59 protein-coding genes, 16 tRNA genes and 2 rRNA genes (2 of these 77 running past the window's edge) are annotated in these 55668 nt (G+C 52.5%); 9 read left to right on the top strand and 68 right to left on the bottom strand.

The window, feature by feature from the left end:
- The 6 genes from yunB to NSQ46_RS04400 form a co-directional block, all read right to left on the bottom strand.
- A protein-coding gene (yunB, locus tag NSQ46_RS04425; protein ID WP_144872631.1) for a sporulation protein YunB crosses the window boundary here: on the bottom strand, positions 1–444 show its start. 561 nt of this gene lie to the left of the window's left edge; the window shows 444 of its 1005 coding nt (coding positions 1–444); the start codon lies at positions 442–444; its stop codon lies off the left edge, out of view.
- 109 nt (positions 445–553) lie between these two features.
- A complete protein-coding gene (locus NSQ46_RS04420) occupies positions 554–961 on the bottom strand; it encodes a metalloregulator ArsR/SmtB family transcription factor (protein WP_144872633.1) in 408 nt (135 codons plus the stop codon).
- A gap of 3 nt (positions 962–964) precedes the next feature.
- Positions 965–1390: an SRPBCC domain-containing protein gene (locus NSQ46_RS04415; RefSeq protein WP_040740023.1), complete on the bottom strand. Its 426-nt coding sequence runs from the start codon at positions 1388–1390 to the stop codon at positions 965–967.
- A gap of 147 nt (positions 1391–1537) precedes the next feature.
- Positions 1538–1963 carry a DUF1801 domain-containing protein gene (locus tag NSQ46_RS04410; protein WP_341342413.1) on the bottom strand — a complete coding sequence of 142 codons (426 nt, stop codon included), beginning with the start codon at positions 1961–1963 and terminating at the stop codon, positions 1538–1540.
- Between the two features lie 168 nt (positions 1964–2131).
- Positions 2132–2941, bottom strand: coding sequence for an RNA methyltransferase (locus tag NSQ46_RS04405; protein ID WP_028404771.1), 810 nt, complete (start codon positions 2939–2941; stop codon positions 2132–2134).
- Positions 2942–3020: 79 nt separating this feature from the next.
- Positions 3021–3683: a TrkA family potassium uptake protein gene (locus NSQ46_RS04400; RefSeq protein ID WP_007131944.1), complete on the bottom strand. Its 663-nt coding sequence runs from the start codon at positions 3681–3683 to the stop codon at positions 3021–3023.
- Positions 3684–3835: 152 nt separating this feature from the next.
- On the opposite strand from NSQ46_RS04400, the gene sspI reads away from it, so the two are divergent.
- Positions 3836–4075, top strand: coding sequence for a small acid-soluble spore protein SspI (sspI, locus tag NSQ46_RS04395; protein WP_007131943.1), 240 nt, complete (start codon positions 3836–3838; stop codon positions 4073–4075).
- An 81-nt stretch (positions 4076–4156) separates the two neighbouring features.
- Here the strand turns inward: sspI and NSQ46_RS04390 are convergent, their stop codons facing one another.
- From NSQ46_RS04390 to NSQ46_RS04245, 30 genes are all read right to left on the bottom strand, one after another.
- Positions 4157–5737, bottom strand: coding sequence for a peptide chain release factor 3 (locus NSQ46_RS04390; RefSeq protein WP_144872635.1), 1581 nt, complete (start codon positions 5735–5737; stop codon positions 4157–4159).
- Between the two features lie 113 nt (positions 5738–5850).
- Positions 5851–7401 (bottom strand): glucose-6-phosphate dehydrogenase, encoded by a 1551-nt coding sequence (zwf, locus tag NSQ46_RS04385; protein ID WP_007131941.1) that lies wholly within the window; start codon positions 7399–7401, stop codon positions 5851–5853.
- A gap of 137 nt (positions 7402–7538) precedes the next feature.
- Positions 7539–8327, bottom strand: a complete 789-nt coding sequence (locus tag NSQ46_RS04380) for a YwmB family TATA-box binding protein (RefSeq protein ID WP_341034930.1) — start codon at positions 8325–8327, stop codon at positions 7539–7541.
- 99 nt (positions 8328–8426) lie between these two features.
- Positions 8427–9071 carry a response regulator transcription factor gene (locus tag NSQ46_RS04375; protein WP_007131939.1) on the bottom strand — a complete coding sequence of 215 codons (645 nt, stop codon included), beginning with the start codon at positions 9069–9071 and terminating at the stop codon, positions 8427–8429.
- The gene (locus tag NSQ46_RS04370; protein ID WP_007131938.1) at positions 9055–10128 is read right to left on the bottom strand and encodes a sensor histidine kinase; all 1074 of its coding nucleotides are present in this window, start codon (positions 10126–10128) and stop codon (positions 9055–9057) included. Before NSQ46_RS04370 ends, NSQ46_RS04375 begins: the two co-directional genes overlap by 17 nt.
- Positions 10129–10177: 49 nt before the next feature.
- Positions 10178–10822: a cell wall-active antibiotics response protein LiaF gene (liaF, locus tag NSQ46_RS04365; RefSeq protein WP_007131937.1), complete on the bottom strand. Its 645-nt coding sequence runs from the start codon at positions 10820–10822 to the stop codon at positions 10178–10180.
- A gap of 174 nt (positions 10823–10996) precedes the next feature.
- Complete coding sequence (locus NSQ46_RS04360) at positions 10997–11683, bottom strand: PspA/IM30 family protein (protein ID WP_007131936.1); 687 nt, start codon at positions 11681–11683, stop codon at positions 10997–10999.
- A gap of 1 nt (position 11684) precedes the next feature.
- Positions 11685–12182, bottom strand: a complete 498-nt coding sequence (locus NSQ46_RS04355) for a PspC domain-containing protein (protein ID WP_007131935.1) — start codon at positions 12180–12182, stop codon at positions 11685–11687.
- Between the two features lie 2 nt (positions 12183–12184).
- Positions 12185–12859 carry a PspA/IM30 family protein gene (locus NSQ46_RS04350; RefSeq protein ID WP_007131934.1) on the bottom strand — a complete coding sequence of 225 codons (675 nt, stop codon included), beginning with the start codon at positions 12857–12859 and terminating at the stop codon, positions 12185–12187.
- A gap of 71 nt (positions 12860–12930) precedes the next feature.
- Entirely contained in the window at positions 12931–13230 is a 300-nt protein-coding gene (locus tag NSQ46_RS04345) for a hypothetical protein (RefSeq protein WP_007131933.1), read from the bottom strand.
- A 370-nt stretch (positions 13231–13600) separates the two neighbouring features.
- Positions 13601–13680 (bottom strand) — tRNA-Leu (locus tag NSQ46_RS04340).
- A 7-nt stretch (positions 13681–13687) separates the two neighbouring features.
- Positions 13688–13761, bottom strand: a tRNA-Arg gene (locus tag NSQ46_RS04335).
- A gap of 11 nt (positions 13762–13772) precedes the next feature.
- Positions 13773–13846, bottom strand: a tRNA-Cys gene (locus NSQ46_RS04330).
- Between the two features lie 11 nt (positions 13847–13857).
- Positions 13858–13932 (bottom strand) — tRNA-Gly (locus tag NSQ46_RS04325).
- An 8-nt stretch (positions 13933–13940) separates the two neighbouring features.
- Positions 13941–14015 (bottom strand) — tRNA-Gln (locus tag NSQ46_RS04320).
- Positions 14016–14031: 16 nt separating this feature from the next.
- A tRNA-His gene (locus tag NSQ46_RS04315) sits at positions 14032–14107 on the bottom strand.
- A 20-nt stretch (positions 14108–14127) separates the two neighbouring features.
- Positions 14128–14201 (bottom strand) — tRNA-Trp (locus tag NSQ46_RS04310).
- A gap of 7 nt (positions 14202–14208) precedes the next feature.
- Positions 14209–14294 (bottom strand) — tRNA-Tyr (locus tag NSQ46_RS04305).
- A gap of 4 nt (positions 14295–14298) precedes the next feature.
- Positions 14299–14374 (bottom strand) — tRNA-Thr (locus tag NSQ46_RS04300).
- An 18-nt stretch (positions 14375–14392) separates the two neighbouring features.
- A tRNA-Phe gene (locus tag NSQ46_RS04295) sits at positions 14393–14468 on the bottom strand.
- A gap of 65 nt (positions 14469–14533) precedes the next feature.
- Positions 14534–14610 (bottom strand) — tRNA-Asp (locus tag NSQ46_RS04290).
- Between the two features lie 29 nt (positions 14611–14639).
- Positions 14640–14716 (bottom strand) — tRNA-Met (locus NSQ46_RS04285).
- 29 nt (positions 14717–14745) lie between these two features.
- Positions 14746–14821, bottom strand: a tRNA-Val gene (locus tag NSQ46_RS04280).
- A 65-nt stretch (positions 14822–14886) separates the two neighbouring features.
- Positions 14887–14961: transfer RNA gene (locus NSQ46_RS04275), tRNA-Glu, on the bottom strand.
- Positions 14962–14976: 15 nt separating this feature from the next.
- A tRNA-Ser gene (locus NSQ46_RS04270) sits at positions 14977–15068 on the bottom strand.
- A 5-nt stretch (positions 15069–15073) separates the two neighbouring features.
- Positions 15074–15149: transfer RNA gene (locus NSQ46_RS04265), tRNA-Asn, on the bottom strand.
- 161 nt (positions 15150–15310) lie between these two features.
- Positions 15311–18356, bottom strand: a 23S ribosomal RNA gene (locus NSQ46_RS04260).
- Between the two features lie 423 nt (positions 18357–18779).
- Positions 18780–20333, bottom strand: a 16S ribosomal RNA gene (locus NSQ46_RS04255).
- Together the 16S and 23S rRNA genes with 16 tRNA genes alongside form the textbook arrangement of a ribosomal RNA operon.
- Before the next feature lie 752 nt (positions 20334–21085).
- Complete coding sequence (gene tnpA / locus NSQ46_RS04250) at positions 21086–21559, bottom strand: IS200/IS605 family transposase (protein WP_251535087.1); 474 nt, start codon at positions 21557–21559, stop codon at positions 21086–21088.
- A 172-nt stretch (positions 21560–21731) separates the two neighbouring features.
- Positions 21732–22613 (bottom strand): nucleotidyltransferase-like protein, encoded by an 882-nt coding sequence (locus NSQ46_RS04245; protein ID WP_028406928.1) that lies wholly within the window; start codon positions 22611–22613, stop codon positions 21732–21734.
- A gap of 224 nt (positions 22614–22837) precedes the next feature.
- On the opposite strand from NSQ46_RS04245, the gene NSQ46_RS04240 reads away from it, so the two are divergent.
- Positions 22838–23203, top strand: a complete 366-nt coding sequence (locus tag NSQ46_RS04240) for a DUF2614 family zinc ribbon-containing protein (RefSeq protein ID WP_028406927.1) — start codon at positions 22838–22840, stop codon at positions 23201–23203.
- A 141-nt stretch (positions 23204–23344) separates the two neighbouring features.
- Here NSQ46_RS04240 and NSQ46_RS04235 read toward each other — a convergent pair whose 3' ends face one another.
- The 16 genes from NSQ46_RS04235 to sigY all read right to left on the bottom strand — a co-directional run bounded on the left by NSQ46_RS04235 (position 23345) and on the right by sigY (position 36279).
- Entirely contained in the window at positions 23345–25057 is a 1713-nt protein-coding gene (locus tag NSQ46_RS04235; RefSeq protein WP_341342415.1) for a glycosyl hydrolase family 18 protein, read from the bottom strand.
- A gap of 127 nt (positions 25058–25184) precedes the next feature.
- A complete protein-coding gene (gene perR / locus NSQ46_RS04230) occupies positions 25185–25604 on the bottom strand; it encodes a peroxide-responsive transcriptional repressor PerR (protein WP_007131640.1) in 420 nt (139 codons plus the stop codon).
- An 88-nt stretch (positions 25605–25692) separates the two neighbouring features.
- A complete protein-coding gene (locus NSQ46_RS04225) occupies positions 25693–27012 on the bottom strand; it encodes a DUF4097 family beta strand repeat-containing protein (RefSeq protein WP_342576361.1) in 1320 nt (439 codons plus the stop codon).
- 25 nt (positions 27013–27037) lie between these two features.
- Positions 27038–27688 (bottom strand): hypothetical protein, encoded by a 651-nt coding sequence (locus tag NSQ46_RS04220; RefSeq protein ID WP_341034927.1) that lies wholly within the window; start codon positions 27686–27688, stop codon positions 27038–27040.
- 215 nt (positions 27689–27903) lie between these two features.
- Positions 27904–28617 carry an MgtC/SapB family protein gene (locus tag NSQ46_RS04215; RefSeq protein WP_007131643.1) on the bottom strand — a complete coding sequence of 238 codons (714 nt, stop codon included), beginning with the start codon at positions 28615–28617 and terminating at the stop codon, positions 27904–27906.
- A 52-nt stretch (positions 28618–28669) separates the two neighbouring features.
- Positions 28670–29131, bottom strand: coding sequence for a GNAT family N-acetyltransferase (locus NSQ46_RS04210; RefSeq protein ID WP_007131644.1), 462 nt, complete (start codon positions 29129–29131; stop codon positions 28670–28672).
- Between the two features lie 117 nt (positions 29132–29248).
- On the bottom strand, positions 29249–30688 hold the full coding sequence (gene gatB, locus NSQ46_RS04205; protein WP_007131645.1) for an Asp-tRNA(Asn)/Glu-tRNA(Gln) amidotransferase subunit GatB: 1440 nt from the start codon (positions 30686–30688) through the stop codon (positions 29249–29251).
- A gap of 31 nt (positions 30689–30719) precedes the next feature.
- Positions 30720–32177 carry an Asp-tRNA(Asn)/Glu-tRNA(Gln) amidotransferase subunit GatA gene (gene gatA, locus NSQ46_RS04200; RefSeq protein WP_007131646.1) on the bottom strand — a complete coding sequence of 486 codons (1458 nt, stop codon included), beginning with the start codon at positions 32175–32177 and terminating at the stop codon, positions 30720–30722.
- A gap of 20 nt (positions 32178–32197) precedes the next feature.
- A complete protein-coding gene (gatC, locus tag NSQ46_RS04195; RefSeq protein ID WP_007131647.1) occupies positions 32198–32485 on the bottom strand; it encodes an Asp-tRNA(Asn)/Glu-tRNA(Gln) amidotransferase subunit GatC in 288 nt (95 codons plus the stop codon).
- Positions 32486–32792: 307 nt separating this feature from the next.
- Positions 32793–33173, bottom strand: coding sequence for a hypothetical protein (locus NSQ46_RS04190; protein WP_007131648.1), 381 nt, complete (start codon positions 33171–33173; stop codon positions 32793–32795).
- Positions 33174–33273: 100 nt separating this feature from the next.
- The gene (locus tag NSQ46_RS04185; protein WP_341034925.1) at positions 33274–34050 is read right to left on the bottom strand and encodes an ABC transporter permease subunit; all 777 of its coding nucleotides are present in this window, start codon (positions 34048–34050) and stop codon (positions 33274–33276) included.
- Entirely contained in the window at positions 34047–34979 is a 933-nt protein-coding gene (locus NSQ46_RS04180) for an ABC transporter ATP-binding protein (protein ID WP_213617256.1), read from the bottom strand. The genes NSQ46_RS04185 and NSQ46_RS04180 overlap by 4 nt, the downstream gene beginning before the upstream one ends.
- Positions 34976–35170, bottom strand: coding sequence for a PLDc N-terminal domain-containing protein (locus NSQ46_RS04175; RefSeq protein ID WP_007131651.1), 195 nt, complete (start codon positions 35168–35170; stop codon positions 34976–34978). Before NSQ46_RS04175 ends, NSQ46_RS04180 begins: the two co-directional genes overlap by 4 nt.
- 36 nt (positions 35171–35206) lie before the next feature.
- Complete coding sequence (locus NSQ46_RS04170; RefSeq protein WP_213617254.1) at positions 35207–35416, bottom strand: hypothetical protein; 210 nt, start codon at positions 35414–35416, stop codon at positions 35207–35209.
- Positions 35409–35750 carry a YxlC family protein gene (locus NSQ46_RS04165; protein ID WP_213617252.1) on the bottom strand — a complete coding sequence of 114 codons (342 nt, stop codon included), beginning with the start codon at positions 35748–35750 and terminating at the stop codon, positions 35409–35411. The genes NSQ46_RS04170 and NSQ46_RS04165 overlap by 8 nt, the downstream gene beginning before the upstream one ends.
- On the bottom strand, positions 35734–36279 hold the full coding sequence (sigY, locus tag NSQ46_RS04160; protein WP_341034924.1) for an RNA polymerase sigma factor SigY: 546 nt from the start codon (positions 36277–36279) through the stop codon (positions 35734–35736). The genes NSQ46_RS04165 and sigY overlap by 17 nt, the downstream gene beginning before the upstream one ends.
- A 549-nt stretch (positions 36280–36828) precedes the next feature.
- Here sigY and NSQ46_RS04155 point away from each other — a divergent pair.
- Both NSQ46_RS04155 and NSQ46_RS04150 read left to right on the top strand, forming a co-directional pair.
- Positions 36829–37125 (top strand): transposase, encoded by a 297-nt coding sequence (locus NSQ46_RS04155; protein WP_007131733.1) that lies wholly within the window; start codon positions 36829–36831, stop codon positions 37123–37125.
- 11 nt (positions 37126–37136) lie between these two features.
- Positions 37137–37997: an IS3 family transposase gene (locus NSQ46_RS04150; RefSeq protein WP_244152709.1), complete on the top strand. Its 861-nt coding sequence runs from the start codon at positions 37137–37139 to the stop codon at positions 37995–37997.
- A 959-nt stretch (positions 37998–38956) separates the two neighbouring features.
- Here the strand turns inward: NSQ46_RS04150 and NSQ46_RS04145 are convergent.
- The 4 genes from NSQ46_RS04145 to NSQ46_RS04130 form a co-directional block, all read right to left on the bottom strand.
- On the bottom strand, positions 38957–39145 hold the full coding sequence (locus NSQ46_RS04145) for a hypothetical protein (protein WP_028407080.1): 189 nt from the start codon (positions 39143–39145) through the stop codon (positions 38957–38959).
- 190 nt (positions 39146–39335) lie between these two features.
- Positions 39336–39974, bottom strand: a complete 639-nt coding sequence (locus NSQ46_RS04140; RefSeq protein ID WP_144870077.1) for an MBL fold metallo-hydrolase — start codon at positions 39972–39974, stop codon at positions 39336–39338.
- A gap of 3 nt (positions 39975–39977) precedes the next feature.
- Positions 39978–40544 carry a thioredoxin family protein gene (locus NSQ46_RS04135; RefSeq protein WP_028407078.1) on the bottom strand — a complete coding sequence of 189 codons (567 nt, stop codon included), beginning with the start codon at positions 40542–40544 and terminating at the stop codon, positions 39978–39980.
- Positions 40537–41157, bottom strand: coding sequence for a DedA family protein (locus tag NSQ46_RS04130; RefSeq protein ID WP_007131658.1), 621 nt, complete (start codon positions 41155–41157; stop codon positions 40537–40539). The genes NSQ46_RS04135 and NSQ46_RS04130 overlap by 8 nt, the downstream gene beginning before the upstream one ends.
- A gap of 153 nt (positions 41158–41310) precedes the next feature.
- On the opposite strand from NSQ46_RS04130, the gene NSQ46_RS04125 reads away from it, so the two are divergent.
- Positions 41311–41625 carry a hypothetical protein gene (locus NSQ46_RS04125; RefSeq protein ID WP_144870075.1) on the top strand — a complete coding sequence of 105 codons (315 nt, stop codon included), beginning with the start codon at positions 41311–41313 and terminating at the stop codon, positions 41623–41625.
- 360 nt (positions 41626–41985) lie between these two features.
- On the opposite strand, the gene NSQ46_RS04120 is transcribed toward NSQ46_RS04125, so the two are convergent.
- The 5 genes from NSQ46_RS04120 to yyaC form a co-directional block, all read right to left on the bottom strand.
- The gene (locus NSQ46_RS04120) at positions 41986–44427 is read right to left on the bottom strand and encodes an O-antigen ligase family protein (protein ID WP_342576360.1); all 2442 of its coding nucleotides are present in this window, start codon (positions 44425–44427) and stop codon (positions 41986–41988) included.
- A gap of 324 nt (positions 44428–44751) precedes the next feature.
- Positions 44752–45936, bottom strand: a complete 1185-nt coding sequence (locus NSQ46_RS04115) for an SAM-dependent methyltransferase (protein ID WP_144870071.1) — start codon at positions 45934–45936, stop codon at positions 44752–44754.
- 26 nt (positions 45937–45962) lie between these two features.
- Positions 45963–46646: a DUF6483 family protein gene (locus tag NSQ46_RS04110; protein ID WP_007131662.1), complete on the bottom strand. Its 684-nt coding sequence runs from the start codon at positions 46644–46646 to the stop codon at positions 45963–45965.
- 170 nt (positions 46647–46816) lie between these two features.
- Positions 46817–47614: an alpha/beta hydrolase gene (locus NSQ46_RS04105; protein WP_213617139.1), complete on the bottom strand. Its 798-nt coding sequence runs from the start codon at positions 47612–47614 to the stop codon at positions 46817–46819.
- 106 nt (positions 47615–47720) lie between these two features.
- A complete protein-coding gene (yyaC, locus tag NSQ46_RS04100) occupies positions 47721–48260 on the bottom strand; it encodes a spore protease YyaC (RefSeq protein ID WP_213617141.1) in 540 nt (179 codons plus the stop codon).
- A gap of 187 nt (positions 48261–48447) precedes the next feature.
- Between yyaC and NSQ46_RS04095 the strand changes: the two genes are divergently transcribed.
- A complete protein-coding gene (locus NSQ46_RS04095; protein WP_007131665.1) occupies positions 48448–48672 on the top strand; it encodes a DUF1128 domain-containing protein in 225 nt (74 codons plus the stop codon).
- A 172-nt stretch (positions 48673–48844) separates the two neighbouring features.
- Here the strand turns inward: NSQ46_RS04095 and NSQ46_RS04090 are convergent, their stop codons facing one another.
- Both NSQ46_RS04090 and NSQ46_RS04085 read right to left on the bottom strand, forming a co-directional pair.
- On the bottom strand, positions 48845–49555 hold the full coding sequence (locus NSQ46_RS04090; protein WP_007131666.1) for a pirin family protein: 711 nt from the start codon (positions 49553–49555) through the stop codon (positions 48845–48847).
- A 55-nt stretch (positions 49556–49610) separates the two neighbouring features.
- Entirely contained in the window at positions 49611–50627 is a 1017-nt protein-coding gene (locus tag NSQ46_RS04085) for an asparaginase (RefSeq protein WP_007131667.1), read from the bottom strand.
- Positions 50628–50906: 279 nt separating this feature from the next.
- Between NSQ46_RS04085 and NSQ46_RS04080 the strand changes: the two genes are divergently transcribed.
- The 3 genes from NSQ46_RS04080 to NSQ46_RS04070 all read left to right on the top strand — a co-directional run bounded on the left by NSQ46_RS04080 (position 50907) and on the right by NSQ46_RS04070 (position 52183).
- On the top strand, positions 50907–51167 hold the full coding sequence (locus NSQ46_RS04080) for a GlsB/YeaQ/YmgE family stress response membrane protein (RefSeq protein ID WP_007131668.1): 261 nt from the start codon (positions 50907–50909) through the stop codon (positions 51165–51167).
- 49 nt (positions 51168–51216) lie between these two features.
- Positions 51217–51627: a YtxH domain-containing protein gene (locus NSQ46_RS04075; protein WP_007131669.1), complete on the top strand. Its 411-nt coding sequence runs from the start codon at positions 51217–51219 to the stop codon at positions 51625–51627.
- A 136-nt stretch (positions 51628–51763) separates the two neighbouring features.
- The gene (locus NSQ46_RS04070) at positions 51764–52183 is read left to right on the top strand and encodes a DUF5665 domain-containing protein (RefSeq protein WP_028405773.1); all 420 of its coding nucleotides are present in this window, start codon (positions 51764–51766) and stop codon (positions 52181–52183) included.
- A 126-nt stretch (positions 52184–52309) separates the two neighbouring features.
- Here the strand turns inward: NSQ46_RS04070 and NSQ46_RS04065 are convergent, their stop codons facing one another.
- The 5 genes from NSQ46_RS04065 to NSQ46_RS04045 all read right to left on the bottom strand — a co-directional run.
- Complete coding sequence (locus NSQ46_RS04065; RefSeq protein WP_342576359.1) at positions 52310–53293, bottom strand: magnesium transporter CorA family protein; 984 nt, start codon at positions 53291–53293, stop codon at positions 52310–52312.
- Positions 53294–53419: 126 nt separating this feature from the next.
- Positions 53420–54190, bottom strand: coding sequence for a sigma-70 family RNA polymerase sigma factor (locus NSQ46_RS04060; RefSeq protein WP_007131672.1), 771 nt, complete (start codon positions 54188–54190; stop codon positions 53420–53422).
- Positions 54187–54636 (bottom strand): anti-sigma B factor RsbW, encoded by a 450-nt coding sequence (gene rsbW, locus NSQ46_RS04055; RefSeq protein WP_007131673.1) that lies wholly within the window; start codon positions 54634–54636, stop codon positions 54187–54189. The genes NSQ46_RS04060 and rsbW overlap by 4 nt, the downstream gene beginning before the upstream one ends.
- A gap of 30 nt (positions 54637–54666) precedes the next feature.
- Positions 54667–54990, bottom strand: coding sequence for an STAS domain-containing protein (locus tag NSQ46_RS04050; RefSeq protein ID WP_007131674.1), 324 nt, complete (start codon positions 54988–54990; stop codon positions 54667–54669).
- Between the two features lie 129 nt (positions 54991–55119).
- Positions 55120–55668, bottom strand: the end of a protein-coding gene (locus NSQ46_RS04045) for a response regulator (protein ID WP_007131675.1). The gene runs 1134 nt beyond the window's last position; 549 of the gene's 1683 nt are visible here — the last part of the coding sequence; its start codon lies off the right edge, out of view; the stop codon is at positions 55120–55122.

The following is a 55668-nucleotide window of genomic DNA, read 5'->3' as shown; positions in this document are numbered from 1 at the left end:
TTGCTGAACAACCTGCGTCGTATGCGACGTAATTTTCAGGTGCTCGGCATAATTCAGCATAAAGCCCGTCACTTTACCGCTGCTGTCTGTTTTCCAATTCACCAGGTTCTCGAAATCCTGGCCTTGCGTTACCTGGGAAGTGATCGCTTTATTGATTGCCTCCGTGGCGATTTGCTTAACCCGGATTTGGGCAAGATGCATGATCGGCGGCCTGAGATTCCGTTCAATATGCATAAAAAACTGCGTAATTCCAAAGATAATCAGCACGATCGCGATAAGCCACCATTTCTTCCTGCTGCGCCGCTTAGCGACCTGTGGACGGCCCCCGCTTCGCGGCGGTACCGCCCGGAACCCTCTCCTGGACGGCTTGAACGCTCGGCGTGGTTTCGGCCATGACAGGGACGGAAAGGATAAACGCCTGCTTCCCCATCTCTTTCGTCTCAAACTGTATCCCCCCTATTCGGGCGTCCTGGATGCGGCAAGATCACCCTGGCAAGCTCCTCCTGTATAGAGGGTATGCGGACAACCGGCAAAAAAGAAGAGCAAGGAATCGTTATCCCTGCTCTTCTTGATTCGGACGAGACGTTCGTGACGCCAAGGAAAGGGCTGGATCCTGGCCTGCCGGCGTTTCCTGATCCATCGGTCCCTCTTCCACATAATGCTTCAGCATCGACAGCTTGTTTTCCCAGAAACGATCGAAATAGGACAGCCAGTCCTTCAGATCCTGCAGCGGCCCTGCATCCAGACGATATCGCGTCTCCCGTCCGACCTTGCGTTCCTTCACAAGCCCGGCTTCCTCCAGAATGCGAAGATGCTTCGATACCGCCGGCCGGGTCATGGAGAAATGCCCGGTAATATCCTTGACCGGCATTTCCTTCTCGCTCAAAAGGCCAAGAAGCTTACGGCGTGTTGGATCGGCGATCGCCTGGAATACGTCGTGCCTCGGAGCGGCCCCGGACATGGCTTATCCCTCGACATATCCGGCGAGCTTTTGAACAAGGCCTGCCCAGCCGTTATCCATGCGCCCGCGAACAAGCTCGTGAGCTTCCCCGAATTCCGTAACCTGATCAGCGGTCCAGCCGCCGTGAATAAGCGTAAACTCGGTATGCTCGCCCTGTTCAACCAGCTCGAACGTTAGCGTCCAGTCCTTCCCCCAATTAAAGCTTAACCGATGCGGCGGGTCGAGCTCGGTTACCTTACATGGGGACATGCCGAATGGCCCGGCATTCAGTTGAAATTCAAAGCCCACGGCTGGCTCGAAGTTGTTCGGCATAAACCAAGCCGCAATCCCTTCGGATGTAGCCACCGCATGCCACACCTTGTCGATCGGAGCCTTTAAAGTAAGCGTATGTCGTATATCCGGCAGTTTAGCACCGCTTGCGTTGTCCATCATCAGTCTACCTCGCTTTATCCAATATTACGAAACCGTTTGGTTTCATAATAGCATTATATGAAACCAAACGGTTTCATGTCAACTGCCATAACTTACCTGTCTTCCATACCCATAAACCATACGCGGCGTTACCCAAAAACTCACTCACTCCTGAACCGGATAGGTTCGCTGGAGAAAATCGATGGATTGCCGAATGAGCTGCTTAAGCACCTCTTCATCGATATCGGCAACTTTATTGATATAGACGCAGCCTTTCCCGGCGGTATATTTGCCGAAGCTTGCCAGCAGCTCCTCGCGCTGCTCATCTCCCGGCGCAAAATACAGGCTTATCTTCGCCTTCCTCGGAGAGAAGCCGACATACGGCGAATCGCCTTCATGCCCGGAAGCATACCGGTAATGATAGGAACCGAATCCGATGATGCTGGGCCCCCACATTTTAGCCGGAAAACCGCTCGTTTCCGTAAAAATGTCCAGCAGACGATAAGCATCCTCCCGCTTTTTGGGATTGTCCACCTGCTCGATAAATTCGATGACGCTGTTTTCCGTCTCTTTCGTTTTTTGCTCGTACATGCCGCTTTCCCCTCTCCCCGGTATCATTTTCATCATTCCCTATCCAACGAAACTGTATAAGACGGCTGTTATGCCCATCCTGTAAGATCGTTCCATGATATCCTGAACTCTCTCATCGACGAATCGATTATCAAGTAAAAAAGACTGGAGCCGATCGAACAAACTCGATCAATGTCCAGTCTTGCTGTCGCTGTATTCCCGCTGACGCAGTGCTTCATACATAAGGACGGAGGCAGCCATCGCCGCGTTCAGCGATTCGGCTTGTCCAGGCATGGGGATACGAATCGCATCGTCCACCAGAGCTGCAACCTCAGGGGATACCCCGCTTCCTTCACTGCCGATGACGATCCAGCATGTTCCTTGAAAGTCATACTCGAAGCATGAGCGCTTTCCTTCGAGCAGCGTGGTCACCAGCCGGGCACCTTTCGCTCGAGCCTCCGGCAAAATCTCCAGGAGATCGCCTTCAAGCACCGGCAAATGAAATAACGATCCCATCGTGGAGCGAAGCGTTTTCGGATTGTATACATCGGCGCAGCCTCGGCCAAGCACAACGCCTGCAGCTCCTACTGCATCCGCCGTACGGATAATGGTTCCGACATTTCCCGGATCCTGCAAACCATCCAGAACCATCACAAGGCCGCCTTCACGCATGATCAGATCCTGCCATTGCCCGGCTTCCTTGCGAACGACGGCAAATACCGGCTGCGGGGAAGGCGTATCGCTTACTTTGGCAATCACCGCATGGGATACGCCGATCCATTCGACACCCTGTTCCGTGTCCGGTATGCCAGTAAGCTCCCGAGGGATGCCCCGCTCGATGTCAAAGGCAACGCACTCGACATCCGCACCCGAGGACAGCGCCTCCTGCACCAGATGAATCCCCTCAACCACATACTTGTTTTGCTTGTCCCTATGCTTTTTCTCTTGCAGCTGAGCCCAGCTCTTCACACGGGCATTCTGCGGCGATAATATCTCCATCGCTCTATCCACCGTTCCTCTATACATTTAAGAAAGAAATCATAGCCTGGCTATTAGCCGGCTTGATTCGATATTAGGTTCATTTCGGGTAAGCCAGCTCCAGCTTCGCCAGATCGTTCTTGTGACCGACGATAACGAGAATGTCGCCCTCTTCGATGCGGTCTTCCGGATGGGGTGAAATGTTCATATCCGATTCGCTGCGGATCGCCATAACGTTGCAGCCGAACCGGGCCCGAATATCCAGCTCTCTCAGATTGTGCCCGAGCAGTTCCCCCGTTGCCTGCATCTCCATAATGCTGTAATCATCCGACAGGTCGATATAGTCCAAAATGTTCGGAGACACCAGATGATGCGCAACCCGGAGCCCCATATCCCGTTCGGGGAAAATCACCTTATCCGCCCCGATCTTATGGAGCACTTTGCCGTGCAGTTCATTTTTTGCCTTGACGACGATCGCCGGCACGCCAAGATCCTTCAAGATCAATGTCGTCAAAATACTGGACTGGATGTCCTCCCCTATAGCCACGACAACGACATCGAAGTTGCGAATGCCTAGCGCCCGCAGCGCTTCTTCATCAGTCGAATCCGCCGATACCGCGTGCGTGACCATATTAGCGATTTCCTGCACGCGCTGCTCACTTGCGTCCACGGCCAATACATCAAAGCCCATGGTGCTTAATTCCTTCGCTACACTCGTGCCAAAACGTCCCATACCGATTACTGCGTACTGTTTCTTCGCCATTTATATAATCCTCCCACGAGCCTAGATCCATTCCGCATTGTTCTGGTTATTCGTTATTTCAGTATACCATACTGTCCCGAATACTTGAATGTAACTGCCTCTCTACGGGTACATTACCAATGACCCTTTCATAAACAAGGAGGAACATTTCGATGTCCATATTGTTAGATCTACGGCAAGCTGTCATTCACAAAGTCCATAATCAGGACCAAGAAGAGCTGCGCTCCATGATCGAGGGTTCCGTCGACGGGCCGGAAGCCGCCCTGCCGGGACTAGGGGTAATGTTTGAAATGATGTGGAAGGACATGGATGCTTCCGAGCAAAACCAGCTCGTCTCCTCCCTTCACGAGCATCTAAAGCACGTCACCCCCGGGAACCTGACGCAAGGCTAAGACGGCCGGCGGCCGCAAAAGAAACAATCCTCAAAGCTTGAACAGCCTGAGGATTGTTTTTTTGCTTATATCAAGGAGAGCTTACGGTGCAGTCTCCAAAAATTTAGCCGTCGGATTTTTCTCCATCGCGGTTCTCATCGCATACTCGTTCTCGAATAACACCACGAAGTTTTCCTTCTTATCCTTCACCAATGTCGAGTTAATCCGGAATTTGGACGGGTCGATCTGGTCATCAACGATCCAGCGGGCGAACTGGTATGGCAGCCGCTGAAGCTGAACGTCAACCCCGTATTCGGCCTTCATCCGGTGCTCAAATACCTCGAATTGGAGCTGGCCGACAACGCCGAGAATGATTTCATCGAAGCTGGTCGTCCGGAACACCTGGATGGTGCCCTCCTCTGTCAGCTGATCGATCCCCTTCTGGTACTGTTTATGCTTGAGTGCATTTTTTACGGTAGCCTTGGCAAAGATCTCAGGCGAGAACGTAGGCAGCTCATCGAACACGACCTCCCGTCCTTGACTGAGCGAATCTCCGATACGGAAAATACCCGGATCAAACAGGCCGATAATGTCGCCAGGATACGCCTCTTGGACAATATCCCGGTCCTGCGCCAGAAACTGCTGCGGCTGGGAAAGTTTAATCTCCTTGCCGGCCCGGACGTGCTTCACGCTCATTCCGCGCTCAAACTTGCCCGATACGATACGCAAAAATGCGATACGGTCGCGATGCGCCGGATTCATGTTGGCTTGAATCTTGAATACATATCCCGAGAACTTCTCGTCCGTCGGCTCCACCATGCCTTCCGTGCTGCGACGCGGCTCGGGCTTCGGCGCCAGCTGGAGGAAATTCTCCAGGAAGGTCTGCACGCCGAAATTGTTAATGGCGCTGCCGAAGAATACCGGGGTCAGTTGCCCCTGCAGCACTTTTTCGTAATCAAACGGATCGCCCGCTACATCGAGCAGCTCCAAATCCTGGCACAGCTGATCATGCAAGTAATCGCCGGCCATCTCGCGGATCAGCGGGTCCTCATAGCCTTCAACCTTTTGCACTTTGATCGTTGAATGGTCATCTCCTTGGAACAGCTCAACCTGATTCTTCACCCGATCATATACGCCGCACAGATCCCGGCCGGAGCCGATCGGCCAATTCATCGGAACCGAACGGATGCCGAGCACCTGCTCCAGCTCCTCCATCAGATCGAACGGGCTCCGCCCTTCCCGGTCCAGCTTGTTGATAAACGTAAAAATCGGGATGCCCCGCTTCGCACACACCTGGAACAGCTTGATCGTCTGGGCCTCGACCCCTTTAGCTACGTCGATCAACATGACGGCGCTGTCTGCAGCGGTCAGCGTACGGTACGTATCTTCACTGAAATCTTGGTGGCCCGGGGTATCCAAAATGTTAATCCGATGCCCAAGATAGTCAAATTGCATGACGGATGAAGTGACCGAGATACCGCGCTGCTTCTCGATTTCCATCCAGTCACTTGTCGCATGTTTGCTCGCCTTGCGCGCTTTAACAGTTCCCGCCAATCGAATGGCGCCCCCGAACAGGAGCAGCTTCTCGGTCAGCGTTGTTTTACCGGCGTCAGGGTGGGAAATAATCGCAAACGTACGGCGTTTATCCACTTCCTGCTTTAATTCATCGCTTAGCTTTGCCATCACACAAATCCCTTCATTACTAAAGTCATGTATATCATTGTACCACAATTGATACGCAAATCATCCCCACGCACGTGCGCATGGGGATGATTTTTAGGCATATATCGAACGCGTTATTCGCCTTTTAGCCAAACCACATTATCTTCCAGCTGACCGTTCACCGGCCACCAGTGGAAGCCGTCTTCCTTAAGAAGCTCGTCGGCCTTGGCCGGGCCCCAGGAGCCGGCAGGATAGGACTCCAGCTCACCCTGGTTCTCTCTCCAAGCGCTTGCGATGCGATCCACGAAGGACCATGCCGAAGCGACTTCATCCCAGCGGGTGAAATAAGTGGAGTCTCCGCGGGCAGCATCATGCAGCAGCCGCTCGTACGCTTCCGGCGAGTTAATGCCGACGATGCAGCTTTGGCAGAAATCCATGGCCACCGGCGCGATTTCCGATTCAGAGCCCGGCTTCTTGGCATTGATCTTCACATAGATGCCTTCCATCGGGTTAACGCGAATAACAAGCAGGTTTGGCTCAAGCGAATGCTTTTGGCCCAAGTATACGTTGTTCGGCATCCGTTTGAATTCCACGACCACCTCGGTCGTCTTGACCGGAAGACGCTTGCCAGTGCGGATGTAGAACGGAACGCCTGCCCAGCGGAAGTTGTCGACAAAGACTCTTGCGGCAAAATACGTCTCCGTATTGGATTCCGGGTTCACCTTATCCTCTTCCCGGTATGCCGGCAATTCCTTGCCGCCCGCAGAGCCTCTTGTATATTGGCCGCGAACGACGTTCTTCGCCACTTCCTCATGGGTAGCGTAAGGACGAAGGGAACGAAGCACCTTGACCTTCTCATCCCGAATGTCCTCGGCAAGCAGTCGGCTAGGCGGCTCCATCGCGATCATCGTCAGCAGCTGCAGCATATGGTTCTGACCCATATCCCGCAGGGCGCCGGCATGATCGTAGTAGCCTCCTCGCTCTTCTACGCCAACCGTCTCGCCAAGCGTAATTTGAACGTTAGCGATATGCTTGTTGTTCCAGAGCGGCTCGAAGAACGCATTGGCGAAGCGGATGACTTCGATGTTCTGAACCATTTCCTTCCCGAGGTAATGGTCGATGCGGTAGATTTCTTCTTCTTTGAACACTTTGCGAATTTCTTCGTTCAGCTTGGCAGCCGACTCCAGATCGTAGCCGAACGGCTTCTCGATCACAAGACGGTTCCAGCCTGCGCCTTCCAGCATGCCGCCCTTCATCAGGTTGAACGATACGCTGCCGAACAGCTCCGGTGCAAGAGCCAGATAGAACAGGCGGTTGCCCGGGATGTTGAACTTCGCTTCCAGCTGCTCCGTTTGTTCGCGAAGCTCGCGGAAGCCGTCGATATTGTTAATGTCTAATGATTTATATTCAAAATGCTGCGCGAAGGCATTCCACTCCTGATCCTGCTCGGAACTGTACCGGCAGAATTCCTGGATGGAACGGTAAACGTCCTCCCGAAATTCCTCTTGGGTGCGCGGACGACGCGCCACGCCGATTACTGCAAAATCCTCATCCAGTTTCCCTTCACGATAAAGACTGTAGATCGCCGGAAACAGCTTGCGTCTTGCCAAATCACCGGTCGCCCCAAAGATGAAAAATACCGCTCCCGGTGCCTTCAATGTATCTAGATTTTGTTTTTCAGCCATGGCTCCTCATTCTTTCTATGTAATATAGTGTATTTTTATGCATCTGGACTTTCTTTGATTTGATGACATTTTAGCACATTCATATCAACTATGCTATCTCATTCCGCATTTTTTCATTATAGTTTCAGATGCTGTTTTCAATATTCTACAGTAATGACGGGAAATCCGATCGTGATTCTACTACTTTTCTTCATCGAATCTTCATGCACTGCCAGCTGCATTTGAATCGGTTGCTCCCCGCTTTTGACGAAAGTGCCCAGCGCTGGAGCTTCGTAGGATCGGCTGACCGTCTTTCCGTCTTCATAATCCTCCACCAAGCGCATCGTCAATGTCCGGCCAAGATCCCCTTCAAGCCGACCGATCGTCTCGGCAGCTCCTTCTTGCCTTGCGCTGTAGCCTTGAACGGCAGCATTCATCGCGGCCTCGACGCCGGCATGAGCCAGTTCATCCAGCACGCGCTGCTGCATCCCAATCATCCGCTCGCCCTGCGCTTCCCCTTCGGCGGTCAGCATTACCCGTACATAGCTTCCCCCTAGATGGGTAAGCGCCCAATCCATCTGGACCGGAAGGCCCTCGAGAGTCCCTTCGGAACGGAACACTTCGTTTCCATGCACCTTTCCTGCAGTGACTGCAGGAAGGCCGAGTGCCTGTGCAACCTGCTCAGCGGAAGCCATGGCTTGGTCTCTGGAGACCGCCTGACTTTCACCCTGCAGTTTAACGGTGAAGCGAACGTCCGAATCCACATGCTCCCGTCCAAGCTGGAGGAGAAGCCGCAAATCGCGCTCTGCTTGAGCAGCTGCGGCCGGTGCTTCATGAGCACTTCCGGACAACGGACTGGATTTTACGTCTGAAAATCCGACCAGTATTCCCACCAAGCTGCATAGCACCATTACCATCCCCAATATTTGAAATGATATTCTCCTCACCGCTCGTCACGCTCCCCGTGCAATCTATCAATCTAGTAAAAGGATCGCCGATTCGGGAGGAAAATATACAAGCAGGCATAAAAAAATGAGCCGGCTCTTCTACTCAGCCAACCCATTTTTGTACGCATATATAGCCGCTTGGGTACGATCCTCAACGCCAAGCTTGCCCAGAATATTCGTAACGTGAAATTTCACCGTCTTGATTCCAATGATAAGCTCATCGGCAATATCCTGATTCGATTTGCCTTGGGCGAGCAGACGCAGAACCTCCATTTCCCGGTCCGTCAAATCCTGATGAGCCGGAGCCTCGTTTTGCGGATGACGGAAACGATTCATCATCTTGGAAGCGACCTGCGACTCCAGAACCGACTGTCCGCGTGCCGCTGCGCGTATAGCGTCCGCAACCTCGGAGGCCCGGGATGTTTTTAGCAGATAGCTAAAGGCGCCGGCTTCAATGACCGGATACATCTTCTCGTCGTCCAGGTAACTCGTCAGCACAATCACCTTGAGATTCGGGAACTGCTTCATGAGCTGCCGGGTCGTCTCGATCCCGTCCATTCCATCCATCACCAGATCCATCAGCACCACATCCGGTTGATACTCCTGAGCAAGCCGGATGCCTTCCTCACCGCTGCCTGCCTCCCCTACAACTTCGATCCCATCCTCCGTGCCCAGCACGGCGGCGAGGCCGATCCGGACCATCTCGTGATCGTCCACCAGCAGCACTTTAATCGGTGTTTCCATCGCTATCCCCCCGTTTGCGTTCTTCATTCATCAGCGGTACCGTAATTTCAATGCGTGTTCCTTTGCCGGGGGCGGTAATAAACTGAATGGAGCCCCCGATCTCCGTGACCCGTTCCTGCATGGTCGACAGGCCGTAAGAGGTTTGCTTCTTGTCATCCAGCTCAAACCCGACACCGTCATCGCGGAGCATTACCCGAACGGTATTCTGCCTCCGGTGAATGCGGATATCCATTTTGTCCGCCTTGGCATGACGAAGCGTGTTGGACATGGCCTCTTGAATGATCCGGAACAAGTGGTTCTCGATTCCCTTCACCAAGTGAATATCCTCGTCCATTTCAAACGTAATTTCCATCGGCACTTTAATCTGCAGTTCTTTAATCAGATCCCGCAGACCTTGCTCCAAGGCTTTACCCTCCAAATAGACCGGCCGCAAATGAAGGAGCAGCGCCCTCATCTCGGACTGGGCAACCGCCGACATTTCCTCGATCAGAGCCACCTGGCGCTGGGCTTTGTCAAAATCCTTATCCAGCGTTCTGCCAACCGCCGTGGCGGTCATCGAAATGGCGAACAGCTGCTGGGACACCGCATCGTGCAGCTCGCGGGCCAGTCGCTGCCTCTCTTCGACGATCGCCGTCACCCGGGCTTGCTCCGCCAGCTGGGCGTTATTGGTCGACAGCCGCTGCAAGGAGGAGACCTGGTCCTCCCAACGCTTGCTGATGCGCACCAGCTGCTCGCCCAGCCGTCCGACTTCGTCCTCCCCGATATCCGGCATCACATCGGTCAGACTACCCTTCTCCCAGCTTACCAGCGTTTCCCGTACAAGATCAATTCTTCGTTTGACCCGATATCCTTGATAAAACCCATAAATGGCCCCAAGACCGACCGGCAGAAGCACGATGGTGATCAGCGCTTCAATCCGCCCCTTCCAGGTCTCAAACGGCTGTAAGTACCCGTATGTATACAGCAAGTACAACACGATCAGCATGACAACCAATCCCAGAAGGGCTCCCTCGCGCATGCTACGGGTTATGATGTTTGCTTTTTTTTCCGTTTCCACGGGGCAACCCTCCTGATTGGTATCCAAATCCAATGTATGAATAAGTCATTTACGTCATTCGTATACTCAAATCTCCGCCTAAATACGAAACGATGAATTTCACTTTATATTCGCTCGTCTCATAGTTGGGAGATTGATAACGTACGCGATTCATGATGCCCGTCTCCTTCCGGTCGCCCATATGGATCGATCCGAACAGGATGAAGGCCTCGATTTCCACCCCGTAATAATCGGGGATCATCAGATCGATATCCCCAAGCAAACCGTGAAACATCATAACCGTATGACGCTCCTCCGGCAGAGCCAGGGACAGGTCCACATCAGCTTCTCCGAGCACATGCCATATGCTCAGACTGCGCATAACCCATGGCGACTGGTCCCAATCGAAGTTGGACATAAAGCTTTGCTTCTGGACATAGCCGGTTGTACCATGCGCCCGTCTGGATTTTCCGTAGAAAATGCCAAGCGAGATCAGGCTGACGCCGATAATCAGCATGAGGTGCTCCAGCATCAGCATGACAGCTCCGACCCCGAGCAGAATGTAGCCTCTCTTCACTTGGCCTGTGCGGACCTGAAGCACGCCTGCAAACATGAGCAACAGGGCGACAATGGTAAAGAAACCGAACCATCGGCCGAAGAGCATAATAAAACCTAAACAGATGAACCCTACTGCGATCCAGCGGTTTCGATCCATGTCGCACCTCCTTGATGACGAAATATAAAGCCGGGAAAAGCCATATCCATGAGGAGCCCCTCACGGTATGGCTTTGTCCTATACTACTCGGACTGCTTCATCCGTATAGCATATCATATGAACCCGGAATTTCGCATACGGTTTTTCATTTATTTTGCTAAGTTTCCTGAACAATTACTCCGATTTCGAGGTGTTGTTCAGTTTGTTCTTCAGCGCTTCCAGCTGCTCATCGACTTTCAGCTGCTTCTCGGCATCCACCGGGCTGGTGTAAGCCGCGTTGTTCGGACGGTATGGTGCGCGAAGCACGTCCGCTTCTGCCTCCATCTGCATGATTTTTTCCTCCATGCGGTGGAAGCCCATCGAAGCGCTGCCGCTCTCAATCGTATGCAAGCTGCTCACTTGAGACATTTGCTTCTTGGCTTTGGCCATTTGCGCACGAGCAACGAGCTCATTGCGCTTGTTGCGCATTTTATAGAACTCGTCTTTCATTTGATGAAGCTGGGCAACCAGTTCTTTAGCTTGGGATTCCGATTGCAGGTGCAGCTCGGAGTACTCGGTAACTTTTTGATCGAAGTAGATTTTTTCCTCCAGAAGCTTGCGTGCAACTTCTTCCTGACCGTTCTTCAGAGCCAGCTCGGCTTGTGCCTCGCGCTGTGCAGCCATCTTAACCGCTTCGTCCACGCGCTGCTTCATCCGGCGCTCATTCGCCATTTGCTTCGCTACGGTTACTTCTGCCTCGTGAATTTCTGCTTCCATGTCGCGCAGATACTGGTTCAACATTACAATCGGGTCTTCTACCTTATCCAGCAGCTCATTCACCGACGCCTTTGTCATATCTTTAATTCTTTTAAATACTCCCATGTTACTTATCTCCCTTCTCATAATCCGATAGTTTTTTCTTCAACTCTTCAATTTCTTTTTGCAATGCCTTCTTCTCGATGTCTTGCATCATCGCATCCAGACCGGAATCGGCGGATGCGTTATTCCGGGGACCATAGCCTGGATCCGGCCGGCCGGAGCGATCATATTTCGGTCCAAAGCCGCCTTCATTCGGGTATCCTGGACGACCATAGTTATCGTTATAGCCGTTATATCCGGGTCCAGGTGCATCATTGAAACGATAGCCTCCATGTCCTCCATGTCTTCCATGAGGTGCGTATGGATCGTGGTAATACGGCGGCTCTTTGGAAACAACCAACGTCGCGATCAGGTAAATTAATAGTGTTGTACCGCCAGTGAAAAAGATACTGACTACAAATATAATTCTGAGGATGGTCGATTCGACTCCGAAATAATCGGATAGGCCGCCGATCAACCCGGTAAACATTTTGTCTCGGGTAGAACGGTACAATCTAGTCATGATTACTCCTTTCCGCTGTCATTCAGCTTTTGCTTCAAACGGGCAAGCTCCTTTTCGAGTACGGAAGAGACGGTATTGCCTGCCTGCTCCACATACTCTTGGCCCATCCGGCGTAAATCGCGCAAGCTTCTGGCTTCAAGCTCCCAATCGCTGATGCGATCCTCGAGCCGGTTGAACATCTTCGGAACGTCTTGACCACCGTATGCACCGGTGCGTTCATTCATCTTCTGCTGCAGACGGAGTGTCTCCATTCGGGCAACATAGTATTGACGCTTGCTGTATACGGTTTGATACTCCATGCGGAGCTCCCCGAGCTGCTCTTCAATCTCTCTCAGCGATTCCAGGCTGGTAGACAACAAGCCTTGGTATTGTTCAATCTTTTCTTCATAAATCAACTTCTCTTGAAGTGCCAGCTTCGCCAGATGATCCTCACCGGCTTTCAATGCAAGCAGCGCTTGTTCCTCACGCTTATCCCGCATCGTCTCGGCTTGGTCAACCTGCTGCTTCAGCTGCCTGGAGTGAGTCTGGCATTGCTGCAGAAGCTTCTCGGCTTCCGTGATGTCTTGTCTGGTCGAATGAAGGAACTGGTCGATCAATCGAACCGGATCCTGACTCTGCTCGAGTCTTTCATTCAAGGTTGCAACGGTAATATCTCGTATCCGTCTGAAAACACTCATTTGGGTTTAGCCCTCCTCTTCTATCAACTTCTTATCCTTAACTTCAGCTGGCTGTTATCCTATAATCGCATTTAGTAACGCGGTCTTCCCTTCTTGAATCGGGACAACCCATAGATGATCAGGATAATACCGAGTACCGGACCGATGAGCCAAGACAGCTTACCCATCAACCAGATGACGCCGATACCGAGAATGATCCACCCGATCAGAGCGTTGCCTCTCCGAATTCCGTAATATCCCAAAGCGATCATCAGAACGGGAAGCAAAAGACTGAACAACCATCCGAGCAGAGGAGCGAATACACCCAGAAGAATCAAAACCCCTAAACCAATCAGCAGGAGACTTAATCCGTTTCCTCTCGAATATCTCATTTATACACCGCCTTTCTGTCGTTTGATCGTTGTTTATGTGTTCAACCTTATGACTCTATTCTAGGTAATTTCGCGTTTCACTAAAACGGACTGCGGACGGTTTTTGCACCTAGACCTAAGTCGGGGCCTTCTATGGACCTGCGTCCAATCCATCCCTAGCCCATTTAAAGCAGGGTCAGATCGCCTATTCGCCATTTCATCCTGACGGTGTTCGATCCATAGGAACCCGCGCTCTTCTTTCATAGGAACAACGCACTTCGACAAGAAGCACATCTCACTGCAGTTGAACGCTGTCATACCAACCGATCATCAGACGAAAAACGCAAAAAAGGAATGCAGACGATAATCGTCTTGCATTCCTTTTGCATGATGCCGGTGAAGGGACTCGAACCCCCACGGTTTCCCTCACGATTTTGAGTCGCGCGCGTCTGCCAATTCCGCCACACCGGCATAAAAGCGTGCCCTAAGAGATTCGAACTCCTGACCTTTTGATTCGTAGTCAAACGCTCTATCCAGCTGAGCTAAGGGCACAGATTGGTAAATGGAGGCGCCACCCAGATTCGAACTGGGGATAAAGCTTTTGCAGAGCTGTGCCTTACCACTTGGCTATGGCGCCACAAATAAAAATGGAGCGGACGACGGGAATCGAACCCGCGACCCTCGCCTTGGCAAGGCGATGCTCTACCGCTGAGCCACGTCCGCAGAAATCATGGCTGGGGATATAGGATTCGAACCTATGCATGACGGAGTCAAAGTCCGTTGCCTTACCGCTTGGCTAATCCCCAATATGATTTTGAAATATGGGGCGATCGATGGGACTTGAACCCACGAATGCCGGAGCCACAATCCGGTGCGTTAACCCCTTCGCCACGACCGCCATATTTATAAATTTTCGATTGGCAGGGGCAGCAGGAATTGAACCCACACTAACGGTTTTGGAGACCGCTGTTCTACCTTTAAACTATGCCCCTATAAAACTGGTGGAGGATGATGGATTCGAACCACCGAACTCGTAAGAGAACAGATTTACAGTCTGCTGCGTTTGGCCACTTCGCTAATCCTCCATAGTGGTGCCGGCGAGAGGACTTGAACCCCCAACCTACTGATTACAAGTCAGTTGCTCTACCAATTGAGCTACACCGGCGTATGCAATTGTGAAACATGGTGGCTCGGGACGGAATCGAACCGCCGACACGAGGATTTTCAGTCCTCTGCTCTACCGACTGAGCTACCGAGCCTTGCGCTCTTCGTGACTTCGACGAATCCCATATCGGACACTCATCTCATCCCAAAAGTTAAAAAATGGCGGAACTGACGGGATTCGAACCCGCGATCTCCTGCGTGACAGGCAGGCATGTTAGGCCTCTACACCACAGTTCCACGAGGCACTATCGCTAATGCGATATAATTGGTTGCGGGGGCAGGATTTGAACCTGCGACCTTCGGGTTATGAGCCCGACGAGCTACCGAACTGCTCCACCCCGCGTCATTATAAAAGGGTTACATTGTTATTTATGGTGGAGGCTGAGGGGATCGAACCCCCGACCCTCTGCTTGTAAGGCAGATGCTCTCCCAGCTGAGCTAAGCCTCCGTAACAAAGCGATTTCTATCATACCAGATAACCGGCGACGAAATCAAGTCTTTTTAAAAGAAAGATGGTGACCCGTAGGGGATTCGAACCCCTGTTACCTCCGTGAAAGGGAGGTGTCTTAACCCCTTGACCAACGGGCCTTACTTAAATAATAGTGGCGGAGAGAGAGGGATTCGAACCCTCGAGACGCTTTTGACGCCTACACGATTTCCAATCGTGCTCCTTCGGCCAACTCGGACACCTCTCCATAAATGGCTCCCCGAACAGGACTCGAACCTGTGACAACTCGATTAACAGTCGAGTGCTCTACCAACTGAGCTATCAGGGAACATTATTCAGTTCAAGTGATGATTTGATCACCTGAAAACTAGATACGAAACGTCTTTGCGTTGTTTAGAATCCGTAGCATTTCCCCAATGGTTGGATCGGGGTCCCCGAAAAGTATTCGGCATCCGCTTCAAAGCTTCGCTTCACTTTTTGGGGTAATTTTAGGATAAGCCCTCGACCGATTAGTATTGGTCAGCTCCATGCATTACTGCACTTCCACCTCCAACCTATCTACCTCGTCGTCTTCAAGGGGTCTTACATACTGGGAAATCTCATCTTGAGGGGGGCTTCACGCTTAGATGCTTTCAGCGCTTATCCCGTCCGTACGTAGCTACCCAGCCATGCTCCTGGCGGAACAACTGGTGCACCAGCGGTACGTCCATCCCGGTCCTCTCGTACTAAGGACAGCTCCTCTCAAATTTCCTACGCCCACGACAGATAGGGACCGAACTGTCTCACGACGTTCTGAACCCAGCTCGCGTACCGCTTTAATGGGCGAACAGCCCAACCCTTGGGACCTACTTCAGCCCCAGGATGCGATGAGCCGACATCGAGGTGCCAAACCTCCCCGTCGATGTGGACTCTTGGGGGAGATAAGCCTGTTATCCCCAGGGTAGCTTTTATCCGTTGAGCGATGGCCCTTCCATGCGGTACCACCGGATCACTAAGCCCGACTTTCGTCCCTGCTCGACTTGTAGGTCTCGCAGTCAAGCTCCCTTATGCCTTTGCACTCTTCGAATGATTTCCAACCATTCTGAGGGAACCTTGGGGCGCCTCCGTTACTCTTTAGGAGGCGACCGCCCCAGTCAAACTGCCCGCCTGACACTGTCCCCGTACCGGATCACGGTACCAGGTTAGAACCTAGATACGATCAGGGTGGTATCCCAACGTCGCCTCCACACAAGCTGGCGCTCATGCTTCAAAGGCTCCCACCTATCCTGTACAGATCGTACCCAAATCCAATATCAAGCTGCAGTAAAGCTCCATGGGGTCTTTCCGTCTTGTCGCGGGTAACCTGCATCTTCACAGGTATTAAAATTTCACCGGATCTCTCGTTGAGACAGCGCCCAAGTCGTTACGCCATTCGTGCGGGTCAGAATTTACCTGACAAGGAATTTCGCTACCTTAGGACCGTTATAGTTACGGCCGCCGTTTACTGGGGCTTCGGTTCACAGCTTCGGAGTTACCTCCTAACCGCTCCCCTTAACCTTCCAGCACCGGGCAGGCGTCAGCCCGTATACTTCGCCTTGCGGCTTCGCACAGACCTGTGTTTTTGCTAAACAGTCGCTTGGGCCTTTTCACTGCGGCCCCCTCGGGCTATTCACCCTACCGAGGCACCCCTTCTCCCGAAGTTACGGGGTCATTTTGCCGAGTTCCTTAACGAGAGTTCTTCCGCGCGCCTTAGAATTCTCTTCTCGCCTACCTGTGTCGGTTTGCGGTACGGGCACCTTCACCTGACTAGAGGCTTTTCTTGGCAGTGTGAGATCATGACCTTCGCTACTGTAATTTTCACTCCCCATCACAGCCCAGCCTTACGATGTGCGGATTTGCCTACACATCAGCCTCACTGCTTGGACGGACATCCATCAGTCCGCGTCACTACCCTCCTGCGTCACCCCATCGTTCATAACGGTTTACGGTGGTACAGGAATTTCAACCTGTTGTCCTTCGACTACGCCTTTCGGCCTCGCCTTAGGTCCCGACTTACCCTGAGCGGACGAGCCTTCCTCAGGAAACCTTGGGCTTTCGGCGGATCAGATTCTCACTGATCTTTTCGTTACTCATACCGGCATTCTCACTTGTATGCTGTCCAGCGCTCCTTACGGTACACCTTCAACCTACATACAACGCTCCCCTACCCCTGAATCGACTTCACTCCGCCTTCGAAGTGTGTTTAACCCCTGAGAGCATTTGGTCATCCTTGATTTCATTTCAAGTCTGACAAAAATGTTCAACTCAGGCTCACTACCTCAAAGAAGCAGTGAAGTCGATTCAAGCCATAGCTTCGGTGGTGTGTTTAGCCCCGTTACATTTTCGGCGCAGAGTCACTCGACCAGTGAGCTATTACGCACTCTTTAAATGGTGGCTGCTTCTAAGCCAACATCCTGGTTGTCTGTGCAACTCCACATCCTTTCCCACTTAACACACACTTGGGGACCTTAGCTGATGGTCTGGGCTGTTTCCCTTTTGACAATGGATCTTAGCACTCACTGTCTGACTCCCGGATATAAGTCTATGGCATTCGGAGTTTGACTGAGCTTGGTAACCCTTGCGGGCCCCGCACCCAATCAGTGCTCTACCTCCACGACTCTCAATTCCGAGGCTAGCCCTAAAGCTATTTCGGGGAGAACCAGCTATCTCCGAGTTCGATTGGAATTTCTCCGCTACCCCCACCTCATCCCCGCACTTTTCAACGTACGTGGGTTCGGGCCTCCAGTGCGTGTTACCGCACCTTCACCCTGGACAGGGGTAGATCACACGGTTTCGGGTCTACGTCCACATACTCAGTCGCCCTATTCAGACTCGCTTTCGCTGCGGCTACGGCTTCTCGCCTTAACCTTGCATGGGAACGTAACTCGCCGGTTCATTCTACAAAAGGCACGCCATCACCCCTATAATGGGCTCTGACTTCTTGTAAGCACACGGTTTCAGGTTCTATTTCACTCCCCTTCCGGGGTGCTTTTCACCTTTCCCTCACGGTACTGCTTCACTATCGGTCGCTAGGGAGTATTTAGCCTTAGCAGATGGTCCTGCTGGATTCATACGGGGTTTCACGTGCCCCGCACTACTCGGGATCCGTCTCGGAGGGTTCACATTTTCGATTACAGGGCTTTTACCTTCTATGGCCGGCCTTTCCAGACCTGTTCGTCTAATCTAAACCTTTGTAACTCCATGTGAGACGTCCCACAACCCCAGAGAGCAAGCTCTCTGGTTTAGGCTGTTCCGCGTTCGCTCGCCGCTACTGACGGAATCACTCTTGTTTTCTCTTCCTCCAGGTACTTAGATGTTTCAGTTCCCTGGGTATGCCTCCTCGCATCCTATGTATTCAGATACGGGTAACTGGCTATTACACCAGCTGGGTTTCCCCATTCGGACATCCCCGGATCGAAGCTTGCTTACAGCTCCCCGAGGCAGTATCGTTGTTCGCCACGTCCTTCATCGGCTCCTAGCGCCTAGGCATCCCCCGTGTGCTCTTAGTAGCTTAACCTTATGCTCCGGTTTTGTGCTCATCGCTCTGTTGTCCACTTGTTTCCTGATTGGATAAAACCACTCAATGGTGAAACAAGCTTCCAAAGGATCAATGATCCCAAAACCTTCGCGTGCTACTTTTATTGAAACTTGTTTTGACACAAGTTCAGCTAAAAGGATATTTCTAAAACGCAAATTCGTTTCGTTATCTAGTTTTCAAGGATCAAATTCCTTCGGCCGATTAACGACCGGAAGAATATCTTATCAATTCTCAGCGATCTTGTCTACAAGAAAGATCTGGAATCAACAAGCTTGAGAGGTTGAACTCTCAAAACTGACCAACGAGTGAGTAGGTCGACTTTACTTCGTAAAGCCTATTTATCCGGCAGCTTGCGCTGACCGTATTTGTACCGCTTCGCTACGGAAGCGAGGTACTCCATAGAAAGGAGGTGATCCAGCCGCACCTTCCGATACGGCTACCTTGTTACGACTTCACCCCAATCATCTACCCCACCTTCGGCGGCTGGCTCCCTTGCGGGTTACCCCACCGACTTCGGGTGTTGTAAACTCTCGTGGTGTGACGGGCGGTGTGTACAAGACCCGGGAACGTATTCACCGCGGCATGCTGATCCGCGATTACTAGCAATTCCGACTTCATGCAGGCGAGTTGCAGCCTGCAATCCGAACTGAGACTGGCTTTTTAGGATTGGCTCCACCTCGCGGCTTCGCTTCCCGTTGTACCAGCCATTGTAGTACGTGTGTAGCCCAAGTCATAAGGGGCATGATGATTTGACGTCATCCCCACCTTCCTCCGGTTTGTCACCGGCAGTCACCTTAGAGTGCCCACCCAAAGTGCTGGCAACTAAGATCAAGGGTTGCGCTCGTTGCGGGACTTAACCCAACATCTCACGACACGAGCTGACGACAACCATGCACCACCTGTCTCCTCTGTCCCGAAGGCCGCCCCTATCTCTAGAGGATTCAGAGGGATGTCAAGACTTGGTAAGGTTCTTCGCGTTGCTTCGAATTAAACCACATACTCCACTGCTTGTGCGGGTCCCCGTCAATTCCTTTGAGTTTCAGTCTTGCGACCGTACTCCCCAGGCGGAATGCTTAATGTGTTAACTTCGGCACCAAGGGTATCGAAACCCCTAACACCTAGCATTCATCGTTTACGGCGTGGACTACCAGGGTATCTAATCCTGTTCGCTCCCCACGCTTTCGCGCCTCAGCGTCAGTTACAGCCCAGAGAGTCGCCTTCGCCACTGGTGTTCCTCCACATATCTACGCATTTCACCGCTACACGTGGAATTCCACTCTCCTCTTCTGCACTCAAGTTCCCCAGTTTCCAGTGCGTCCCGAAGTTGAGCCTCGGGTTTAAACACCAGACTTAAAGAACCGCCTGCGCGCGCTTTACGCCCAATAATTCCGGACAACGCTTGCCCCCTACGTATTACCGCGGCTGCTGGCACGTAGTTAGCCGGGGCTTTCTTCTCAGGTACCGTCACTCTCATAGCAGTTACTCTATGAGACGTTCTTCCCTGGCAACAGAGCTTTACGATCCGAAAACCTTCATCACTCACGCGGCGTTGCTCCGTCAGGCTTTCGCCCATTGCGGAAGATTCCCTACTGCTGCCTCCCGTAGGAGTCTGGGCCGTGTCTCAGTCCCAGTGTGGCCGTTCACCCTCTCAGGTCGGCTACGCATCGTCGCCTTGGTGAGCCGTTACCTCACCAACTAGCTAATGCGCCGCAGGCCCATCCTCAAGTGACAGATTGCTCCGCCTTTCATAACTCCGCCATGCAGCGAATTTAATTATCCGGTATTAGCTACCGTTTCCGGTAGTTATCCCAGTCTTGAGGGCAGGTTGCCTACGTGTTACTCACCCGTCCGCCGCTAAGCATCAGGAGTGCAAGCACCCCATCAACTCCGCTCGACTTGCATGTATTAGGCACGCCGCCAGCGTTCGTCCTGAGCCAGGATCAAACTCTCCAATAAAGATCATCCCTTCGGATGATGAATTGAAAGAGCGATTAAGCTCATTTAGAAAAACTGACGAGAATTTGTTCAATTCTCTATTGTAACTCCCCGCCGAAGCGGTTCGTTTTTACTCACTCGTTGTTCAGTTTTCAAAGATCAACCTGTGTTTCTCATCGTCATCCGCATCTCAGCGGCGACTTTTATAATATATCATATCGCCCATCTTTTCGTCAAGAACTTTTTTTAAAAACTTTTTAATTCGACATTTTCTCAACCGAATTACCAAAGTCCCTTTCGAGGGGCGAGTTATAATGTATCACAGATCGATTGCGTTCGTCAACATTCTTTATAAATTTTTTATTCGACTTCATATAACAAACGAAATCCTATATTGCTCGCTGTCTTGCTTCTATGAAAAGAGAATCGATCCATCTGAACGAGAGTCCACTATAAAAAAATCAATTTGCTCTGCCGCTGTTTTTGATCAGTCCTCTGAACACGTCTAACACGAGGTCCTTTCCCACTCGTATAGGAATATCTTCGTGTCCTGGTCCAGCCATGCGCGGCTGCGATAACATGTACCGCACAGCATCAACCATTGCAACCAGAGAGAGTCGCTTATTAAAGAAATCAGAACCACCCGTCAAACGGGTGGTTTGCTCTTGGGGTATAACCCCTTGTTGCCAAACTGCGCCTAAAGACGCTAGCCTGACAATAAAATTGTTCAGGCTCAGTGTAATTTGTCACTTTCACTTACCAGTTTAACTGGTTTACTTCTTCTTGTTACTGTTTTTGCTGAATGGATCTTCATACTCTTTCACACTCAGTTTATCAATTGCTTGGTCGTGTGCTTCTTGCTCACGAATGTATTTTGCTACAGTTGCTTCATTTAAGCCCACTGTGCTGACGTAGTATCCCTCCGCCCAAAATTTTCGATTACCATATTTATACTTCAAGGTAGCATGCTTCTCGAATATCATGAGTGAGCTTTTCCCCTTCAGGTATCCCATAAATGATGATACTGAGATTTTTGGGGGAATTGCTACCAACATATGTACATGATCGGGCATCATGTGACCTTCGATTATCTCCACTCCCTTGTATTTGCATAATCGTTTGAAAATTTCGATTAAGTCTTTCCTCACTTGATTATAAATCTCTTTCCGTCTATACTTCGGGGTGAACACAATGTGGTACTTGCACATCCACTTCGTGTGAGCTAAACTATAGCTCTTGTTTGCCATCTAAGACCATTCCTTTCATTATTGAGCCTGAACATCTCAATTTTATCGGAATGGTCTTGTTGGTCAAACCCTCGATCCCTCCACCCGCATAGCGGGTGGTTTTTTGTTTCGCACGCTTCGCGAGCTCAACTGGCTAAAGCCGTAACAAAAAAAGAAGGACTCTCGTCCTTCTTCAGCACTCCGAATAATATCGGATGGTAGAGAAGCCGTTATGCCGGGACTCCTTGCACACAGGCGCTTCCTTAACCAAGGATCGATACACCAGGTTGCGCAGTACGATCTGGAGCTCTGCAGCCACCGGGGCAAGCTCCGGATGGAGGATCAGCTCCTGAATCGTCCACGGCGTGCGGCGACTGCGCATCACGCGCAGAAGCAATGCCGCACACTTCTCCAGCTTTGAGACCATCGAGAACTCATAGGCTAGGAGCGCAAGCTCTAACCGCTGATCAAGCGTTTCCGTGCTGACCGTAAGCTCTTCGTACAATTTCCGCACCGGTGTATTGAGTCCCGTCATTTGCTCCCATACCGCAATTTCCGGATGAATGCCCCGTTCGATCAGTTCCAGCTCGGCCCAGCAATGAAGCCCGTCCAGAAGCGTATGATATGCATCCAAAATCCGGTCCTGCTTGATCAGCAGCTTGATGTCCACATATTTCTGCAAAAAATGAGCAAACCCAATAAACAGCTTTCGCTCCCGAATCGGCTCGGCGAATCTTAAGAAATCACGTCGAAGCTTGGCGAGGCGATCCTCATGATCACTAATGATATCCCCTTCGAGAAAACACCGAATCAATACTTTATGCTCCCCTTCAAGAAGCTCATGCTCCAATGCATCCATGCCGATGCTGATCACCTGGCACCGATCACCGTTCACTACAGAATGCTGGTTGGGAGGCTCGTCAGGTATTCCATCATAGACGACAACGAGATTCATCTCAAAATCATGAACAGGCGAGCCAAGTACTGCATCGTTCTTATTACGGTATGCGATCGCTCCAATAGCTCCTTCATCTACCGTATTTCCATAATATAAAGAAAAGTTGGCTAATTCCACGGTTCCCCTCCATACATTCCTTGGCGAACTTCAGCCATTTCAGTTATAATGTAATTCTACATGTCCATGTCAGTTCCTTCTTTTAGGAGATAAGAAAAAAGGGACACCGGATTGCTTCACTTAGCAAGAATGCAACCCATTTTTTAGATGCTGTAATCAAACTATGCTCGTTTTATTCATGGAACAGTCCATTAAACATTTTAAGAACAGGAGATTATGAAGCCATGATCTTTAAGAACGCAAAAATCAACGCTTTCCGCACATGGGGCCTGCTGCTGACCATGCTGGGCATGGGACTCATGGTCCTAGGAACGGCCGGTATCGTCTTCTGGGGCCAAGCCGGCAAAGTATTTGCAGGAGTCGGGTTAGTATTCGGTCTCATTATGATGATGGGCAGTCTGGCCATTTACTTCTGGGCCGGGATGCTCTCCACGAGCGCTGTTCAAATCCAGTGTCCGGAGTGCGACAAGCTGACCAAGATGCTGGGTAAAACCGACCGCTGCATGTTCTGCCACACCATCTTGACACTGGATCCGAACCAGGCCAACATCACCGCAGAGGAACTGGAGTCACAGAAGAGCACGACCTAGCAGACCGCTCAAGATCGGCCTATCCAAGGATTGGCCGCCAGCCCTTTTATAAACCTCATAAACAGACAAAAAACCGGTTACCCTTATGGATAACCGGTTTTATTTATTTTCTCAATAGTTAACACAAGGATTGCCGTAAATCTAATCATGGATCGTGTTTAGCGTTTTCCATGCCTCAGGGACTGCGAAGCTTCGATTCCATGCCGCAATGCCGCCAAGTTCCAGCTTTTTAGCCAATTGAACGCGGGCTTTAAGGGATACGCCATCCTCCATCCATATTCGGTTCGTGGCGCCGCCTTCTTTAAACTGTACGTAGTTTTGTCCCGTCGCTGAATCAAGGGTTCCCGAAAGCTTTCGCTCCTTAAGCAGAGTCTGCATTGTTTCCATCCCAATGGCTTTGGACGAGACTTTGACTTCTCCTCCATCGCTCTTTTCAGTCCATACCCTTGTATATAGCGGCACGCCTAATACCAGCTTGGATGGCGGTACTCCATCCTCTTCGATAATGCGTCTAACCGACTGCTCCGCCCATGGAAGCGAGGCGACCGATCCGGCTCGAGGACTGGATGCCCAGTGTTCGTCGTAAGCCATTACCATCATGTAATCGACCGCTTCCCCAAGCCGTTTTCGATCCAAAAACAGGGACCACATCTCGCTGTTGGACTTCGGCGTCACATCGATGGAGAGGATCAAGCCCCGATCCTTTGCGAACGGTCTCAGCTCACGCACGAATTGCACGACCTTATCTTTGTCCTTGGTATGAACATTCTCAAAATCGATATTAATTCCGTCAAGCTTATACTGCTTGGCATAGGAAAGTGTTTGCCCGATTATGCGGGATCTCCGTTCATACGTCGACAGCGCTTCGGTCGTAAGCTCAGGGTCGAAGCTGTTGTCCAGCAGACCCCACACCTCCATGTTCCGTTTATGCGCCCAGTTAACATACGGCAACGAAGCCTTGGATTTGACGTTGCCTTCAGCATCGGAAATGCTGAACCAAGTAGGGCTGACCACATTCACGCCAGGCATCGGCTCAATATGATCAGGGCTTGGATTTCTCGTATACACGGCCTCCCACGCCAAATTAACGGATTTATTCCTCCACTCGCGCTCCGCTCGGGACGGCGTTTGGGCGATAACCGGAATTTCCTTCAGATCCCTCTTCGCAACCCGCTCCACCGGAACATATCCGGTATATCCGTTATCCGTTTGTACAAAATACCATCCTGCTTCCTCACGCCATATGCGCAGACGCTGCCCAGCTGAAAGATCGAGCACGATCGGCGATTTTTTCCCCATGCCCTCTCTCATCGCAACCGTTCCGTCAGGCTTGGCCGGCGCGACCTCAGCGAGCTGAATCGAATCGCCGGCCCGCATCAGGATAACCGCCCCGTCGGCCCCATCCTCATGTACCGCTATGCCGTAATGCTCTTTAAGCGGCTTCATCGGAACATACACGATGCCGTCAACGAGCTCGGGTGCAACCGGATAAGTTAGCGGCTTGCCGTTCAGCTCGCCCTCCCGGGATCCAATCTTCATCCGCAGCACCGATTCCGTGGTCGTTATAATAATGGACTTCGAATCCGGCTCATAACGGATATTACTGTCGACCGCCTCTTGGATCACCGGCAGCGGCAGCTTCAGATCCGCCTTTGTCCCCCGGGCAGAATGCTCCATAAGCTCTCCTTGAACGAAGATCGGCTTGTCCATTCCTAGCCAGTCCGGAACGATATGCTTCGAATTCGACGCCAAATCATTCATGATCCACCAGATCCCCGCAGCAATCAGTATGACACCTATATAAAAGGAGCCTCTCCTGGCACGACGCTTTCTTCGATATCTTCTCCTTGCCAATACCTCTCCTCCTTATCCCCGCCGTTTCCCCAGCTATTCATGTTCTGGGTACGCCTACAAATGGCTTCAAAAAAATAAGAACGTGTGGAATCGTGGATTCCGCGCGTTCTTCTTACTTAACCGATGTTTATTTGCAGGACTTGCAGAGCCCGTACAGCTCCATCCGAAGCCCTTTTACTTCAAACCCGGTACACTTCTCAGCCTGCACTTCCACATCTTTAAGGGACGGGTAGCTGAAATCTTCAATTTTTCCGCATTTCTCGCAAATAATATGATGGTGATCCGATACATTCGCATCGAAACGACTGGAATTATCGCCGTAAGTCAATTCGCGCACCATACCGGCTTCAATAAACATTTTCAAATTATTATATACAGTAGCTACGCTCATACTTGGAAAATTCGGCTCCAGAGCCCGATAAATATCATCCGCAGTCGGATGGCCCATGGATTCCACCAAATATGTTAAAATCGCATGACGTTGCGGCGTAATACGGACACCGGTCGTTTTAAGTTGTTCCAGCGCATGCTGCACGGAAGTTGCCATGGTTGCCCACCGCCTTCAAGTTGAACTAGGATTATCCGCAGCCTAAGCCGCTCTTATCCTTTATTGTACGGCGGCTGTTGGATTTTTGTCAATGCGGCAGAGGCGCCATGCCCCTGTTGTTGATCCTCTCGGAGCTTTCCGGGTAGCTTCGGTAGATGTTCAGATCGCTGTTGCCCTCAATCTTGATCGAATGCTCGCCAGCGCCGGATTCCCCGGAAATCGTCTTCTGCTCGATGAACAGATTAGGCAGCGTGGTTAAAATACGGCCGTAGCTGATCGTACCCTCCAGCTTGTAATCCCCTTCAAGCGGAATGTGGAGCTTCATTTCTCCCACCGCACTGTAAATGTTCCAATCGCCGCCGACTTTCGTTGAGCGGATCGTCACGCTGCCGTTCAACGACTCTGCGCTCAGATCGGCCGGAACGTCGCTAACCAGAATATGGCCATTTCTGGTCTGAACGCGAATATGGTTTAATGCCCGCTTAACCGTCATGTTGCCGACTTGTGAGCTGAGATCCGTTTCGCCTGCAATGTCGACAGCGGTCATGCTCCCCCGGTTCGTTGACAGCTTGACATCGCCGATAATCCCCCGGGCCATAACCTCCCCGTTAAGCGTCTTCCCCGTCACGTTTCCGTAGATGCCGGCAAGCGAGATAGGACCGTTGCCGGTTTCGAGCGAGATTTTATCGATCGCCTGCACGTCTCTAAGCGAGATCGCGCCGTTCATCGTCCGTACTTCCATATTGAACCGTCTGTCATCCGGCAGCGTTATATTAAGATTGATACGGGGCTGCCTTTTGCCCGATTCCCCGTATGATTTTCCTTTCGAGCGAATCGTGACGGTGCTTCCCTCCGTGGCTTCAACGATGCTTTGCTCAGCGATGGCTGCGGCCATGCTCGGCTCCTCCTGATCGACCCAAATCTCCGCCTCAACGATAATATCATCCACATTCCGCCGCACGATGGAAATGTCGCCGTTCAGATGATCAATCACGATCTTCTCCGTGCTGAGCTCAGCCGGGATTTCCAGTACAGGCTTGTCAAAGCGATTGTCCGCCGCTTCGCTGTAGTCGACGCCGGCCGCTGTCAAATTCAAGCTGACGCGGTTCCATAAATGCAGAAAATGCTCCTGCTGGGAGATTACGAATACGGACGCCGTTAGAAAGACGGCAAGGCCGACGCCGCGGAGATCGGGGCGAAACCGGAATTCCTTCCGGCGTCCCAGAACGACTGACAACGAATAACGCACCAAGTATTCCATCCCGAGCAGCACGAACAGCATCGGCCACCACCACTGGAGCAAGAACACATAGTCTGTCCCTTTCCACTCGTCCATCAGCAATAATACCCCGGTGCTGATCAGTAATACCGCCGCTGTATAGCGCCCTACTCTAACTCTAGGCTTCATCCGTCTCCTCCCTTCGCCGCTTATGCTATATCTTTAATTGCTTGTCTTCCTGGGAAGAAGCGTCCCGTCCGCGAAAGCTGCGTGTGCTCTTACGATGCCGAGTCGCTTCCCGAACCGCAACCCATATCCCGGCGGCAATCAGCACCACTGCAGTAGCTTCCGTGCCATAATCGCGAATAACGGCTTGAAGCCACGGCGGTTTGTTATGGAATAAGATGAGCAAGGCTCCGCAGCCGACCAGCGTAATGCCAAAGGCTGCTCCCCGCTCGCCGCGAAATGGATTTCCTCTTCGCTTTCCGTCAATAACCGAGGCTCCGCCGCCCTCGCTCCTTCTCTTATGGGAAATGATCACCTCGGCTGATTGCAGCGCATCATACACATTATAAAAATAGCCGACCGGGATCAGCAGTCCAAGCACGACGAGCAAAGGAACATTAATCTGCATACCGATCGAGGAAAAATACAATAATGCGGAGATATCCAGCAGCAGGAGCATGATGAAGGTTATTCCCCGGCGGTACATGCCAAGGTAAATATGACCCATGCCCGGGATGAGCGCAGCCAATAAAAGGGCGATGCGCTTCCGCTGCCTGCCCCGCATGCCCCGATACCGTTTCACACGAATTTTGCGCGGCTTGTTCCCGCGAGCGGCTCTTTGTTCCGGTGCTGTACGCATAACCTTCCCTCCTTCCGGCATACCGTGTTTGCGTAGATCGCGGCGTTCGCTGTTTTCTTTGATAGTACCCTAACCAAAGCGTGAAGTAACTGGCAAAAAACTGGATAGAGCCCTTCCAGGGCCTTATGCAGGGCCAGGAGTTTCCCCTAAAAAAACGGCAGCTGCCTTTGATCAGCTGCTGCCGTTTTTTCAGTAACGTTATCCTTCATCATGTATCATTCCGCCGTCACCATGCAGACTTGCCCAATGGTCCGTATGCGCCGCGTAATTTCAACCGGCTCGAATCTCCGGTCGGTTAAAACCTGCAGGGAAATCTCCAGCATCGGGAGCGCAGGCTGTAATTCACCGTAAGGAACCGTACTGCGTTCATTCACGACCAATTTTTTGATGACGAAGCCCTGCTCCTCAAGAATCCCGGATACCTCATCCAGGACACCGGGCGTGTTTGCAGCATGCACGGTAATCAGGTGGAGCTTGCTCCCCCGAATATAGCGCTGCTCCAGCTTATTGAAGACCACCAGATTCAACAGGATCAACAGCGTGGACACGATTGCCGCAAAATAAAACCCCGCCCCCACGGCAAGCCCGATGGCGCCTACGACCCAAACCGAGGCTGCCGTCGTCAAGCCGGTGATCGATTTGCCCGTGAACAGGATGGTGCCCGCTCCAAGAAATCCGATGCCGGTAATGACGGCGGTAGCCAGGCGCGCTGGGTCGATCCGGACGTTGACCTCGGCAACAAAATCCGCAAAGCCGTAGATGGATAGCAGCATAATTAACGCAGAGCCGAGACAAACCAGAATATGCGTGCGCAAACCGGCGGCATGGTTCGAGCGCTCCCTTTCAAACCCGATCAGGCCTCCAAGCAGCATGGAGAGCAGCAGACGAAGCAGTATCGTCACATTGTCGATCACCCATGGATTATTCAAAATGCAGTGCCCTCCTCATGATGATTGCGTTCCAAGTTTAAACTTGTTTTTTCTACGGGTGAACCCTGAGATGGAACTCGGTCAGCTCCACACCCGGAGCTACCTCAAAGGCATGATCCCTCACAAAACCGAACTTCTCGTACAGGGCGACGGCCGGCGTATTCCGCGTTCCCGTCGAAACGATAAATAAAGGAACTTCCCCGTAGCTGTCCAGGACGTGCCGGACCAGCGAGCCGGCGATCCCTTTCCGGAAATGGCCGGGATGCACCATCATTCGGGAGATCGTTACCTGATGCGGCTCCGGTTCAACCGCGATGGCGCCAATCAATTCTCCATCATCATCTATATACCCATAGAAGGTTTCCCCGCATTCACGCAGCGTCTCAAACGTATCGAGCAGGGGCGGAATTTCAGAGAAGCCGATCAATTCGGCCTCGAGCGGATAGGCCATATGCTGCAGACTCCATATTTGCTGTACCGTGTCCCGGTCTTCAAGAGATAAACGGGTAATCATTGAGGTAAGCTCCTTCTTCGCATATTTTAAAAAGGAACTTGCCCCTGTCAGAGGGACAAGCTCCTTTCATATCGGATAGATCCCTGCTGGTATAGGTTGATGCCAAGATCGCCTTGATCAGCCGTTTAGCACTTCTACCAGCAGTTTATTCACGAGCGCAGGATTTGCTTTTCCTTTGCTCTCTTTCATCACTTGACCAACCAGGAAGCCGATAGCCTTCTGCTTGCCGGCCTTATAATCCTCCACGGATTGCGGGTTATTCGCAACCACCTGCTCCACAATGCTCTTGATCGCGCCTTCGTCGCTGATTTGGACAAGTCCTTTTTCCTCAACGATTTGGGCAGGGAGCTTGCCGCTTTCCAGCATCTCCTTAAAGACCGTTTTGGCGATCTTGCTGCTGATCGTGCCTTTCTCGATCAAGCCGATCATTTCACCGAGGCCTTGTCCGGTAATCTTGACCTGGGAAAGCTCCAGATTGTTCGCGTTCAAATACCCCAGCAAATCGCCCATGATCCAGTTGGACACCGACTTGGCATCCTTCGTATAGTTCAGGCTGTCCTCGAAAAAGTCCGCGAGCGGCTTGGAAGCCGTAATGACGGCCGCATCATAATCCGGGAGACCATACTCCGAAGTATATCGTGCTTTCCGCGCATCCGGCAGCTCCGGAATCGTCGCGCGGACCGCTTCCTTCCACTCCTCGCTGATATGCACCGATACCAGGTCCGGATCCGGGAAGTAGCGGTAATCATGCGCCTGCTCCTTGCCGCGCATCGAGAACGTTTTGCCCTGCGCCTCATCCCAGCGGCGGGTCTCCTGAACGATCACACCGCCTTCATCGAGTACCTCAGCCTGACGGAACTGCTCATATTCAAGCCCCCGCTGCACGCCCCGGAAGGAGTTCATGTTCTTCAGCTCGGCCTTCGTTCCGAACTCCTTCTGTCCCCAAGGACGGAGACTGATGTTGGCGTCGCAGCGAAGCGAGCCCTCTTCCATCTTCACGTCGGAAACTTCACAGTACTGCATGATCGCACGCAGCTTCTCCAAATAGGCCTTCGCCTCCTCGGGCGAGGAAATTTCCGGCTCGGATACGATCTCGACCAGCGGTGTTCCTACCCGGTTAAAGTCAACGAGCGATGCGTAGCCTCCATCAACGTGCGTCAGCTTGCCCGCATCTTCCTCCAAATGGAGACGGGTAATCCCGATCCGTTTCGTCTTCCCGTCTACCTCGATATCAATCCATCCATTCAGTCCGATCGGCTGGTCATATTGCGAAATCTGGTAAGCTTTCGGCGAGTCCGGATAGAAATAGTTTTTCCGGTCGAACTTGCTGACGTCGCTGATCGTGCAGTTCAGTGCCATTGCAGCTTTCATCGCATATTCGACGGCCTGGCGGTTCAGCACCGGCAGTACGCCGGGATGACCGAGGCAGATCGGGCATGTATGGGTATTCGGCGGAGCCCCGAACGCCGTGGAGCATCCGCAGAAAATTTTCGAATTCGTGTGCAGCTCGACATGGACTTCCAGTCCGATGACCGTTTCATATTTTGATGTAGACATTCTCTCGTTTTCCCTCCTTCTTCCACGCGTCTTACAGCTCAGGGCGGCGCTTGTGATGGTCCGTATTCTGCTCGAAGGCGTGCGCAACGCGCAGAACCGTCGACTCGTCGAACGCCTTGCCGATGATCTGCATGCCAACCGGCAATCCGTCCGCAAATCCGCAAGGCACGCTCACGGCCGGTACACCGGCCAAGCTGACCGGAATCGTCAAAATATCGTTCAAGTACATCGTCAGCGGATCATCGACTTGGGTATCCAGCTTGAATGCCGTCGTTGGCGCGGTTGGTCCAATCACCACGTCATACTGCTCAAATACCTTGTCGAAGTCCTGCTTGATCAGCGTCCGCGCTTTTTGCGCCTTCAAATAGTAAGCATCGTAATAACCGGAGCTGAGCGCATAAGTACCCAGCATGATCCGGCGCTTTACCTCATCCCCGAAGCCTTGGCTGCGGGATTCATGGTACAGATCGATAAGGCTGCCCGAGTTATCGGCGCGAACGCCGTAACGTACGCCGTCAAAACGGGCCAGGTTCGAAGAAGCTTCCGAGGAAGCCAGCAAGTAATACGTCGCTACCGCATATTCCGTGTGCGGAAGGGAAACTTCTTCCCATACGGCGCCGAGACTCTCGAGCACCTTCAACGCATTCATGACCGTTTCCTTCACTTCGGCATCGACGCCTTCGCCCAGATACTCCTTCGGCACGGCAATACGCAGTCCCGAGATGTCGCCGGTCAACGCGCTCAAATAATCCGGCACGTCCACTTTGGCGGAAGTCGAATCCATCGGATCATATCCGGCGATCGCCTGCAGGACGTATGCGGAATCCTCGACATTTTTCGTAATCGGTCCGATCTGGTCGAGCGAGGATGCGAATGCAACCAAGCCGAAACGGGATACGAGTCCGTACGTCGGCTTCAGTCCGACCACGCCGCAATAGGAAGCGGGTTGGCGGATCGATCCGCCGGTGTCGGAGCCCAGCGTGAAGTAAGCTTCGCCCGCGGCTACAGCCGCAGCGGAACCGCCGCTTGAGCCGCCCGGAACCCGTTCCAGATCCCATGGATTGCGAACCGGATAAAAGCTGGAGTTCTCGTTCGAGCCTCCCATTGCGAATTCGTCCATATTCAGCTTGCCGATCGTCACGATATCCGCCTGACGCAGCTTGCCGACAACCGTCGCATCATACACCGGATTGAAATTGGACAGGAATTGACTTGCACAGGTTGTCCGCAGTCCCTCCGTAACAATGTTATCCTTGATGCCGGCAGGAAGGCCAAACAGTAAACCGCGGCTCTCGCCGGAGGCCAGCTTGCTGTCCAAGGCCTTGGCCGCCGAACGTGCTCCCTCTTCATCCAACGTAATAAAAGCCTTCACACGGTCCTCACGCTCACCGATGCTTGTGAAGGCTTGGTCCACCAAATCGGATACGGAAAGCTCCTTATCATGAAGCTTGTTATGTATTTCCGACAATTTCAAATCAAACAGGCTCAAGTATGTCTCCTCCCTTCGGGCTATTCCAGTACAGCTGGTACTTTGAATTGATCGTCTTCTTCATCCGGCGCATTCAGCAGCACTTTCTCAATCGGCAGGCTCTCGCGAACCTCGTCTTCCCTCATGACATTGCTTAGATGAAGAACGTGCGTGGTTGGCTCTACCCCGTCTGTATCCAGTTCATTTAACTTCTCGGCATATTGTAAAATCGCGTTCAGTTGGCCGGTAAACATCTCTTCTTCTTCCGGCGTCAAGTTCAGACGGGCCAGCTTGGCAACATGCTGAACATCTTTGACCGTAATGCTCATGGCTTGGACTTCCTCCTTCGTGCCCCTGATGATGAAAGGGGTAAAGTCTGTCTCGATAACTTTTCTCATTATATTGTAGAAGCATGCAAGATTCAATCGAAACGGAAAGCTCGGGTCCCCACCGTTTTTTCCGGGATGAATCATTTGCGTGGCTTGTCCAGGACGAATCCGTGCGAACTTAGGATGACTAGGAGCACTGAACGATGGATAACGGGGCTAATTTCTCTTTCGTTATCAGGCAGCAGATCGCCAAAGGCCTTATACTTTCTGATATCAAACAAAAAAGAGCCGGCTAAAGCCGACTCTTCTAAATCCAGGCACGAAGATTCACTTGCTTGATGAAATCGGCCTGGGACATCGTTTCTTTCGATTCTTCCTCTTCTTCAACAGCTTGCAGTTCGCCGTTCATCACCTGATGGAACAGCTTCTCGTTATATGTCGACAGGGCGAAATCGATGAGCGCTTCCCGCTCGATCCGCTCGGCTTCCTGTTTCAACACGACAGATTCCAGCTCGACATCGCTTGCCGGAACGAAAAAATTACGGTTGAGGTTCGGAATCCGAATAACGTAATCAAACGCATTGTCCGGATTTCGGTCATAGGCGATCAAATATCCGTATTGACCGATTGGAAGATTCTGCTCAAAGGCGTCCGCGACGATTGTAATCTTTTCCCCTAAACGAAGCATCGTCTACCTCCTGAGTTGTCTATCCTTATCTCCATAGTCTACTAGAAAAAGCTAGAGATGTCCATGCTCAATAAGGAAATCTAACCGAACTCCGGCGAAACTAGGCTTGCGGCAACAACGGCCGACGCTTCAGCAGCAGAGTCGCCGCTCCCGTTGACAGGGCCATCAAGCACACGGCCGACACTGCAGGTGCCCACGCTGATGGATCTCCGCCTGTAAGCCATTCCGTAGCGATTGCGCTCAAACGGCCAGGGCTCCATTGAAGATGCGAAGGGAGCAAGGAAGCGAGCATCGTCAGCGCGGCCGCCGAGCCCAAAGCGATGAATGCCGCAGCTGGACCGCGAAGCACCGCCCCGAGCGGGAGCACCAGGGTTACGATCCAAGCCAGCCAAGCGATGTAGAATGCACCCGCCCCGAGCATCGGGCCCCATTCCAGCGTACCGATCAGCTGAGAAGTATAATAAGCCGATCCTGCATACCCCAGGACGAACGAAAGAATCAGCAGAGACATCATCGCCGCCCACTTGGCGATCATCATGGGCAGCACGGATGACATCCGGGGCAGCACGAGCTCCGCCGTTCCGTTTGAGCGCTCCCCTGCCACCGTATTCATGGCGGACAGCACAAGTACCAGCAGACCAATCGTGCTGAACTGGCTCAAAGTAGAGGCCAGGATTTCCTCAGGCGGCGGTACCGTAATCAATGCAGCCGCTTCCGGCGGAATATCGCCGGACATCATCAGGATGTCGGGCAAGTAATACATCATGACCGGCTGCATGACGCCCAGGAGCAGGAATACCGCAGGTACCCATATCCATTTATATGACCGTGCGGCTTCCAACATTTCTTTTTTAAAATGAATCCAAAACATGCTCATGCCCCTACCACCTTCATAAACATATCCTCCAATGAGGAAGCCCCTGCTTCGATGCGCTGAAACCGGATTCCGACATCGGCCATTTCCCGCACCAATGCCGCCCTTGCTTCATCCATATCTTGAACGACCAGCCTTGCAGCTCGATTGCGAATTTCGGCCTCTTCGATAAAATGTCTCCCCGGTAAACTTCTTAGCCAATCAGCTTCCCGCTCCCCAGGCTCAACCTCCAGCAGCAGGAGCGGTTGACGGTATTTCGCCCGCAGTTCGGACAATTCGCCTTGTTCGGCAATTCGTCCGTCGACCATCAGCACCATGTGATCGCAGACCTCCTCTGCGTCATGAAGCACATGCGTCGAGAACAGGATCGTCACCTCGCCACGAAGCCGGTCCAGCAGATCCATCACTTCACGTCGCCCGATTGGATCAAGCGCGGATACCGGCTCGTCCAGCAAAATCATTTCCGGCTCGTGCACTAGCGCCTGGGCGATGCCTAGCCGCTGTTTCATTCCTCCGGAATACCCTGATATCCGGCGATTGGCGGCCTCTTGCAGGCCGACCATTTCAAGCACCTCAAGGCTCCGCAGCTTGGCTTGTTTGCCGGGCAAGCCCGACAGCTTGGCGCTGAAGATCAAATATTCCAGGCCGGACATCCAACCGTAAAATTTCGGGTACTGGGGAAGGTATCCGATCCGCTTTTGCCATCGCTGGTTATCCGCACCGGTTTCCCCAGAATTCCCGTATCGGATCTCTCCTTGAGATGGTGATAAAAGGCCTGCCAGCATGCGCATGGTCGTGGTTTTGCCGGCTCCGTTGGGTCCGAGCAGTGCGGTGCAGCTGCCCCGCTCCAGATTGAATGAAATGCCTTTGACAGGAGTCAAGCTCCCCATATGTTTGGTCAAGTTGTGAATGCGAAGCACAGGTTCCATCATGAAGCCCTTCTCCCTCCGATGAAGTAAGCGACGCTGCCGAGGATGTTCCCAAGCAGGATAATCAGCACCCACATCCATTTCGGTCCTCGAATTTGTTCCGTTTCCGCCTTGGTTAAAGACACCAGGGCCGTTACTGCCAGCACAGCCTGCAGCGCAATAATCGGCCAGATTAATCCCCAATTGATCTCCATTTTGATCACCCTTCATGTTTAATAGAAACCGGTCCCTCATTTCCCGTTTTGTTGTCTCCGAACAACCAGCAAAACATAAAGGAGCAGCGGCAGCGGAAACGTGGTAGAGCCCCATATCCCCCAGAACCAAGCCCATTTCCCGAGCCCGCGCTTGCGCGCGTCAACGAACAGGGAGGTTCCCTGAGTCAGAACCAGCACGACAATCAGTACAATCAACCATAACGGGACCGTGCTTACATCATTCATGGGATCCCTTCTTTCCTGCGGATCTTAGTTTCCTGGAGCTTGCGAGAATCGCGATGCCTGCCAGCATGCTGGCTCCATGGATCAAGATCAGCACCATCGGAGCGGCCATCGCTGCCATACAAACGATGCTTACGATGAGCAAGGCTGTCAGCATAAAGAGCACAAGCTCGTATTTCATCCGGCGCCGCTTCCGCCGAAGGGTATGCGCCGCTAGCAGCTGAAATTCCTCCAAGGAGGGCGACGGTCCCTCGTCAAACACCCGCTCCAGGCGCTCGAGGTCCCTACTTAAGCCCTCCAGCAAAACCTCGTCCTCCCTATCAGGCTTGTTCGCCATCCTTCTTCAACTCCTTCCGCAATTGCTTAATGCCATAAGCGGTTCTAGATTTAACCGTACCTTCCGGTATGCCGAGCATACCGCCGATCTCTTCGTAACTGTAGCCGTAATAATGCTTCAGCAGAATCGCGATCCGATGCTCTTCGGACAACCCGGCAAGGCCATCCAATAAATCGGTCCACTCCTCCCCCTGCCGCTCCATCTGCCAGCGAAGCCGTCTGACCGACCGCTGCTGCTCTTCCTCGAGCCACCTCTTCTCCCGCTTCCGCTTTCGGGTGCGGTCGATATAGAGCCTGGTGGCAATCGTAATCATCCATGAAGAGAAGGACGAGGTCCCGTTATATCGCGGCAAATTCTCCATGCACCGAATCACGGTGTCCTGGGCGGTATCCTCTGCCACGTTCTGATCCATCGTGATCTTCAGTAAATATTTATATAGAAAGCTGTAATGATGCTTAAAGAGTTGCCCCATTGCATTCGTATCGCCTTGCTGCGCTTTTCGTATCCAATCCTCTTCTTCAAGGATCATTGCTAAACCATCACCTTCTTTCTCTTCCATCGTAATACGATCTGCTCAATGGAATCGTTCAAATCGATTTATATTTTCTTTTATCGGCAGCACTTGCAAGGGCAACTAATAGGATGCGTGCATGAACTCCGATAGGGCAAAGCCAAGGGTTCCGATAGGGCAAAGCCAAGGGTTCCGATAGGGCAAAGCCAAGGGTTCCGATAGGGCAAAGCCAAGGGCGCTAGGGCCTCCAATGGCCCTAGCGCAAGAGAATGGCCCTAGCGCAAGAGCAGCAGGCTATGTGCAGGGGCGCCGTTTGCGCTCCACAAGTACCTAAGAGGGACTTTGTTCCGGCATTTGAGGGCCCTTTGCGCTCCACAAGTACTTAAAAGGGACTTGTTCCGGCAATGGAGGACGGTTTACGCTCCACAAGTACTTAAAAGGGACTTGTTCCGGCATTTAAGGGCCGTTTGCGCTCCTCAAGTACCTAAATGCAGCTAGAATAAAAAGTGGACACCCCTTAGTGATAAAACGATAATGAAACAAAGCAGACGAAAGGGTGTCAAAAATATGAGTGGTAACAGGCAGCATTATAACGAGACATTTAAGCGTGAAACCGTAAAGTACGTGCAAGAACAGTCGAAGACGCTGGAGCAGATCGCCGATGAGTTGAACATTAATCCAGGCACATTACGCAACTGGGTCAAAAAGTATCGAACATTCGAGCACGAGCCTGTCAATCATGGGGAAACCTTACGTCAGCAAACCCAACTTATCGAAGATCAGAAACGCGAAATTGATGATTTGAGAGAAGAAATTGCGATCCTAAAAAAGGCCATGCACATCTTCAGCAAAGAAAAGAACTAAGGTTCCAGTTTATCGAAGATCATCGCTCCGAGTTTCGATTGGAGAAGATGTGCGTTCTCTTTCACGTGTCTCGGAGCGGTTATTACAAATGGCGTACCTCTGAAGCTTCTGAACGGGAAAAACGTAAGGCAACGCTGGCTGAACGTGTGAAATGGCACTTCTATGACTCCGATGAAACCTACGGCAGTCCCCGAATACGAAACGAGCTGGTGAAGGAAGGATGGACGGTATCGGAACGTACGGTGGGCCTCATTATGCGCGAACATGGCCTTCGTTCATGCATGGCCCGTAAGTTCCGAGTGGTTACGACCGATTCCAAGCATGATCTCCCGATTGCCCCTAACGTGTTGGAACAAAATTTCAAAGCCACAAAGCCCAACGAAAAGTGGGTCGCTGACATCACGTACATCCCCTGCCGCCAAGGGAAACTCTACCTTGCGAGCATCCTGGATCTGTACACCAAACAAATCGTCGGTTGGAAGCTAAGCGATCGGATGACCACAGACCTTACCCTCGATGCCCTAAAGATGGCGTATGCTGCTAAGAAGCCTCCGAAGGGATTGATTCACCATTCCGACCGCGGTTCGCAATATGCCGCTAAAGAGTACCGTGAACAGTTGAAGCAATTTAACATGAAGCCCAGTATGAGCCGCAAAGGAAACTGCTACGACAACGCCTGTATTGAAGCGTTTCACAGTATCCTAAAGCGAGAATTCATTTACAGCAAACCTAAGTTTAAAACAAAAGAGGAAGCCGGGCAGAAGCTGTACCGGTACCTTGAATTTTTTTACAACCGAAAACGTTCTAACAGTACGATTGGGTATATGTCCCCGGTGCGTTTTGAGCAGTGCTATTACGAGTGCATAGCTTAGCTTAGAGGTGTCTACTTTCTTGACAGAAGAGCAAAAAGGGACTTGTTCCGGCATTTGAGGACGGTTTGCGCTCCACAAGTACTTAAAAGGGACTTGTTCCGGCATTTGAGGGCCGTTTGCGCTCCACAAGTACTTAAAAGGGACTTGTCCCGGCAATGGAGGGCCGTTTGCGCTCCACAAGTACCTAAAAGGGACTTGTTCCGGACAAAGTGGGCTGTTTGCGCTCCACAAGTACTTAAAAGGGACTTGTTCCGGCATTTGAGGGCCGTTTGCGCTCCTCAAGTACTTAAAAGGAACTTGTTCCGGCATTTGGGGGCCGTTTGCGCTCCTCAAGTACCTAAAAGGGACTTGTTCCGGCATTTAAGGGCCGTTTGCGCTCCTCAAGTACCTAAAAGGAACTTGTTCCGGCATTTGAGGGCCGTTTGCGCTCCTCAAGTACTTAAAAGGAACTTGTTCTGGCAATGGAGGGCCCTTTGCGCTTCTCAAGTACCTAAAAGGGACTTGCTCCGGATAAAGTGGCCGATTTGCGCTCCAGGACAGCGGATCAACAAAGCTGCCACAAATAAAAGAGCCCCTTATTTAGAACGCATGTTGAACACCGCGCCCTAAATAAGGAGCTTCAAGGTATACCTGTATGACAACAAATATGACTTCCATCGACGCCATCATAAAAAGGTGCCCTCGACTCATTTCCCTAAATCAACCCTTAACCATGTATTGTTCTACATTATTAGATTCTACAATACAGATTAATTCTATAATACAAACTGATTCTGCATTACTGAATGATCTGCGTTACTCGCCCTGCCCTGACTGTTCTACGTTATCCGTCCTACCCTGATTGGGCTACCTTATCCGCTCTGATTGACCTACAATATTCACCTTGCCCTGATTGACCTACAATATTCACCTTGCCCTGATTGATCTACGTTATCCGCTCTGCCTCCATGCAAGCCTACCTACTCATGGTACCTTCTATACTGCAGACGCTGATGCCATGGCTGCCGGACGAGCATTTCCCCCTTTACCAGCCGACTCCACACGATTGATGATATCTCCGGTTGCGCTCGCAGATGATGGTCTCTCGACATGCTTTCCTTGCTTCCGGCTACATATCCGTCCAAAAGCGACAACTCATCTTTTCTCACAGCGACTCCCCCTAATAACATCCAACCCCAACATAAAACCGCGCATAAAGGCCCATAAAATAAAAGAACGCAAACCGGGACGGATTCCACAGTCTGCGTGCTTCGCAATGGGTAACATTTAATTAACCGTATTGTATCAATCTTGTCTTCGTTTGTCTAGACAAATTTCTCGTTTTTTGTCGTAATTATGTTAACTTCTGGCCGGCACGTACGGATTATGCTGTTTCTCATATCCGATTTTGGTCCGGGGTCCGTGTCCGGGATATACGACAACCTCGTCGGAAAAGGAATACAACGTATTTTGGATGGAATGGATTAAATCCCGTTCCCGCCCGCCAGGGAGATCGGTACGTCCAACCCCCATCCGGAACAGAACGTCCCCTGAGAAGAGATCATTTCCACACAGAAAGCTGACGCTTCCCGGCGAATGGCCCGGCGTATGGTACACCTTGAAGGTTTCGCCGATCAGCTGCAGCTCTAGCCCATCTGCCAGATCATATTCAGCAGGATCGGTGGACAGCGGCGGACAAACCTCCGGCCATCTCGTCGATCCGTTCAGCTTCGGATTGGTCAGCCATTCGCTCTCCATAGTGTGCAGATAAACCGGACATCCCTTCAGCTTACGAATCTCCTCTACGCCGCCGATATGATCAAAATGCGCGTGCGTCAGCAGGATCGCTTCAATCTCCAAATCCGCGATCCGCTTCACAAGCGGAGCCGGATTCATGCCCGGATCAATGATGATCGCTTTGCCTTCCTCGCTGCCTGTCAGCAAATACGCATTGGTTTCCAGAGGGCCCAAGCTAAAGGTTTCAATATGAAGCGCCATCGTTTAAAACCCCGAAATGAGCTCACGCAGTTCCTTAATGATGACGGCATGAAACTCATATCCTTCCCCATAGGCTTGGATGATTTTTTGTCTTGCAGCAGCGAGGTTGTCCTGGTAATCCGCGGCTTCGCGGTCAGGATTGTTCTGTTTAAACTCGATCATATGCTTCTGGACATGCGCAGGCCGAGGCCCCCAAGTCCCCATCACATAACCGCCGGTATCCGCAAAAATAACGACCGGCACCGAACGCCCGCCCATTGTAAGAAACTGGTCCATCAGTTCAAAATTTTGTTCCAGAATGAACACTTCTGTCGGGATCCCCGCCGTTTCCATTGCCCGAAATACGACCGGCACGTTACGGACAACATCCCCGCACCAATCCGCTGCCAGGATGAGCACTCTCAGATCATCGCGGTAATTTAGACTTTCGAAGAACTCCTGATCTTCGGCATTCGCCCACTCGAACTGCTCGTATCCCGCTTTGAAGGCCTCTTGGTTCTTCTGCATTCCTTCGACAAACTGCTGCGGGGTGATACCCGTTCCCAAATAGGAAGCCACATGTTTACTCATCTTGTTTCGACCTCACTTTCGCTGATTTTATCCATTTGATCAAAAAATAAAGAATCATGACCGCCAAAGCCCCCAGCAATATTTCCTGCGTATAAGGCTTTGCCTTCTCGCCAATCTGTTCCCATCGGTCTCCCAGCATCCAGCCCAGATATAAAAATAAAGCCGTCCACGGAATGACCGCCAGCGTCGTCAGGAGCGTGAAGCGGCCCACATGCATTTTCGAGATCCCTGCCGGGATCGAGATAGCATGTCTCACTACAGGCACAAACCGCGCCGTAAAAATAACCCCGGTGCCGTATTTGGCGAACCATTCTTCAGCGTAATCCATGTGATGCTTTTTAATCAATATGTACTTCCCGTACTTCTCCAAAAACGGCCTGCCGCCATAGCGGCCGATCCAATAAACGAACAGCTGCGCCAGTACGCCGCCGACAGTCCCGAACAGCATGGCTCCGAGAAAATGAACCTCGCCCAGCGATATCAAATAACCACCGTAGGCCAAGACGATCTCGCTCGGGATCACCTCCACCATCAAGCCAAGCATAATCCCGAAGTATCCCAGCTGCTGAATCCATTCAAACAACCGGCCGACAATATCGTAAAAGAATTCCACGCCAAGGCCCACCTCTTTCTGTTTGCGCTGATTTCTTCTACTAGCCTATTCTACCATAGCCCCGGACATGCCTTCTACTGCGCCCATTTGCCGGAGACACTGTGACTTTCGCCCGAAGAAGGACATATGGTGAAGCAAAAGGAGTGAATAGCGATGTATTCTCCGCACACCAAACAACAGGGCAGCAAGATCCCCTCGCCGCGGGGCATCAGGCGGGCCTGCAGCAAGGAACTGTACCGGACGGCCAAACGTCTGAAGCAATTCATTCCGCCGGAAGCCGTTAAGCAAGGAGAGGAGCTGTACTACCGGAAAGTCATCGGCAACCTGATCTGGATTCATGATAATTACAGCAATAAAAAGCTGCTGTGCGACTGGTGGGAAAAAGAGGTCTGCGGCGAGATCGCGGAGCTGTGGCAGGTTCCGGAGCGGCAGCTCGCATCGGCATTCCGCGATGCCTTTGGCGGTTAGGCCATCGTGGTCCGCGTTTGGCCTAAGTAACAAGCGCCGCCCCTGGTTGCTGCCAGACTCGCGGCTAGGGTGGCAATTTCTTCGGTGAGAGCGGCAGAACCCGGTGGGAGCGGCAGAATCCGGCGGGAGCGCGGGAGCTCTAAATGTGCAGTTTACCTGCAGCGAGAGCAGCATGGTCTAGGTAACTAACAGCAATGCTTGCGCTGGGAGCAGCAATGCTGGGGACGGAGCATGGCCAACCTAGCTATGTAAAGCAAGGCTTGCGGTGGGAGCATTCGCGCTACTTGGAGCGCACAAAGCCTCGGTGAATACAGCATGCCTTTAAGCGGGCAGCCAGAGCTTTCCGCGAGCTGGCAGCAGCTAGGGCAGTGGCGGGTGTGTTGGGGCCTGCCCCGGGCGCGGCCGGATCAGCTGCCGCTTCCCGCGCCCGCTCCATCCCTCTAAAAAGGCAGCCTGCCGCTGGGCTTGCGCCGTCAAATGAAATCGCCGGTCGTTCCGGAGACCAGGCGATGCATGAACCCCTTCGGCGAGAGCGCGGTAGCGCTTCAGCATACCCATTGCCGCCGAAGCGGAGCGTCCGGCTCCGGACACATCCCCGGCGGCGCTTTGCTTCACGGCAAGCGAGGTTAGCGCCAGCACCGCCCGCGTCTGCTTATCGGAACTGTAGCGATCCAGCTCAAGGCTTTTGCGATACCAAACGGCGGCCGTATCGGCACGCCCTGCCAACGCATGCGCTTCCGCGAGCCTCCAGCTCAAACCTGCATGCTGAGGCGCATAACGCAGGCTTCGCTCCAGCACAATCACTTGCTGCTCTGGCGGCAGCAGCTCGGACAAGCCGAACGCAGCCGCGGTATTTGCGGGATTCCACGACAAGGCGGCTCGGAGCAACCCGCCCCGCTCCGCCTCACCCGCTGAAGCCGCCAATCGAAGCTTCATCTCGCTCATGCCCAATGAAGCGGTTAAGACCGCCCAGCATAGGAACCCAAGGAGAAGCGGGAGACGATGCCATTGTGCGGACAGCCGGAGCGCAAACCGGTGCGGCATACAGAATGGCTTAAGCGGAGTACCCGGGAAGTATCGCCGAAAGCCCTCCTTGGGGGAGTCGGTGCGTTGATGTCGGTAGTACCGTACGGTCGGCTTACGGGACGAGATCCAGTGCAGCAGACGGAATCGCCAGCACAGTATCGGTCTTCGCAATTCGGAGGGCGGGAATGACATCCGGCCCTTCAGCCCCGAACGCTGGGATGCGGTACGGCTCCATATTCCAGTCGGCTTAGATAGGAGATGACGCAATGCACCGATGGGTTGGGGGCGTTCTGTGATAGAAACTTCTCGCACGAAAGCGTTCTCCCCTTCTTCTTGCCTCATGGTCCGACACGCCAAAGGAGCCATTCCTGTTCCCATTGCGGACAGCCACAGCATAAGCAGCCATACCAGCGGATAGCTCCAATCAAAATCGATGGCTGCATGCACCGTCAGCACGAGAAATGGCGGCAGCAGTCTCGGACATGCCCTGCCGATCCCTGCAATCAAAGCAAGCAGCGCGGCACAGGCAATCAGCAGGCCGATAATGCCCGTATTGAGCAGCATATCGAGATACCCGCTGTGCACCTCGCCCCCGACATAAGGCTGGGACTGGATGGCGCGGTAAGACTGCCGCCACGTCTCTCCTCCCTGTCCCAGCCACAGCGACGACTTGGCCAGCTGCCACGCGTCGCTATAGATCAGGTGGCGCGCGCTAAGCGTAGCCGCGCCGCCAAGAGCCCGATCCTGCACCTGGTGCAGGATCGCAAGCCCCGCTGCGGCGCATCCCGCCGCAGCAGCAACCAGGGCCGCCAGCGCAAGCACGCGCCGCCGGGGCCCCCCGCTGTGCCGCAAGCGGCACAGCAGCAGGCCGGCGAGCACGCCGCCGGCCCAAAGCCCGGCCAGCCACAGCAGGCCGGGCAGCACCGCGGGCGCCAGCTTGGCATCGGCCAGCTGGCGGTACACCAGCGCCGCGCTCGCCAAAGGCGCGGCGGCGGCAATAAAGAGCGGCGCAATCCGCCGCCGCTCAAGGGCCAGCCCGGCCGCGCACGCAAGTGCGGCCGCGAGCCAGGCGCCGCGCGACTCCGTGAGGAGCAGCGCGGCAGTGTAGGGCGGCAGCGGCAGCAGCGCAGCCGCTGCGCGGAGCGCGCCCGGCCGTGCCTGCAGCGCGGGCGCCAGCGCGAACAGGCGCTCAAGCAGGAAGGCGGCCATCACGGCCCCGAACGTATTCGGGTACTGCAGCAGGCCGCCAAGCCTCGCGCCAGTCGCGCTAACGGCCGGATCTGCCGTATGATAGATGCCGTACGGCAGATCCAGCACGCCATAGACGTGAAGCAGCGCGCTTCCGCATAACACCGCGCCGATAAGATGCCATCCCAGCCTCAAGGATGCCATGCCTTCCGCTGTCCTGCTTACTTCCCAGGCTGCCGCCGCAAACGAACCGTAAAGTCCCCACAGGACGATCTCCTTCAGCGTACCTTCCATGCTGACGGGTCCTTGAAGACCATGCAGCACATAGATCCCAAGGATTCCCCCGATACCTACCGCTGCAATTGCCCGGTAAGGATCTCTCGTAATAACCGGAAGAGCAGCCCGGTGGTGAGAGGACCGACGGTATCCGCTGATCCGCGCTAGACCGAAAACCAGCAAAAGAAGACCCGCCCAGCTTGCAGCCGCCAAATACAAATCCGAATCAAAGAACCAGCCGGTTTGACTGCAGGCCGTAAGGAGCAGCCCTGTCAGCAGCAGACCGCCATACCATGAGCACCTCTGTGCCATTCGTGCCGCCTCCCCTCCCGTCCGTTCGCCGTCCTTATCGCCGCTTCCTCCTAAGGGTTAGAACGTATAAACGATGAACGGCTCATATTTCCCATATTCAAGATCTATTAGCAAGTGTGGACATGCCCGGGGGAGGATATTCTACAGGAACGAACGATTTCTAAAGTGTGTAGATGCCGCTTTGATTTGCCGCTCCTGATGCAATTTGAAGCGAACCCCCGCCCGCTTGATATATGGTTGGCATCGTAGGGGTTCAGTGCGTGAGGGCATACAAAAAGGCGACAAAAGCGGACACTCCCGCTTCTGTCGCCCTGATTATTAACGTTAAATCGATGATTGATCCGGCAGCAAATCCCTGCAGGCCCGCTCCAAATAAGGATCGGCCTTCAGAAAATCGCGAAATGCGGTATATTCCTGCCACAGCTTATCCCGCTCTCCGGCAGAGCCGCTGACCGCGCGGATCAAAATATTTTTCGGCGTATGCTCCATATCGATAAACTCCAGCAGCTGCGTCTTGTATCCCATCAGGTCCAGCAGCTTCGCCCGGATGGCGTCCGTGGCCAGCGCCGAGAAGCGCTCCTTCAAAATGCCGTGCGACAAGAGCGGCTCCATGACCGGACTGTTGATCTGGGCGAACAGCTCATGCTGACAGCAAGGCACCGACAGAATGACCGAAGCCCCCCAGCGTACGGCTTTCTCCAACGCGGCATCGGTTGCGGTGTCGCAAGCATGCAGGGTGACGACCATATCGACCCGCTCCAATTCGTCATATTCCGCGATGTCGCCGACAAGAAAACGCAGCTGGCTGTAATTCAGCTTTTTCGCCAGCATACTGCAGTGTTCGATCACATCCGCCTTTAGATCCAATCCGACAATATTCAGCGTTCTGCGCGCCTTCACCGCCAAATAGTGATACAGCGCGAACGTCAGATACGATTTGCCGCATCCGAAATCCACGATCGTCAGCGGACGATCCTCAGGCAAATGGGGGAGGACATCCTCCACCATCTCCAGGAAGCGGTTAATCTGCCTGAATTTATCGTACCTGCGTGCGAATACCTTCCCGTCCTCGTTCATGATGCCGAGCTCTACCAGAAACGGAACCGGCTCGCCTTCTTCAAGAATGTACGATTTCTTGCGGTTATGGGACATGTCCACAGACGTCTTGGTCGGGGACTTTGTCAGAATCGACACCTTGTATTTTTTCGAGATCAGAACCTGATAATCGGCTTCCGGCGTGTAAATCATCGCCTGGCGGAAGACATTCTCGAACATATCGATCAGGACGGCCTCCGCTTCCTCCGTCGGCACATTCTGGTGCGTCACCTTGGTGCCCGAATAGTAGGCAAACTGGTAATGAAGCTTGCTCTTGAGCTCGACCGGCTTGACCGTCACCTTGCTGTAGGTCATGCCTTCCCGTTTGCGAAGCTGACTCAGTGTCGCTGTAATTAACGCAGACTGCTCCATGATGTTATGAATCAATTTTCTTAAAGCTTCCAAAGGGTACATCTCACTTTCCTTATTAGATAGACCGGCTACTCCCGGCCGGACAGTTCTTCCTGCTTCCCCGGCATGAATCGCCGGCTCAGCTCCTCCATGCCCTCATGAACCTCCGCAAGCGGGAGCTGTCCTCTCTCCAGCTCCTCCGCAGGCTTCAGCAGAAGCCGATGATAGAAGCGGGTCGCTTCATCGGCATCGATCCCCCCGCTTTGCAGAAGCTGATAAAGCAGATTCTCCGCATCCGCGTAACGTCCTTCCTGCTCGGCATAGGCCATATCGTCACGAACCAGCCGAGCGGGCAGCTCGTACGCGCGGAGCCGTTCCTTAACGCTCCGGATTCTCCCCGGCAAATCGAATAATCCGGGATCGGCCCCGTTCAATGCGGATTTCAAATACAGCTGAAGCACTTTGGTGTAGAGATGAACAGCCTCATCCTCACGGCCCAGCTCCTGCTCGATCTCCGCCTCTTCTTCAAGCAGCCTGGCAGCCCCTTGAAGCCTGTCTGCTTCCAAGTAACCGTGATTGTAAAACAACTGCTCGATATCGGAGGCCGACAGTGAACGCAGCAGCTTGGAATTCAGACGAAACTGGCGCCGGAGCATGTCGTCGAGCTCCCATAAAGCCTCGGTATGCTTGCGCTCCTGCTTCAGGGCAAATACTTTGGCAATCATTTGGGTCATATCCTCTACCATCCGCATAAGATAATCTCTCCGTAACATGAGCTTGCCTCCCCTTATTATCCCTGACATGGGCAATGGCTAATCTACCGTGTATTGCTGACGTTTAAATTGTAGGCTATTCGGAATCAGAAAGCCAGCGGCCAGAACAAAGCGGATACCCCTGTTCGGGAATATCCGCTCATTCGTATGCATCTATTCGATTAAAACGCTCATTCACTTTCCGCATGCAGCGACTTCATATAAGCAACGATTGCTTCGCCAAGCTTCTCCGGCGTCTCCATCATGCTCATATGGCCTGCTCCTTCAATTACGACCTTCGTCACATTGTCATGGTCTGTCGTAAAGCTGCGTTCCGGCGGAATTAAGGCGTCCTTCTCTCCGGCTACCAGCAGAATCGGCAGCGTCGAAGCAGAGAGCACATCCCGGCGGTCCGGACGCTCCCGCATCGCCAAGGCAGCGCCGATTGCGCCTTGGGGAGGTGTCAAATACCCGATTTCCTTCGCCCGCTGGATGCACTCCGGCTTAAGCTTCTCAGTGTCCGGCGCAAACAAGCCAGGCACGAGGTTATCCACGAAGGAGGTGATGCCCTCGCCTTGTATCGTACTGACCGCCTTCACCCGTTTCTCCTTCGCTTCCTCAGAATCCGGATAGCCGGTCGAATGGATCAAGCCGAAGCCGTGAAGTCGAGAAGCGTAACGCTGGGCAAACGAGAGCGTGATATAGCCCCCGAGCGAATGACCGAGCAGCACAGCCTTCTGAATATCCAGCTCATCCATCAGGAGCTGTACATCATCCGCCATCTGCTCGATGGTATACGATCCCATCGGCGCATCGGACCGGCCATGTCCCCGGAGATCCGGTACAATGAGTCTATATCCGGGAAGTTGCGGCAGAAGCTGCTCCCAGTAGGCAGAGCTTCCGCAAAATCCGTGAAGGAGGATGATCGGCTCCCCTTGTCCCTGATCGACATAACAAATTGTGGTGCCGTTGCATTGTACTTTTTCCATAGCGATACCCTTCTTTCTATCCAGCGGGTGCCGTCAGCCAGACACCCACATTTTATAAAAGAATGCTCTATAATTAAACCAAAAATCCCCGGTTGAAACGAATGTCTCACGGCCTAAGGCCAAAGGCCGAGGCGGCCTGGGAAGCGATTTGCTCCGCCATCTGCATGACCTGATACAAGGATGTTACCTGGAGCGTCCAATAGGGCTTCGGTCCGTGGACGTTGACAACGGCGGCAACGCTATACTGGCCGACGCCAGGCAGTTTGCCGCCCACGGACGCGGCCGGCGTAAGCGGACCCTCCATCGTGTAGAAAAAGCCTACGGAAGAAGGCTGGCCCAGACAAGCGTCAATGGCGATCATGATCTTTCCTTCCGGAATCTCCTTCAACCGGGTTTCGAGGTTCCCGGCATCGCAGGGCTCCTGCAGCGTTCCGATCACAAGCGGGAAGCCGTATTCCAGAAGTCGGCTTCCGGTTAACGGCCCCAGTGCATCCCCCGTCGAACGATCGGTTCCAATGCATAAGAACACAACATCTTCAGCGTCATGCCGTTTGGAAATTTCCCGAAAAAATGGCCCCAGCTCCTGGCCCGACATCCTGACTCTTGCAGTCTGTGCCATCGGGAGCTTGCCTGCTTGATCGCTCATGACGGACCTCCTCATCAATATCCAGCCCATGGATTCCATTCGTGCCGGAATCGAAAAATGGGCAACGGGTTTTCCCTGATTTTACCCCATTCTCCTCGTTCTTGGCAAAACTATTGGTCGTTCTGTCGGGGCCGTGTTACAATACAGGGATGAATTGCGTAATCCACCTGAGAGGAAGGTGTTAACCATGGATTTGAATGAAAAGACCCAAGCCAACGTCGAGTATATGATTGAACAGATCAAATCAAAACTGCGCATGGCCAGTGCGGCCGCCATGCAGGCTTCCGCTTTTTCGGTAAGCCAATACGACGATATTTATGACTTATATGAAATGGTCATTACCAAACATAACCTCAGCATCTCGGAAGTCGAAGCGGTCGTCTCGGAGCTCGGCCGCCTTCGGGGCAAGTAATTAGAACCTCTCTAGCCCCTCGCCTGAATATTCTTGCCAGTACCGCGGCACCCTGTCCGTGCCTGATCAAATCTTGGATTTGACGCTCTTGCAGAATAAACGCATTTACCATACCAAAGCCCCCGATGCTCACCTGTCCTAAACGAGCACCGGGGGCTTATTGGGTTCATCCCTATGGCATGTCAATGATCATCATCTCCGAGAAGCCTTCACTCGCATTCCCGCGAAATTTGACCTTATCGCATTTCTGAATTCGAGCGGTATCTCCGGAGGTAAGGTCGAACACCCCTTCCTCCGTCGTGATTTCGACATGGCCGCTAATGGCATATACATGGATCCTTCGATCCTCGGACGGCAACGTCAGTTCATGTCCGGTCTCCAGCCTGCCGCTGTACATCTTCACATCCAATGTCATCGGCAGGCTCCCCGCCCCGCTTCCTGTTATGTGGATCGGAGACAGTGGATTCTGCGGCTGCCCTGCAAAAGCACCTTCATGATAACTGGATGGAAGACCCGGTTCGGCCGGCAGGAACCACATCTCCAAATACGATACATCCGCCGCGGGAGAGCTGTTTCTCTCGGCATGATATACGCCGGATCCCGTGTTTACGACATGTACGGTCCCCGGTTTCAATTCTTGATTGCCGGTGTCGTCCTCATACGTCAGCATTCCCTCAAGCACGACATAAACGATGACCAGGTCATGGTGAAATCTTCGATCGAAGCCCTCCAGCGGACCCAGCTTATATTCATTATGAGCCAGCAAGCTCCCGAAATGCTCATTATGCGGATCCACATAATCTCCAAAGGAAAAGCTGAATTCACCGTGTATTCCGTTATGATGGGTTGTATGTCTTTCCGCAGCCGTCATGATTTTGATCATGCTCGGTTCACCTCCGCCGTTTTACTAATCAATACCCCGGCGGAAATTGATCTAATCAGTTCGGACTAGGACCGTGGCCCAGCTTGAAGACCGTCTCCGCCCTGCCGACCTTGCGGCCGCTGTCGTTCAGAATGTCGGTCGGGAATGCCTGCGCCAAGCGCGAAATGGTTTCTTTATTGGCATAACCGATCTGCTCCAAGATGGATTTTGCAATCCAGCCCCATTCCTCCTCCGATCCATCCACGATTTTAAAGGCAACACCTAGTTTTTCCTTCTTAAGACCGAAGCAGTACACTCCTTTAAAACCGCCCTTCGCCACAATGTTGCTATCCTCCAGAAGAACCGTATCGACCTTGCCGCTGCCGGCTACCATGAACGGGGATGCGTTCATCGCAGACGTTATGGTCAGCACAGCCTCTCTTGTTGCCTCGTCCTTGATCCGGTCAGGACATGCCAGCTTCATGTAGGCCGTCGCCAGCGCCTGCAGCGGCATGGCGAACACCGGCAGCCCGCACCCATCGGTTCCCGTTCGAATGTCGCCTTGAGCAAGCCCGGCGAGATCGGCGATCGTTCTTAGGATTTCCTGCTGCAGCGGGTGATCCGGCTGGTCATAGCCGCTTAAAGGCAGACCGGCCATTTGGCAATATGCGAGCATGCCGTAGTGCTTGCCTGAGCAATTGTGATACCAGCGGCTCCGGTCTCCGTCTGTGCGCAGGAGGCTTTCCTTGCTTGCATCATCAAGCGGCCAGCTGGGTGCGCAAACCATAAGATCTTCACGAATGTTCACCTTGCGCGCGAATTGCTGAAGCACTTCAATATGACGGGGCTCCCCGCGGTGCGAAGCGACCATGATGGCAATTTCTTCGTCCGTTAATCCGTAGAACTCCGCCATTCCTCCTCGAATGGCAGGAATCGCTTGAAGCGGCTTCGCGGAAGAACGGGTAAACGCGACAAAACCCGGATCGCCTGTATATGCCTGTATCGCTCCTTCCTCATTCACGATACATATATGTCCATTGTGGGCGCACTCCACCATGTCCGCCCGATATTCTTGAACCAATACATTTTCCATGAGCATGAACTCCTTCTATATTCCGTATACAGCGCATTCCTATGTGAATAGGTTTTGAGTCATATTGACAGCGCATCCGACAATGAACCTGAATTTTTGCCAATCTGTATTCAGTATAAGACAAATATCAGCAAATGGCATGAGCCAAAATTCCACAACGGGCGGACATTAATTTCATTGTCGATTGTTGTTGATCTTGTTTCACGGTCAGGGCTCCCGTTTAAATACGAGATAAGCAAGCCCACTCGAAAGTCATTGCTCTGAAAAGGAGGCGATTTTATGTGGGGCATAGTTATTAGCATCGTCATGGCAATTATCATCGGGATTATCGGAGATGCGCTGGTTGGTCATGAAATGCCGGGCGGTATCGTCGGGTCCATGATCGCCGGTTTCATCGGCGCCTGGATCGGACCGTGGCTCTTTGGAGCCTGGGGCCCTGTCATTGGCGGATTTGCGATCGTCCCAGCCGTTATCGGAACCGCCATCTTCGTGTTCCTGCTCGGCCTCGTTGCCAAATTGTTTAAACGACGCACAGCCTAAAGTCTCGTATTCATATTCCACATTATATTAACTTAAAGGAGTGAAAGTTATGAATCACACAGAACAAGAATATCCAGTTCAAAGCGGCTCTCCATTTTTCAAAGGTGTATTTATCGGAGCGTTGGTGGGCGCTGCCGCAGCGCTGCTGTTCGCACCAAAGCCAGGACGTGAGCTTCGCGGGGATCTGTCCGAGAAGCTGAGTGTCGTGACCGATAAAACCAAAGAGGTCTGCAGTTCGGTAAGCGATAAAGCAACCGAGCTGGCCAAGACCGTGGGCAGCAAGGCCTCGGAAGTCATGGCCACAGTGAACGAAGGCCGGAGCAGCGTGATGTCCAGTATCAAGGAGGCGTCTGCGGACGTATCCGATGAGGTATCCAAGGCCTCTCAAGATGTGAAGGACAAGGCGATGGAAACCTCCTCCGACGTCAACCGCGATTTGAAACAAACGACGAATTACTAAGCCTTCGACATACGGCCGAATTAGGTCGCTTCATGGCCAGCTGACTAAAGCTGGCCATTGTTGTTCCGGCCGGCAAGCTTTTTTTCAGCCGAAAGATGTCTTCATTGAATATCCCATCATGAAAGGGGGAAAATCCATGAGTAAAGCAAATCCGTATGATAGCGGGTCGCGTTTCGCCGGCCTTTCTCGAAGCGAGCGTAGGCCGCGCTACGAATCGCGGACGAAAGAGGAAGAACGGAAGGCTGCCGTCCCTGAGGATGTGCAGGAGCATCCCTTTGAGCTCCGGCACGAGGTGAAGAAGCTGAACTCGCGGCTCGACAAAATCGCGGGGACTCTGGAAAAGTCCGAGATGAAGGATTTGATCGACAATTACATGAACCCCAAGAAACGCATTATCGCTAATCTGACGGCAGGGCTTGCCCGGGGGCTTGGCTTGACCTTAGGCACTGCGCTTGTCCTCGGTCTCCTCGGCTACATTCTCAGCTTCTTCGTCAACGTGCCGATGATCGGCGATTTTATAGCGGATCTGCAAGGCTATGTCGATCAGGCAAGGTAACCGCGTTGACGGATTTCTTATCCCTTGTTCCATGCAACCCATAAAGCGAAAGGTCTCTTCCTAAGGTTGGCTGCAAGCCCTAGGAAGGGACCTTTGTTCGTTATCTTGAAGATGTTATGATGAATCTTATATATTTTTATCTCTGGACTTCACCCGAAGCAGATCCCCTGTCCATCCCTTACTCCGCATCCATAGATAGATGCCTGACATCCATATAAGGGTAATCAGGATGATCACGGTAAATCCCCATGATGTTTTAGTGGTTGGAAGATTTTCGAAGTTCATCCCCCAGATCCCACCGATCACGGTAGGGGGTGTAAACACGACCGTAAAGATCGTCAGCGTCTTCATGATCTCATTGCCCCGGAAGCTGGACACCGCATCATCAATCGATACCAGCGTATCGATTTCCCGCTCATAATGGCGGAACAGCTGCTCAAGCCTCTCCACCCGGTGACGAAGCTGCTGAAAAGAACGGCTGCCTTCGAGGCTGTCATGATATCCTTCCTTCATCGCCGCAATCAGCTCTTGAAACGGAATGAACAAGTTGTTCCAATCCAGCAGCTCAAACCGCGCTGTCAAAATCCGGTCCAATAGCGATCGCCGGTTGTGCTTCTGCATGTCTTGCTCCACAAGGCGAAGATTCCCTTCGAAACGATCCATACCCTCATGGAAATAATGCAGGATGGTACGGGCAAGAACACAGAGACCATCGATCGGCCGCTCGCACTGATGGAGCATCGATCTCCTGTCCTCCTCAGCCATGGCACTGCGTGTGTAATCATCCAGATTAACCGTGATCAGAATCCCGTCTTCCACATAAAAATAAAACTGCTCCGAACGGCTGACCTGCGGAGCCCCCTCCGTAACATGGTAAAGCATCGTGCCCATAAGAACGGGCTCCACTCCCCCTTTAAAGCGGACGGACAAGTAATTCCGCCCCTTTAAAGACGAGGCAAGGTCAAACCATTCCCCCGAATAGGGGTACTGCATCCGGAGCTCGCCGATCCACGGAGACAGCCAGTCATTCGTCCGGACATCAAACCACGTCCATCCTCCTGCAAATGAATATACATCACGGCCATCGCTTTGATCCGGTCTTAGCATCATCTCCCACCTCCACTTATGAGCGTATATCTTTATTAATTCCAAAAAAGGCACGCTTATCCTCATTAAGGGGAAAGCATGCCTTATATGCCGTTACTTCTGCTTCTGTCATCCCGAGGCTTGTCCATATCAGTAAAGATTGCTCGACATGATCTGCTTCAGTTTTTCCGTTGCGCGTTTCTGGATACGGGAAACGCTCATTTGCGATACCCCCAGCCGCTGGGCAATTGCCCGCTGGGACTGTCCCTCCTGAAATGCCAACAGCAGCACCTTCTGTTCCTGTTCCTTCAATTGGCTCATCGCCTGTTGAAGATCCATGCGCTTCTCCACGGAATCGAAATCATTCACATCCGAGCTGATTAATTCACCAAGCGTGGCCCCCGTCTCTTCCTGGGATAACGGAGAATCCAATGATACATAATGATAGCATTCGCGTCCGGCCAGCACTTCGACGGTTTCTTCAACCGATAAATCCAAGTATTCCGCAATCTCCTTCACATCAGGGGATCTCTCCAGCTTCACCATTAACTCATCGATGGCTTGCTGCACCAAAGCTCCCTTCTCCTTGATCCGGCGCGGCACTTGGATATACCATGACTTATCCCGGAGGAAGTTCTTCATATGACCGATCATGCTCTTCATGGCATAGGGCTCAAAAGGAATCCCTAAGCTGATATCATACTGTTGAAGCAAGCGAATTAAAGCCATCTGGCCCACCTGGTACAGATCCTCGTACAGGTCGGGGCGATTGCGGGCAATCTTGCCTGCCGCCATTTTTACCATCGGCTCATATTTTTGTATCAGCACGGTTGCAACGTCGTTATCCTTCGTCTGCTGATATTCCCGTATTAAGTCTACGGCTTCATCTCTGGACTCTGGGGGAGTCGCCTTATCACTCATACCCGCTCCTCACTTCTTGCAAGGCGCTTGGTCAGCGTAACCTCGGTTCCCTTCCCTGTCTGGTTCGTTACGCTCACCTCATCCATCAGCGCCTCCATCAGATAGAAACCGAGTCCTCCGATCTGGACCTCGCTGAGATCCTTATCATGGAGGGTCGGGCTGCCAACCGTTCCCACACTGTCAAAACTCTCCCCTTCGTCTCTGACCGTAATGGATAACGACTCATCGGCCACTTGAAAAAGAACCTCAACCATGCCGCCTTCCTGCCCGTACGCATACAGTACCGAATTGTTGCATGCCTCGGACACGGCGACCTTCATATCTTCAATTTCCTCATACGAGAACCCCATCTTCGAGGCGATCCCGTACAAATTCAACCTGACAATATCCACATACTCAGCATTGGCCGGCAAACGCAGTGTTACGGTTTGTACATCTGAATTCATCTCTTTCGATCCTTTCCTATGGGAATTCTTCTATGTCTGAAAGAACTTCGCAATACCCGTCATATCAAACAACTTCTGAATTTGAGGCGGAACTTCCTCAACCGCAAAACGGGCCTGCATGCCGTGTCTCGCTTTCAGGATCGATAGAAGAATACCTATGCCTGTACTGTCAATGTATGTCATTTCCTTCATGTTGACGATCAAGTCTATTTCAGAGTTGCCGACAAGGGGTTCCATGACCAACCGAAAATCAGGAGCGACGGATAAATCAAGTTCACCGCTCAAAAACACGGTGCATACACCATCATTCATATGAGTCTTGGCATTGAACTTATCATTCGTTTTTGTATTCATAGACACTCTCTCCCGAAATTTGTTTTCTCTTTTCATAACCCGATATGTTGCTTGTTGAATCAGAATGCAGCAAATGCGGCGAAGCTAATTTATGGGAATTCGCAGATCCTGCTGCACCCGCTGCAAGCCCTATGCGTTACCAATCCGTATCGGGGAAGCATGCATCCCCTGATCTTCCGATTCCCAAGGAATATAACGGGACAAGAGCTGCTCCACGCAGCTGAATTTGACCGGCTTGCTCAGGTACTCGTCCATCCCGGCCTCCTGGCAGCGCTTCTGGATTCCGTCCATCACATTAGCGGTCATGGCCACAAGCACCGGACGGTCCTCTTCTGAACATAACCCCCGGATCTGACGTGCCGCTTCAAGGCCGTCCATGACGGGCATTTGCAAATCCATAAAGATCAAATCATAGGAGGTCTTGGAGCTGGCCGCGAGGTCGACAGCCTGCTTGCCGTTCTCTGCCATATCTGCACGAAGGCCCATCTTGCCAAGCATGCTGTCCATCAGCTTGCGATTTATCGGATGGTCGTCCACGATCATAATTCTGGGTTGATTTACTCCGCGCACTCTGTACTTTGAGTTCTGCTGCTCTTCCCGCAAACGGTGGTTATCCTCCTCATGCGCACGGACACAAATGGTAAACACAAAGGTCGCCCCTTGTTCCTCCTTGGATTC

The sequence above is a fragment of the Paenibacillus sp. FSL M8-0142 genome (assembly GCF_038597315.1).
Lineage (GTDB): Bacteria > Bacillota > Bacilli > Paenibacillales > Paenibacillaceae > Paenibacillus_AQ > Paenibacillus_AQ lactis.
This window is presented reverse-complemented; position numbering and strand designations above follow the sequence as displayed.

Bases quoted from the DNA above. Each gene is read 5' to 3' on its own strand.
- NSQ46_RS04420 (WP_144872633.1), bottom strand. From the start codon at position 961: ATGTCCGGGGCCGCTCCGAGGCACGACGTATTCCAGGCGATCGCCGAT.
- NSQ46_RS04415 (WP_040740023.1), bottom strand. From the start codon at position 1,390: ATGGACAACGCAAGCGGTGCTAAACTGCCGGATATACGACATACGCTT.
- NSQ46_RS04410 (WP_341342413.1), bottom strand. From the start codon at position 1,963: ATGTACGAGCAAAAAACGAAAGAGACGGAAAACAGCGTCATCGAATTT.
- NSQ46_RS04405 (WP_028404771.1), bottom strand. From the start codon at position 2,941: ATGGAGATATTATCGCCGCAGAATGCCCGTGTGAAGAGCTGGGCTCAG.
- NSQ46_RS04400 (WP_007131944.1), bottom strand. From the start codon at position 3,683: ATGGCGAAGAAACAGTACGCAGTAATCGGTATGGGACGTTTTGGCACG.
- sspI (WP_007131943.1), top strand. From the start codon at position 3,836: ATGTCCATATTGTTAGATCTACGGCAAGCTGTCATTCACAAAGTCCAT.
- NSQ46_RS04390 (WP_144872635.1), bottom strand. From the start codon at position 5,737: ATGGCAAAGCTAAGCGATGAATTAAAGCAGGAAGTGGATAAACGCCGT.
- zwf (WP_007131941.1), bottom strand. From the start codon at position 7,401: ATGGCTGAAAAACAAAATCTAGATACATTGAAGGCACCGGGAGCGGTA.
- NSQ46_RS04375 (WP_007131939.1), bottom strand. From the start codon at position 9,071: ATGGAAACACCGATTAAAGTGCTGCTGGTGGACGATCACGAGATGGTC.
- liaF (WP_007131937.1), bottom strand. From the start codon at position 10,822: ATGGATCGAAACCGCTGGATCGCAGTAGGGTTCATCTGTTTAGGTTTT.
- NSQ46_RS04360 (WP_007131936.1), bottom strand. From the start codon at position 11,683: ATGGGAGTATTTAAAAGAATTAAAGATATGACAAAGGCGTCGGTGAAT.
- NSQ46_RS04355 (WP_007131935.1), bottom strand. From the start codon at position 12,182: ATGACTAGATTGTACCGTTCTACCCGAGACAAAATGTTTACCGGGTTG.
- NSQ46_RS04350 (WP_007131934.1), bottom strand. From the start codon at position 12,859: ATGAGTGTTTTCAGACGGATACGAGATATTACCGTTGCAACCTTGAAT.
- NSQ46_RS04345 (WP_007131933.1), bottom strand. From the start codon at position 13,230: ATGAGATATTCGAGAGGAAACGGATTAAGTCTCCTGCTGATTGGTTTA.
- tnpA (WP_251535087.1), bottom strand. From the start codon at position 21,559: ATGGCAAACAAGAGCTATAGTTTAGCTCACACGAAGTGGATGTGCAAG.
- NSQ46_RS04240 (WP_028406927.1), top strand. From the start codon at position 22,838: ATGATCTTTAAGAACGCAAAAATCAACGCTTTCCGCACATGGGGCCTG.
- perR (WP_007131640.1), bottom strand. From the start codon at position 25,604: ATGGCAACTTCCGTGCAGCATGCGCTGGAACAACTTAAAACGACCGGT.
- NSQ46_RS04225 (WP_342576361.1), bottom strand. From the start codon at position 27,012: ATGAAGCCTAGAGTTAGAGTAGGGCGCTATACAGCGGCGGTATTACTG.
- NSQ46_RS04220 (WP_341034927.1), bottom strand. From the start codon at position 27,688: ATGCGTACAGCACCGGAACAAAGAGCCGCTCGCGGGAACAAGCCGCGC.
- NSQ46_RS04210 (WP_007131644.1), bottom strand. From the start codon at position 29,131: ATGATTACCCGTTTATCTCTTGAAGACCGGGACACGGTACAGCAAATA.
- gatB (WP_007131645.1), bottom strand. From the start codon at position 30,688: ATGTCTACATCAAAATATGAAACGGTCATCGGACTGGAAGTCCATGTC.
- gatC (WP_007131647.1), bottom strand. From the start codon at position 32,485: ATGAGCATTACGGTCAAAGATGTTCAGCATGTTGCCAAGCTGGCCCGT.
- NSQ46_RS04190 (WP_007131648.1), bottom strand. From the start codon at position 33,173: ATGCTTCGTTTAGGGGAAAAGATTACAATCGTCGCGGACGCCTTTGAG.
- NSQ46_RS04185 (WP_341034925.1), bottom strand. From the start codon at position 34,050: ATGAGCATGTTTTGGATTCATTTTAAAAAAGAAATGTTGGAAGCCGCA.
- NSQ46_RS04180 (WP_213617256.1), bottom strand. From the start codon at position 34,979: ATGATGGAACCTGTGCTTCGCATTCACAACTTGACCAAACATATGGGG.
- NSQ46_RS04175 (WP_007131651.1), bottom strand. From the start codon at position 35,170: ATGGAGATCAATTGGGGATTAATCTGGCCGATTATTGCGCTGCAGGCT.
- NSQ46_RS04170 (WP_213617254.1), bottom strand. From the start codon at position 35,416: ATGAATGATGTAAGCACGGTCCCGTTATGGTTGATTGTACTGATTGTC.
- NSQ46_RS04165 (WP_213617252.1), bottom strand. From the start codon at position 35,750: ATGGCGAACAAGCCTGATAGGGAGGACGAGGTTTTGCTGGAGGGCTTA.
- sigY (WP_341034924.1), bottom strand. From the start codon at position 36,279: ATGATCCTTGAAGAAGAGGATTGGATACGAAAAGCGCAGCAAGGCGAT.
- NSQ46_RS04155 (WP_007131733.1), top strand. From the start codon at position 36,829: ATGAGTGGTAACAGGCAGCATTATAACGAGACATTTAAGCGTGAAACC.
- NSQ46_RS04140 (WP_144870077.1), bottom strand. From the start codon at position 39,974: ATGGCGCTTCATATTGAAACCTTTAGCTTGGGCCCTCTGGAAACCAAT.
- NSQ46_RS04135 (WP_028407078.1), bottom strand. From the start codon at position 40,544: ATGAGTAAACATGTGGCTTCCTATTTGGGAACGGGTATCACCCCGCAG.
- NSQ46_RS04125 (WP_144870075.1), top strand. From the start codon at position 41,311: ATGTATTCTCCGCACACCAAACAACAGGGCAGCAAGATCCCCTCGCCG.
- NSQ46_RS04120 (WP_342576360.1), bottom strand. From the start codon at position 44,427: ATGGCACAGAGGTGCTCATGGTATGGCGGTCTGCTGCTGACAGGGCTG.
- NSQ46_RS04115 (WP_144870071.1), bottom strand. From the start codon at position 45,936: ATGTACCCTTTGGAAGCTTTAAGAAAATTGATTCATAACATCATGGAG.
- NSQ46_RS04110 (WP_007131662.1), bottom strand. From the start codon at position 46,646: ATGTTACGGAGAGATTATCTTATGCGGATGGTAGAGGATATGACCCAA.
- NSQ46_RS04105 (WP_213617139.1), bottom strand. From the start codon at position 47,614: ATGGAAAAAGTACAATGCAACGGCACCACAATTTGTTATGTCGATCAG.
- yyaC (WP_213617141.1), bottom strand. From the start codon at position 48,260: ATGAGCGATCAAGCAGGCAAGCTCCCGATGGCACAGACTGCAAGAGTC.
- NSQ46_RS04095 (WP_007131665.1), top strand. From the start codon at position 48,448: ATGGATTTGAATGAAAAGACCCAAGCCAACGTCGAGTATATGATTGAA.
- NSQ46_RS04090 (WP_007131666.1), bottom strand. From the start codon at position 49,555: ATGATCAAAATCATGACGGCTGCGGAAAGACATACAACCCATCATAAC.
- NSQ46_RS04085 (WP_007131667.1), bottom strand. From the start codon at position 50,627: ATGGAAAATGTATTGGTTCAAGAATATCGGGCGGACATGGTGGAGTGC.
- NSQ46_RS04080 (WP_007131668.1), top strand. From the start codon at position 50,907: ATGTGGGGCATAGTTATTAGCATCGTCATGGCAATTATCATCGGGATT.
- NSQ46_RS04075 (WP_007131669.1), top strand. From the start codon at position 51,217: ATGAATCACACAGAACAAGAATATCCAGTTCAAAGCGGCTCTCCATTT.
- NSQ46_RS04070 (WP_028405773.1), top strand. From the start codon at position 51,764: ATGAGTAAAGCAAATCCGTATGATAGCGGGTCGCGTTTCGCCGGCCTT.
- NSQ46_RS04065 (WP_342576359.1), bottom strand. From the start codon at position 53,293: ATGATGCTAAGACCGGATCAAAGCGATGGCCGTGATGTATATTCATTT.
- NSQ46_RS04060 (WP_007131672.1), bottom strand. From the start codon at position 54,190: ATGAGTGATAAGGCGACTCCCCCAGAGTCCAGAGATGAAGCCGTAGAC.
- rsbW (WP_007131673.1), bottom strand. From the start codon at position 54,636: ATGAATTCAGATGTACAAACCGTAACACTGCGTTTGCCGGCCAATGCT.
- NSQ46_RS04050 (WP_007131674.1), bottom strand. From the start codon at position 54,990: ATGAATACAAAAACGAATGATAAGTTCAATGCCAAGACTCATATGAAT.